This is a genomic window from Fusicatenibacter faecihominis (genome assembly GCF_020686945.1).
GTDB lineage: Bacteria > Bacillota > Clostridia > Lachnospirales > Lachnospiraceae > Limivivens > Limivivens faecihominis.
Genome location: NZ_JAJEPR010000005.1, coordinates 1 through 57,671 on the forward strand (window position 1 = coordinate 1; position 57,671 = coordinate 57,671).

Annotated in this window: 50 protein-coding genes, 5 tRNA genes and 1 other RNA gene (1 of these 56 running past the window's edge); 5 read left to right on the plus strand and 51 right to left on the minus strand. The window is 49.5% G+C overall.

Annotated features, from left to right (window positions below):
- Positions 1–288 precede the first annotated feature (288 nt).
- On the minus strand, positions 289–1,062 hold the full coding sequence (locus LKD71_RS04075) for an alpha/beta fold hydrolase (RefSeq protein ID WP_227614459.1): 774 nt from the start codon (positions 1,060–1,062) through the stop codon (positions 289–291).
- Between the two features lie 344 nt (positions 1,063–1,406).
- Here LKD71_RS04075 and LKD71_RS04080 point away from each other — a divergent pair, with 344 nt between their 5' ends.
- A complete protein-coding gene (locus tag LKD71_RS04080) occupies positions 1,407–2,999 on the plus strand; it encodes a response regulator (RefSeq protein ID WP_227614460.1) in 1,593 nt (530 codons plus the stop codon).
- Positions 2,984–4,807, plus strand: a complete 1,824-nt coding sequence (locus LKD71_RS04085; RefSeq protein WP_227614461.1) for a sensor histidine kinase — start codon at positions 2,984–2,986, stop codon at positions 4,805–4,807. Before LKD71_RS04080 ends, LKD71_RS04085 begins: the two co-directional genes overlap by 16 nt.
- A gap of 2 nt (positions 4,808–4,809) precedes the next feature.
- On the opposite strand, the gene LKD71_RS04090 is transcribed toward LKD71_RS04085, so the two are convergent.
- The 13 genes from LKD71_RS04090 to LKD71_RS04150 all read right to left on the minus strand — a co-directional run bounded on the left by LKD71_RS04090 (position 4,810) and on the right by LKD71_RS04150 (position 18,782).
- Positions 4,810–6,690 carry a glycoside hydrolase family 127 protein gene (locus tag LKD71_RS04090; RefSeq protein WP_227614462.1) on the minus strand — a complete coding sequence of 627 codons (1,881 nt, stop codon included), beginning with the start codon at positions 6,688–6,690 and terminating at the stop codon, positions 4,810–4,812.
- A gap of 16 nt (positions 6,691–6,706) precedes the next feature.
- Complete coding sequence (locus tag LKD71_RS04095) at positions 6,707–7,558, minus strand: carbohydrate ABC transporter permease (protein WP_178045032.1); 852 nt, start codon at positions 7,556–7,558, stop codon at positions 6,707–6,709.
- Position 7,559: 1 nt separating this feature from the next.
- Positions 7,560–8,468 carry a carbohydrate ABC transporter permease gene (locus LKD71_RS04100; RefSeq protein WP_178045031.1) on the minus strand — a complete coding sequence of 303 codons (909 nt, stop codon included), beginning with the start codon at positions 8,466–8,468 and terminating at the stop codon, positions 7,560–7,562.
- 70 nt (positions 8,469–8,538) lie between these two features.
- Positions 8,539–9,894 (minus strand): extracellular solute-binding protein, encoded by a 1,356-nt coding sequence (locus tag LKD71_RS04105; protein WP_227614463.1) that lies wholly within the window; start codon positions 9,892–9,894, stop codon positions 8,539–8,541.
- A 262-nt stretch (positions 9,895–10,156) separates the two neighbouring features.
- On the minus strand, positions 10,157–10,351 hold the full coding sequence (locus tag LKD71_RS04110) for a hypothetical protein (protein ID WP_227614464.1): 195 nt from the start codon (positions 10,349–10,351) through the stop codon (positions 10,157–10,159).
- Entirely contained in the window at positions 10,296–11,834 is a 1,539-nt protein-coding gene (locus tag LKD71_RS04115) for a sensor histidine kinase (RefSeq protein WP_227614466.1), read from the minus strand. Before LKD71_RS04115 ends, LKD71_RS04110 begins: the two co-directional genes overlap by 56 nt.
- Entirely contained in the window at positions 11,835–12,515 is a 681-nt protein-coding gene (locus tag LKD71_RS04120) for a response regulator transcription factor (protein WP_227614468.1), read from the minus strand.
- Between the two features lie 48 nt (positions 12,516–12,563).
- Positions 12,564–13,241, minus strand: coding sequence for a GTP pyrophosphokinase (locus LKD71_RS04125; RefSeq protein ID WP_227614470.1), 678 nt, complete (start codon positions 13,239–13,241; stop codon positions 12,564–12,566).
- A gap of 141 nt (positions 13,242–13,382) precedes the next feature.
- Positions 13,383–14,855: a coproporphyrinogen dehydrogenase HemZ gene (gene hemZ, locus LKD71_RS04130; protein ID WP_227614472.1), complete on the minus strand. Its 1,473-nt coding sequence runs from the start codon at positions 14,853–14,855 to the stop codon at positions 13,383–13,385.
- A gap of 12 nt (positions 14,856–14,867) precedes the next feature.
- On the minus strand, positions 14,868–15,509 hold the full coding sequence (locus LKD71_RS04135) for an MBL fold metallo-hydrolase (RefSeq protein ID WP_227614473.1): 642 nt from the start codon (positions 15,507–15,509) through the stop codon (positions 14,868–14,870).
- 17 nt (positions 15,510–15,526) lie between these two features.
- Positions 15,527–17,839 (minus strand): RelA/SpoT family protein, encoded by a 2,313-nt coding sequence (locus LKD71_RS04140; protein ID WP_331466377.1) that lies wholly within the window; start codon positions 17,837–17,839, stop codon positions 15,527–15,529.
- A 39-nt stretch (positions 17,840–17,878) separates the two neighbouring features.
- Positions 17,879–18,403, minus strand: a complete 525-nt coding sequence (locus LKD71_RS04145) for an adenine phosphoribosyltransferase (protein WP_178045024.1) — start codon at positions 18,401–18,403, stop codon at positions 17,879–17,881.
- Between the two features lie 295 nt (positions 18,404–18,698).
- A tRNA-Leu gene (locus LKD71_RS04150) sits at positions 18,699–18,782 on the minus strand.
- Between the two features lie 212 nt (positions 18,783–18,994).
- Between LKD71_RS04150 and LKD71_RS04155 the strand changes: the two genes are divergently transcribed.
- Positions 18,995–19,078: transfer RNA gene (locus LKD71_RS04155), tRNA-Leu, on the plus strand.
- A gap of 40 nt (positions 19,079–19,118) precedes the next feature.
- Positions 19,119–19,202, plus strand: a tRNA-Leu gene (locus LKD71_RS04160).
- Between the two features lie 504 nt (positions 19,203–19,706).
- Here the strand turns inward: LKD71_RS04160 and LKD71_RS04165 are convergent.
- The 22 genes from LKD71_RS04165 to LKD71_RS04270 form a co-directional block, all read right to left on the minus strand.
- A tRNA-Leu gene (locus LKD71_RS04165) sits at positions 19,707–19,790 on the minus strand.
- A gap of 34 nt (positions 19,791–19,824) precedes the next feature.
- Positions 19,825–19,908: transfer RNA gene (locus tag LKD71_RS04170), tRNA-Leu, on the minus strand.
- Positions 19,909–20,169: 261 nt separating this feature from the next.
- Positions 20,170–20,439, minus strand: coding sequence for an acylphosphatase (locus LKD71_RS04175; protein ID WP_227614474.1), 270 nt, complete (start codon positions 20,437–20,439; stop codon positions 20,170–20,172).
- A 71-nt stretch (positions 20,440–20,510) separates the two neighbouring features.
- Positions 20,511–20,856, minus strand: an RNA gene (gene rnpB / locus LKD71_RS04180) — RNase P RNA component class A.
- 66 nt (positions 20,857–20,922) lie between these two features.
- Positions 20,923–21,279, minus strand: coding sequence for a 50S ribosomal protein L20 (gene rplT / locus LKD71_RS04185; RefSeq protein ID WP_178045160.1), 357 nt, complete (start codon positions 21,277–21,279; stop codon positions 20,923–20,925).
- A gap of 28 nt (positions 21,280–21,307) precedes the next feature.
- Positions 21,308–21,505, minus strand: a complete 198-nt coding sequence (gene rpmI, locus LKD71_RS04190) for a 50S ribosomal protein L35 (RefSeq protein WP_117763956.1) — start codon at positions 21,503–21,505, stop codon at positions 21,308–21,310.
- A gap of 88 nt (positions 21,506–21,593) precedes the next feature.
- Positions 21,594–22,088: a translation initiation factor IF-3 gene (infC, locus tag LKD71_RS04195; RefSeq protein ID WP_178045161.1), complete on the minus strand. Its 495-nt coding sequence runs from the start codon at positions 22,086–22,088 to the stop codon at positions 21,594–21,596.
- Between the two features lie 232 nt (positions 22,089–22,320).
- A complete protein-coding gene (locus LKD71_RS04200) occupies positions 22,321–22,644 on the minus strand; it encodes a DUF1540 domain-containing protein (RefSeq protein ID WP_178045162.1) in 324 nt (107 codons plus the stop codon).
- A gap of 218 nt (positions 22,645–22,862) precedes the next feature.
- Positions 22,863–24,794, minus strand: coding sequence for a threonine--tRNA ligase (gene thrS, locus LKD71_RS04205; RefSeq protein WP_227614475.1), 1,932 nt, complete (start codon positions 24,792–24,794; stop codon positions 22,863–22,865).
- A gap of 294 nt (positions 24,795–25,088) precedes the next feature.
- The gene (locus tag LKD71_RS04210) at positions 25,089–27,230 is read right to left on the minus strand and encodes a DUF6449 domain-containing protein (RefSeq protein WP_227614477.1); all 2,142 of its coding nucleotides are present in this window, start codon (positions 27,228–27,230) and stop codon (positions 25,089–25,091) included.
- Complete coding sequence (locus tag LKD71_RS04215) at positions 27,190–28,107, minus strand: ABC transporter ATP-binding protein (protein WP_178045165.1); 918 nt, start codon at positions 28,105–28,107, stop codon at positions 27,190–27,192. Before LKD71_RS04215 ends, LKD71_RS04210 begins: the two co-directional genes overlap by 41 nt.
- Before the next feature lie 299 nt (positions 28,108–28,406).
- Complete coding sequence (locus LKD71_RS04220) at positions 28,407–28,949, minus strand: TIGR01440 family protein (protein WP_227614478.1); 543 nt, start codon at positions 28,947–28,949, stop codon at positions 28,407–28,409.
- A gap of 39 nt (positions 28,950–28,988) precedes the next feature.
- Positions 28,989–29,717: a YdcF family protein gene (locus LKD71_RS04225; RefSeq protein WP_227614480.1), complete on the minus strand. Its 729-nt coding sequence runs from the start codon at positions 29,715–29,717 to the stop codon at positions 28,989–28,991.
- Positions 29,718–29,782: 65 nt separating this feature from the next.
- Positions 29,783–30,289: an SEC-C metal-binding domain-containing protein gene (locus LKD71_RS04230; protein WP_178045698.1), complete on the minus strand. Its 507-nt coding sequence runs from the start codon at positions 30,287–30,289 to the stop codon at positions 29,783–29,785.
- Positions 30,290–30,526: 237 nt separating this feature from the next.
- Complete coding sequence (locus tag LKD71_RS04235; protein ID WP_227614482.1) at positions 30,527–31,492, minus strand: Gfo/Idh/MocA family protein; 966 nt, start codon at positions 31,490–31,492, stop codon at positions 30,527–30,529.
- Positions 31,493–31,495: 3 nt separating this feature from the next.
- A complete protein-coding gene (locus tag LKD71_RS04240; protein ID WP_408610971.1) occupies positions 31,496–33,097 on the minus strand; it encodes a ribonuclease J in 1,602 nt (533 codons plus the stop codon).
- Positions 33,098–33,406: 309 nt separating this feature from the next.
- The gene (locus LKD71_RS04245; RefSeq protein WP_178045701.1) at positions 33,407–34,753 is read right to left on the minus strand and encodes an MATE family efflux transporter; all 1,347 of its coding nucleotides are present in this window, start codon (positions 34,751–34,753) and stop codon (positions 33,407–33,409) included.
- 336 nt (positions 34,754–35,089) lie between these two features.
- Positions 35,090–37,069 carry an FtsX-like permease family protein gene (locus LKD71_RS04250; RefSeq protein WP_227614483.1) on the minus strand — a complete coding sequence of 660 codons (1,980 nt, stop codon included), beginning with the start codon at positions 37,067–37,069 and terminating at the stop codon, positions 35,090–35,092.
- Positions 37,062–37,829 carry an ABC transporter ATP-binding protein gene (locus LKD71_RS04255; protein ID WP_178046821.1) on the minus strand — a complete coding sequence of 256 codons (768 nt, stop codon included), beginning with the start codon at positions 37,827–37,829 and terminating at the stop codon, positions 37,062–37,064. The genes LKD71_RS04250 and LKD71_RS04255 overlap by 8 nt, the downstream gene beginning before the upstream one ends.
- Before the next feature lie 133 nt (positions 37,830–37,962).
- Positions 37,963–38,865 carry a sensor histidine kinase gene (locus LKD71_RS04260; protein WP_227614484.1) on the minus strand — a complete coding sequence of 301 codons (903 nt, stop codon included), beginning with the start codon at positions 38,863–38,865 and terminating at the stop codon, positions 37,963–37,965.
- Positions 38,855–39,544 carry a response regulator transcription factor gene (locus LKD71_RS04265; protein ID WP_227614485.1) on the minus strand — a complete coding sequence of 230 codons (690 nt, stop codon included), beginning with the start codon at positions 39,542–39,544 and terminating at the stop codon, positions 38,855–38,857. The genes LKD71_RS04260 and LKD71_RS04265 overlap by 11 nt, the downstream gene beginning before the upstream one ends.
- Positions 39,534–40,571: a threonine aldolase family protein gene (locus tag LKD71_RS04270; RefSeq protein ID WP_227614486.1), complete on the minus strand. Its 1,038-nt coding sequence runs from the start codon at positions 40,569–40,571 to the stop codon at positions 39,534–39,536. The genes LKD71_RS04265 and LKD71_RS04270 overlap by 11 nt, the downstream gene beginning before the upstream one ends.
- Positions 40,572–40,822: 251 nt before the next feature.
- Here LKD71_RS04270 and LKD71_RS04275 point away from each other — a divergent pair, with 251 nt between their 5' ends.
- Entirely contained in the window at positions 40,823–41,062 is a 240-nt protein-coding gene (locus LKD71_RS04275) for a hypothetical protein (RefSeq protein WP_178046616.1), read from the plus strand.
- A 33-nt stretch (positions 41,063–41,095) separates the two neighbouring features.
- Here the strand turns inward: LKD71_RS04275 and LKD71_RS04280 are convergent, their stop codons facing one another.
- From LKD71_RS04280 to LKD71_RS04350, 15 genes are all read right to left on the minus strand, one after another.
- Complete coding sequence (locus LKD71_RS04280; protein WP_178046615.1) at positions 41,096–41,725, minus strand: VTC domain-containing protein; 630 nt, start codon at positions 41,723–41,725, stop codon at positions 41,096–41,098.
- 244 nt (positions 41,726–41,969) lie between these two features.
- Positions 41,970–43,250, minus strand: a complete 1,281-nt coding sequence (locus LKD71_RS04285; protein WP_227614487.1) for an adenylosuccinate synthase — start codon at positions 43,248–43,250, stop codon at positions 41,970–41,972.
- A 125-nt stretch (positions 43,251–43,375) separates the two neighbouring features.
- Positions 43,376–44,269 carry a LysR family transcriptional regulator gene (locus LKD71_RS04290; protein ID WP_227614488.1) on the minus strand — a complete coding sequence of 298 codons (894 nt, stop codon included), beginning with the start codon at positions 44,267–44,269 and terminating at the stop codon, positions 43,376–43,378.
- Positions 44,270–44,287: 18 nt separating this feature from the next.
- Complete coding sequence (purB, locus tag LKD71_RS04295) at positions 44,288–45,724, minus strand: adenylosuccinate lyase (RefSeq protein WP_227614490.1); 1,437 nt, start codon at positions 45,722–45,724, stop codon at positions 44,288–44,290.
- A 236-nt stretch (positions 45,725–45,960) separates the two neighbouring features.
- Complete coding sequence (locus LKD71_RS04300) at positions 45,961–47,217, minus strand: RNA-guided endonuclease InsQ/TnpB family protein (RefSeq protein ID WP_227614492.1); 1,257 nt, start codon at positions 47,215–47,217, stop codon at positions 45,961–45,963.
- 55 nt (positions 47,218–47,272) lie between these two features.
- Positions 47,273–47,578 carry a transposase gene (locus tag LKD71_RS04305; RefSeq protein WP_431835005.1) on the minus strand — a complete coding sequence of 102 codons (306 nt, stop codon included), beginning with the start codon at positions 47,576–47,578 and terminating at the stop codon, positions 47,273–47,275.
- A gap of 248 nt (positions 47,579–47,826) precedes the next feature.
- Complete coding sequence (locus LKD71_RS04310; RefSeq protein WP_227614495.1) at positions 47,827–49,110, minus strand: reverse transcriptase/maturase family protein; 1,284 nt, start codon at positions 49,108–49,110, stop codon at positions 47,827–47,829.
- Positions 49,111–49,495: 385 nt separating this feature from the next.
- Entirely contained in the window at positions 49,496–50,032 is a 537-nt protein-coding gene (locus LKD71_RS04315) for a GNAT family N-acetyltransferase (protein WP_227614497.1), read from the minus strand.
- 18 nt (positions 50,033–50,050) lie between these two features.
- Positions 50,051–50,899 (minus strand): hypothetical protein, encoded by an 849-nt coding sequence (locus LKD71_RS04320; protein ID WP_227614498.1) that lies wholly within the window; start codon positions 50,897–50,899, stop codon positions 50,051–50,053.
- A gap of 95 nt (positions 50,900–50,994) precedes the next feature.
- The gene (locus tag LKD71_RS04325) at positions 50,995–51,756 is read right to left on the minus strand and encodes an amino acid ABC transporter ATP-binding protein (protein ID WP_227614500.1); all 762 of its coding nucleotides are present in this window, start codon (positions 51,754–51,756) and stop codon (positions 50,995–50,997) included.
- Between the two features lie 9 nt (positions 51,757–51,765).
- Positions 51,766–52,416: an amino acid ABC transporter permease gene (locus tag LKD71_RS04330; protein WP_227614501.1), complete on the minus strand. Its 651-nt coding sequence runs from the start codon at positions 52,414–52,416 to the stop codon at positions 51,766–51,768.
- A gap of 75 nt (positions 52,417–52,491) precedes the next feature.
- A complete protein-coding gene (locus LKD71_RS04335) occupies positions 52,492–53,328 on the minus strand; it encodes an amino acid ABC transporter substrate-binding protein (RefSeq protein ID WP_408610972.1) in 837 nt (278 codons plus the stop codon).
- 318 nt (positions 53,329–53,646) lie between these two features.
- The gene (locus LKD71_RS04340) at positions 53,647–54,447 is read right to left on the minus strand and encodes a hypothetical protein (protein ID WP_227614503.1); all 801 of its coding nucleotides are present in this window, start codon (positions 54,445–54,447) and stop codon (positions 53,647–53,649) included.
- Positions 54,444–55,643 (minus strand): DUF5716 family protein, encoded by a 1,200-nt coding sequence (locus LKD71_RS04345; protein ID WP_227614504.1) that lies wholly within the window; start codon positions 55,641–55,643, stop codon positions 54,444–54,446. Before LKD71_RS04345 ends, LKD71_RS04340 begins: the two co-directional genes overlap by 4 nt.
- Positions 55,644–55,654: 11 nt before the next feature.
- Positions 55,655–57,671: the 3' portion of a DUF5717 family protein gene (locus tag LKD71_RS04350; protein ID WP_227614505.1), read on the minus strand. It continues 1,553 nt past the right edge of the window; only the last 2,017 of its 3,570 coding nucleotides appear in the window; its start codon lies beyond the right edge, outside the window — the gene reads right to left on this strand; the stop codon is at positions 55,655–55,657.

Below are 57,671 nucleotides of genomic sequence, written 5' to 3' on the forward strand. Positions count from 1 at the left end.
TACTTTGGTTTTGTTCTTTAAGAACTATATTCTTTTGAACTTTCAAGGATATGTCACTGTTCAGTTATCAAGGTTCTCTGTGATTTCATTTGCTCTCTTGCGACAGCTTTTATACTCTATCACAGTTTCTTTTGTTTGTCAACCACTTTTTTATCTTTTTTTGAAAGATTCAAAAGTTGTAATTGTTTGAATTGTTTGAACAGCTCAATCAATTTCATCGGCGACAGTGAGTATAATACACCACTGCCGCCGGATTGTCAACTACTTTTTTCAAGTTTTTTCCACTTTCTATTTACAACACTCAACAACCTCTTCTGCCCACCTTACCGGTTGACAGCAGAAGAGCTCTTCGTGCTGAAGATCAAACTCCCGGATATCCGGATTCTTGAAATACAGGTGATAACGCTCCCTGTACTTCTCTCCCATCTTCAGGGCATAGAAGACATGGATCGTTGTGCCCGGCACCGCAATGCCGTGATCCACCTTTGTCACCAGATCAGAATAAAACTGATTGCAGATGGTTTTCTTTGTGATCCAGGGACAGCCGCCCTTTCCGATCCCGAACATGCCGCAGAATTTTTCCATCAGTTCTTTTTTCCCCGGATCGGCATTTTTATCCATCCGCTTCTTCATCCAGCCCGACAGTTCTCCTTTTTTCACCATGGGATAAAGGATGGGAATCATGATCGCGCTCTCCAGTTTCGCCAGAAGAGGACCGGCCTCATCCATATCGCTGCTGCCGATGATGCCGTGCTCGATGGTGATTTTCTTCCGTTGAATCAGAAGGGCCACAAAACTTCCACCCAGAGAGCAGCCATAGGCGGCCTTGATCTTCCCGCCGTAATTTTTCCGGACCTCCGCCTCGATCTTTTCGCACTCCTCCAGCATGGACGAAAACTCGGTCTTTTCCTTCGGATCAAAGCCATCGTAGGAGACGACTACCGTATAGAAAGACTTATGAAGCTCCTCCAGCACATGATCGAAACTCGTCCAGAGACAGCAGGTCCCTGGGAAAAGAAAGATCACCGGCTTTCCTTTTTCCCCGCTTCCGTAAAAACGCATGTTATCCCTCTTTTCATGAATTAGTACTTGCTAACTATTTTTACTATAAGCCCTTCCCATGGCAGAGTCAACGTTTTTATTTGTATTTATTCTTCTAATATTATATGATGATGCCAGGGTCAAAAGGTCAAAAAGCCGTTCATGCTTGCATGATAAGGCTTTTGAACTTGGGACCCGCCAAATATGAAAAAGTAGCGATTTACGCAGTAAATCAGCGGATTTCGAATGTTTGGAGGATTACGGAAGCTGCGTAGCAGCGTAGCAATCCGGGTATCAAATGAGTGTCAAAAGACCTTTTGACACTCATATCATTATATACTTATTTGTATATGGAGGTATGAGTTATGGCAATCAACAGTATTGTACTCGCTGATGACGAATCCATTCAGCGCGACACTTTATCGACGATCATCCAGCGCTATGTTTCCGCCGATATTCGTCTCTGTTCTAACGGCCGGGACGCTCTCTCACTGATCGAAGAAGAGCTTCCGGATCTTCTGATCACCGATATCCGAATGCCGGTGATGGACGGCATGGAACTCATCAAAGAGGTTTCCTCCCGCTATCCTTCCTTAAAGACCGTTCTCATCAGCGCCTATTCCGAATTTTCCTACGCGAAGACCGCCATCACCTGCGGCGTCTCCGAGTATCTCCTGAAACCTTTTCGACCGGAGGAGATCCGAAAGCTCCTGGAAAAGCTGGACGCGGAGATCAGCGCCGCCCAGGCTCAGTCTCTCTGGGACAGGCTCCAGAAAAAAGCCGCCACCAATCAGCAGCTGATGGCCCTTTCCGCCAGTCTTTATGGTCTGCCCCTGCCAGCAGGCAAGGAAACTGATCTTTCCGCTCTCGTCCCGCCCAGAGGTCATCTCCTTCTCTTTCGCTGGAAGAGCCGGCAAAATCATGGCGTTGCCAAAAGCCCAGCCCCCGGAAATGTCCTGACGGACCGCCAACAGGAGCAGCTGCTGATCCAGCTGTGCCAGAATTTCCCCGAAGGCATTTTTCTCCCCTTAAGAAAAGGGCTGGACAGCTCGGAATGCCGCCTTCTGGTTCTGTTGCCGGAGAGCCATTCCGAGGAAGAACTTCTCAAAAGCTTAAGCAGTTTCCAGCGGAATTTCATCTACTGGACCGTCGTGGCTTCCTATTTTATAGAAGAAATGGCCTCTCTCAAGGAGATCTTCCAGCAGGCCAACCAGCTGCTCTCCTATTCCTTTTACTATCCTGAGAGCAGTCAGACCTTTTCCCTGGATCCGGAGATCCTGGCCGCCGTTCCTTCCATGCTGTCTCTCCACGCTTACGAGAAAACGCTTCGGGAGGCAGTACACGCTGGAAAGCTGGAGGCTGCCGAGCGCAGCTTAAAGGAGCTCTATTCCCTGCTTTCCCAGAAGCCCCGGCGTTTCCCCACAGACGTCCGGTACCGGATCTCTTCCATGACAGTCAACATTCTGCGTGAGCTGGACAGCATGATTCCCTCCCGGGAGTATGACGATCTTCTGAACCGGGCCTACTCACTTTTCAGCATCTGCGACTCCTTCCCGGAGCTTTTTCAGATTTCCTATGAGCTTTTAAAAAGCACCTCCGTCTATTTCGTTCAGGAGACCGGAACCACCGACGTGGTGGAGGATATCATCGCCTACATAAGGAAGCATTTTACAGAGGATCTGACTCTGCCCCAGCTCGCGGAAAACGTTCATTTTTCAGCCAATTATCTGTCGGCTCAGATCAAAAAGAAGACCGGTATGTCCTATATCAACTACGTCTCGCTTCTCCGTATGGAGTACGCGGAGCAGCTTCTCACCGGCACGAACCTCAAGGTCTCCGAGGTGGCGGCAAAATGCGGCTACCATGATAACAGCTATTTCAACCGGATTTTCTGCCGGAAATACGGGACTACCCCGGAGCAATACAGAAAGGCGCATAAAAAATGTTCCGAAAATTAACCGACCTTTTTTATTCCATGCGGTTCGGGCAGAGGCTCTGCATCATCCTGATCCTTTTTGCCCTGATCCCCATGCTGCTGATCCAGCAGATCCTCATGCATTTTTACGAAAAGCATATCGTGGACAGCGCCTCAAACAGCGCCTACTCCATCGTCAACGCCAACAATAACTCTCTGGATATGCTTCTCGACAACATTGAGACAGCCGCCCAACAAATGATTGACAGCCAGTTTTATTATGATACCTTTTCCGAACTGAACGATTTCTCCGTGGGAGACTGTCTTCGCTATGACCGGATTCTGACCCAAGAGCTCGCCAAGCAGTTTATCTACCAGGAAGCTGTCTATGACGTATATCTCTACACCTCCAAATGGCTTTTCGGAGTCAACACAGGACTGATGCCCATCACCATCGATTCCTTCCGGAAAGCCGGTTTTGAAGAGCTGGCCCGAAACGCCAGCGGCCTCTCCTGCTGGGTCACAGGCTACGATTATGGAGAACAGACCCAGAATGACTATCTGGTAAAAAAGAGCTCTTACGATTTCCGGTACCCTTTGACGATGCTGAAGGAAATGCAGTTTCAGTACACCTCACAAGGATATTACCAGCGGCTTTCCGAGGATACTGAAAAGCCGATTCTCGTGGTTCAGGTACTGGAGAAAAGTCTTCGGAACCTCTATAAAGACAGCGTCCCCTACGACGGAAGCCTCTATGTCATCGCCAACAGCGAGGGAAGCGTGGTCTCCTCCGACAACGACACCTTTCCTGTCGGCACGGTGCTTCCCGAGGATCTTTCTCCCTATCTCAGAACCTCCGGCTATGTGACCTATGATTTGAAGGGAGAAAAAAATCTGCTCTGCTACGATACGCTGGATGGGCGTGGGTTCTTCTCTTTCGCCCTTATTCCCATGAAAAATCTAACCCAGAATGCAGTCTGGAAAATGCGTCAGCTCCTCTGGATCTGTGCCCTGGTGCTAATCTTTCTCGCTGCTCTGGTGGCCTTTGTCCTTTCCCGGACCATCACCCGCCCTATCGCAGCCCTTACAAAGGCTGCCATCCGCGTCTCCAAGAGCGATTTTTCGGCCAACACACCAGTTCCCCGGGGACGTGATTTCAAGGTACTGACGGAAAGCTTTAACCATATGGAAAAAGAGATCAGCCGGCTGATCCATGAAAACTATGAGATCTCCCTCCGTGAAAAAGAGACGCAGCTCATGGCTCTTACGATGCAGATCAATCCGCATTTTCTTTACAACACCCTGAATACGATCAACATGCTGGCCATCCAGAATGACGACGACGAAACGGCGGAGCTCATTGTTTCCCTCTCGGAAATGCTCCAGTACACCTGCAAAGATTCCTCGGACCAGGCTCCCCTCTCGGCTGAGATCAGCTGGGTCTCCAATTACCTTTTCCTCATGTCCAAACGCTATAATGGCCTTTTCCGGACAGTTTTGGATATCGACGAGGACCTAATGGACTGCCGGATTCCAAAATTCATCCTGCAGCCTCTGGTGGAAAATTCCATCCTTCACGGTTTTTCGGATATGCAAAAAGAAGGAGTCCTCACTCTCGCAATTTCCAAGAGTGAAAACTCCCTCTGTATTGAAGTCAGAGATAACGGCATCGGCATGGACGAGGAACAGTTAAAAAAGTACATCCATGCCATCTGCGTGGACGGTCATGTGGGCATCTCCAACGTTCATCGCCGCCTCTCCCTGATCTACGGGGAAAATTATAAAATCCATGTGGTCTCCGCTCCGGGCGAAGGTACCTCCATCAAGATCTGGATCCCCGTCGAATACTAAATTTATTTCTCCAGGAACCAGACATCCATCTCTGTTACTCCTCTGTTTGCCCAAGCATAATAGGGGAGTAATTTTAACTGGAAGGAAACTTTTTTTCCTTTCCGGTCGGAATAAAGCGCTTTGGATGCTTCTCTGCGGGACGCCTGGACTTTGAGCACTGGCATCTCTCTTCCGGCTACCTCCGCTTTTTCCAGTTCAAAAGCGGCATCCCAGTCGATCCGCACATCCCGTAAAGGAGTATCATCATTATCGACACCTTCCGCGCAGTAAACCAACGGTCCTCTGGTGACAGCCACCCTTCCGCAGGTATCGACGATCTCGGGATTGCCCTCCCAGAGTTTTACTTTCATTTCGAGCTCCAGCTCGATGCGGTCTCCATCTTTCCAGTCTCTCTCAAGATATACAAAACCTTTTTCCGCTGCGGCGGGAACTTTTTCTCCGTTTACCAGAAGTTCTGCCTTATCGCACCAGCCCGGAATCCTTACGGCAAACGTGAAATTTCCCTCACTTTTCAGGGTCCAGCTGATCTTTCCGTCACAGGGATATTCTGTACGCTCCTGAAGGGTAATTGTCTTTCCATTCAGATGCAGCGTTGTATCCGCATCCATGTAGCACTGGGCAAAAATGGTGTTTCCCGCGGTGGAATAGAGATAATCGCCGATGGAACCGATCGTGCGAACCAGGTTCGGTGGGCAGCAGGAGCAGCCAAAGACTTTCACGCGCTCCAGAATGGGCAGATGCTCCTTAAGACCCTCAGGACGGCTGTCGTTAAACGCGTTTCTTCTGGGATCCACCGCCAGCGGGTTCTCATAGAAAAAGCTGTCTCCCGAGAGAGAAATGCCGCTCAGCACCGTATTGTAAAGAGCTCTCTCTGCGGTATCGGCATAGCGTCCGTCCGCCTCAATGAGCCAGAGTCTCCGGCAGAAAAGTGCCAGGGCAATGGAGGCACAGGTCTCGTTATAAGCCGTATATTCCGGGAAATCATAATCAAACGTAAAGGATTCGCCGCGGCAGGTGGACCCCACACCACCGGTGATGTACATACGCTTCTCGGTGATATTTTCAAAAAGAGTCCGGCAGATTTCCGTCAGTTTCTCTTCCTTTGTCTCCAGAGCCAGATCTGCCATGCCAGAATAGAGGTAGAGTGCTCTCACGCTGTGGCCCTCTGCCGTCACCTGTTCCCGTACCGGAAGGTGGGACTGCATATGCTCCTGATCGGTGAAGGAATAGGTCTCATCCCGGTCGCTGGTTCCTCTGGTATTGATAAAATATTCCGCCAGCTTGAAATAGCGCTCCTCGCCGGTGTAATGATACAGTTTCATAAGAGCCAGCTCGATCTCTTCGTGGCCCGGCGTGTCAAAGGCCGCGGAGTGTTCCACCCGGAATACCCGGTCAATGAGATCCGCATATTTCATGGCTACCCGGAGCATGTTGTCTTTTCCTGTGGCCTCCTTATAGGCGATGGCTCCCTCGATGAGGTGGCCGGCACAGTAAAGCTCATGGTCGGTTCTTCTGGTAAAGCGAGCCTTCGGCTCCACCACGGTAAAATAGGCATTGAGATAACCATTGGTATCTTGGGTTCGCTCCATACGACCCACGAGTTCGTCGATCTTTGCCTCAAGCTCAGGATCCCGTTCTTTTTTCAGGAAATAGGCAGCTCCCTCGATCCATTTTGTCACGTCAGACTCCCAGAAAATATGAGGCTGATTGGGCATGCCTTTTTTCCACTGCATTTTCAGTGCTTCAAAGCGCCCGGTCTCCTCAAACCGGTCATAAACCGCATTGACGGTCACTTTCCGGCAGAGATCCTGCTCTGTCTTCCAGAAACCTCCGATAATCGTGCTGTCCGCAAAGCTCACCGGTTTTCCACTCCATTTTTCCATTTTGTTCTCCTTTCGCTTACGCTTTCATACCTGTCAGTGAGATGCCTTCGATGAGGTGCTTCTGTCCCACGAGGAAAACGCCCACACAGGGAGCCACCACGATGGTGGAAGCAGCCATCAGAAGATTCCATTTTGTAGAATAATCGCCACGGAACTGCAAGAGTCCGACAGCCAGCGTAAATTTCGTCTTTGTGTTCAGGTAAATGATGGGGCCGAAGAAATCATTCCAGTTGCCGAGAAAGGTAAAAAGAGCCACCACCACCAGAGCTGATTTTGCCAGCGGCATAATAATCCGGAAGAAAATCTGCAGCGGACCGGCTCCGTCGATGCGGGCCGCCTCGTCAAGATCCTTTGGTATGCCTAAGAAAAACTGTCTCAGCAGGAAGATATTGAAGGCGCCGCCTCCGAAAAAGGAGGGCAGAATCAGGGGCCAGTAGGTATCAATCATGTGGAAATTTCTCCAGATCATGAACTGTGGGATCAGGGTAACGGAACCTGGAAGCATCATCGTGGAGAGCACCAGTGCAAAGCAGAAGCCCTGGCCTTTCCATTTGATTCTGGAAAAAGCATAAGCCGCCATGGAAGACGTCAGAAGCGTACCGATCAGGCAGCCCGCAACGATTGTGATCGTGTTAATCGCATATCTTCCGAAATCAGCAGCCTTGAGAGCGTCCGTGTAGTTGCTCCAGAGCATTTCCTTTGGCCAGAACACGAAGGGACGCATGCTGTAAATGTCCGTATTTTTCATAAAGGAAGAACGGACCATCCAGTAGAGCGGGATTACGCAGACCAGAGCCAGAAGAATAATCACCGCATAGACTGCCGCCTGTTTTATATAGTAGGAAGTTTTTCTTCTTCTCTTCTTCATCTTAATCATTTCCCCCTTCGTAGTAAACCCATTTTTTCGATGACTTAAATACAATAACCGTAAGAAGCATCACGACTACAAACAGAATCCAGGCCATGGCCGAAGCTTTTCCCATATCCATGTACTTGAAGGCCTGTCTCCAGAGATTATATACATAAAACAAAGATGCATTGTTCGGTCCGCCCTCGGTGATGATGTACGCCTGGGAGAAGACCTGCAATGCTCCGATGATGCCGTTTACCAGGTTGAAAAACAGGGTAGAGGATACCATCGGCAATGTGATATTCCAAAATTTATCCCAGCTGTTTCCGCCGTCGATCTCCAGAGCCTCATAGTAGACCTGCGGAATCTCCTGAAGGCCAGCCAGGAAAATAACCTGGGTAGAACCGGTCCCCCAGATTCCCATAAAGACGATGGACGGGAGAACGCTTCCTTTTCCCCAGAAGAACTGGCTCTTGGGCAGGTGCAGGAACTCAAGAATCGTGTTGAAAAGGCCGAAATCCGGGTTCATCAGAAGGAGCCACACAAAGCTCGTGGCAACTGCCGGAAGAATACAGGGCAGGTAAAACAACGACCGGAAGAAGGCTCTGCATTTGATATCCCTGTTTAAAAGAAGCGCAATCATAAATGCAAAAATCAGATTGGCAGGAACTGCCATAATCGAATACAAAACGGTGGCTTTTACGGAGATCCAGAAGGTCTTCTCGTGACCGCTCAGCAATTCTATATAGTTTTTCAGGCCTACCCAGGAGGGTTTGCCTATGATGTTGTAATCGCAAAGGCTGTAGTAGCCGCTCAGCAGCATCGGAAACAGGTTAAAGATCAGAAATCCCAGTACCGCCGGCAGAGCAAAGCCCCAGCCCACAAGATTCATTCTTGTTTTTGTCTTCATCGTTTTCATTTTGCTCATCCTTTCTCTCCCCTGTTGAAAAGAGAGCTGCCGTTTTTATCCGGCAGCTCTCTTCTTCACATTTCCATGATTATTTACCATAGAAGCCCTGAACCTGGGCATTTGCATCTGCCTCGATCGAACTGATTGCTTCGTCTGCGGTCTTCTCTCCGGACCAGAGGTCATCCAGTGCGGGGCTGATCACGTCGTTAATCTTGTTGAAGTTCTTGACGTAAGCAGTGATAGGAGTTCTTGCGGTTCCATCCATCATCGGAGTTACGATGCTGTCATAGTAGTTTGCCGGATGATTCTCGGTGATGATGGTCTTGATATAATCGTCGTTGTACTCTTTCATGTTGGTGGGCAGCCACAGGCCGGATTTGAACAGCGGCTCGCAGGCTCCAACCTCGGTCATGATGTATTTTACGAACTCGAAAGCGGCATCTGTTTTCTCACTGTTCATCAGAGTGATGGCTCCGTAGGTTGCAACTGTTGCCGGGGTCTCACCCATTCTCGGAAGAGCTGCTACGTTGTACTCTACGCCATCGGACATCAGACCTGCATTGGACCACTGTCCGTCAAAGCTCATAGCCACTTTATTGGTAGCCAGTGCCTCGGAAAGGCCAGGCATCGTCTCGCTTGCGGTCGGTGTGGGAGCTACATGATAAACGTAGATGAGATCTGCCAGTTTCTGGAGAACGTCTTTTCCTTCGTCAGTTGCATAACCGATAGAGGTTCCATCCTCAGTCAGGTAATCGCCGCCCTCACTGAAGAGGAAGGGCATATAGCCTGCCCACCATTTGGAGATGTTCACGCCGTAAACGTCGATGTTTTCCGGATCAAAGTCGGGATCCAGAGCATTCTTTCCATTCTTGTCAATGGTCAGCTGCTGTGCATTCTTTACGAAGGTATCCCAATCCCAGGCATCCGCATATTTTGCAGGAGGTTCTTCCACGCCATACTGCTCGAAGAGGGACGGATTATAGAACATGCAGATGTTCTCAGAACCAATACCATAACCAGCCATATAGTCTTCATTCAGCATGTATTTGAACTGATCGCCCACGCACTCGGTATCGAAGCTCTCGTCCTTGTCGATGTACTCCTGCAGGTTTGCCACGATTCCCTGCTCTGCCAGCGGGAAAAGAAGGGTATCACTGTTCATCATGCAGACTTCCGGAATATCGTTTCCAGCGATCATAGCGGTGATCTTCGTGTCATACTCATCCGGGACGTTCATAACGGTCACATGGATATCCGGATGGCTCTCGTTGAATTTCTCCGCAATCTCTTCGTACACAGCCAGGGTATCTCCGCCGTCCCACTCGGTAAAGCGGATCTCGGTCACGTCACCGTCTGCCTTTGCCACAAGGTTTCCACCGTTTATGCACACCAGTGAAAATACAGAAGCTCCTGCCAGTACACAGCTAATTACTTTTCTTTTCATAACTTTTTTCTCCTTTCTGAAATAAGCTCTGTGTTTTTGATGAGCTTATTATATCAGCGGGTTTTTCCGTTTTCCATTGGACGATTATGCAATCATTGGACAAATCAAAGATCCCGCTGCAAGCAACGGGATCTTTGACTCTCGCGGCAGTCGCCAAATATCCATGCAAGCATGGCTGCTTGGCTCGTTGCTCACGGAAATCAACGCTCATAAAAAAAGAACCTCACTGATTTTCACCAATAAGGTTCTCCTATAGGATCATTTATTCTTCTTCCAGTGTCCCTTCCCGGGCTTCTTTCATGAGAAGGCAGGTTTGGAAGTGGACACAGCGCCTGAAATTGCAATCCGCAAAGGTCAGGACCAGGCCCTCGGGCCGCTCTTCGTATTCACAGCAGACCGTGTTAGCTCTGTTCTGCGCCCGGCAGTAACCGCTGATCATCTTTTCCTGAATTTCCACACTTTTCGCCTCCATCCAGCTCAAACCAGAACTCCACGCCGTTGTCGTAGTTCTTCACGCCGCATTTCTGATGGAAGGAATCCATGATGGCCTTCACGATCGAAAGACCGATGCCGCTTCCGCCGTACTCACGGGTTCTGGCTTTGTCTACTTTATAAAACTTGATCCAGATCTTGTCAAGATCCTCCTCCGGAATCGGTTTTCCGGTGTTGAATACCGTTGTGCGGATCACGTTGCCCGGCTCATGGATCAGTTTAACATCGATGACCTTCTCTCCTTCGAGATGGTTCAAGGCGTTGCTGATATAGTTGGTCACGACCTCTTCCACCTTGAACTCATCCGCCCAGACATAGGCGGGCTCCTCCTCATTGAAGAGGAGCTTCGCCTCTTTCTGCTGGGCCAGGATGGAGGCCGACTGGATCACGCCCTTGACGAGACTCACCAGGTCAAAACGCTCCATCGTGACGACGTCGTTTCCAAACTCCAGCTGGTTCAGGGTCAGGAGTTTCTTCACCATCTGGTTCATTTTCGAAGACTCATCCATGATAACCTCGCAGTAAAACTCCCGGCTCTCGGGATCGTCGTTGATGCATTCCTTGAGGCCCTCCGCATAGCCCTGAATCAGCGCGATGGGAGTTTTCAGCTCATGGGAAACGTTGGAGAGGAACTCTTTTCGCATCTCATCGATCTGTTCTTTTTTCTCAATGTCACTCTGTAATTCATTGTTTGCCGTCTTGAGCTCCGAGATCGTCTCCTGAAGTTTATCGGACATCCGGTTAAAATGATCTCCCAGCTGGGCAATCTCATCATTTCCGCCGCGGGTGTATTTGGCCTCAAAATCCAGATCCGCCATGCGCTTGGAAAGATCCGTCAGCTCCTGGATCGGCTTGGTGATCTGTTTGGAAAGCCAGACCGCCAGGATAATACCAAAGACCACACCTGCAATCGCAAAATAGGTAAAAAATTCATTGGAGATCTTCACGCTGTCCCAGATACTGTCCAGAGCCAGACGCATGATGAAGTTGTAGTTGTTGTCCAGGCCGCCCCAGATCTCCAGATATTCCTGCTCGTTGAAGGGATCCCGGATCTTCTGCACGGTATAATTATCCGTCTTGATCAGTACATCTTTATCGTAGGAGCTCACCCCGTAATGGTAGGCAAAAAGCCGGCCTGCCAGCAGGGATTTATCCTGATCGGAGCTCACGCACCAGAGCTCGGGATTCATCTCCTCGTCGCTGATGACCAGGCGGATGTTATAGCGGTTGCAGAGAAGTTCCAGATTGCTCTGGAAATCGTCCTCCTGGTAGGAATTTGGCAGATCATAGGAATTGATGAGCGTATATACCTTAATGAGGGACCGCTCTTTCTGCACCATATAATACTTTTCCAGGAAAACATTATTCATCAGGAAACTGGTTCCCAGGACAAAGAGCAGCAGAGCCACGATGGCCACAGCGATCCTGTTTCTTATGGAGTGTTTCATTTATGCTTCCACCTCAAATTTGTATCCCATGCCCCAGATTGTCCGAATATAGTCGCCTGCTTTTCCAAGCTTGCTGCGGAGCTTTTTCACATGGGTATCAATGGTCCGGGCATCGCCAAAGTAATCATAGTTCCACACATTGTTCAGAATCTTTTCTCTGGAAAGAGCCAGGCCCTGGTTTTCCATAAAATAAGAAAGAAGCTCAAATTCCTTGAAGCTCAGTTCTACTTCCCGACCGTCCACTTTCACCTGATGGGCCGCCTTGTCAAGGGAGAGGATGCCTGCGGTGATCACGCTGTCAGAAGAGATCGCGTTGGTTCTCCGAAGGATTGCTTCCACCCGGGCCACCAGAATCTTGGGGCTGAAGGGTTTGGAAATATACTCGTCTACGCCCAGCTCAAAGCCCAGAAGCTCGTCCTGCTCGTCGCCTCTGGCCGTCAGCATAATGATAGGCACTTTGGAATGCTTCCGGATCTCCCGGCAGACCTGCCAGCCATCCATTTTCGGCATCATCACATCCAGAATGATGAGAGCGATATCTTTTTCCTCAAAAAAAAGATCCACAGCCTGCTCTCCGTCTCCGGCCTCGATCACGTCAAAATCCTGACGGACCAGGAAGTCACGGACCAGTTTTCTCATTCTGCTTTCGTCATCGACTACCATTACCTTTAATTTTTCCATAAAGCTCCACCTCTATATTTTAAATTTAAGAGTTACTTTAACACAGTTTTATGTAAGTTCTGTGAAAATACCGATCTTTTCGCGGATTTCCTGCATTCGCTGGTCCGTATGGGAGATCACCTCCGCGCATTCCTTCAATTCCGCACCGATCTCCTCGCTGTGGGGTACGTCTTTTTTGTAGCTGAGCTGATGCTCGAGGCTTGCCCAGAAGTCCATGGCGATGGTCCGGATCTGCACCTCCACCCGCATCATCTGACGGCCTTTTGAGAAAAAGACAGGCACCTCCACAATCAGGTGAAGGCTTCGATAGCCGTTAGGCTTTGGATTTTTGATATAGTCCTTGACCTGGAGCAGGCGGATATCGTCCTGGCTGGAGAGCCACCGGGCCACATCGTAAATGTCGTCCAGAAAATAGCAGATCACGCGGATGCCTGCCACATCGTTGAGATTCTCAACCATGGACTCGATGCTTACCTCCAGCCCTCTCCTCTGCAGTTTATTGACAATGCTTAAAGGCTTCTTCACCCGGGTCTTGATAAATTCGATGGGATTGCGGTTATAGCGTACGGAGAGTTCGTCGTTCAGTACCTCAAGCTTGGTCTGCACCTCTCTCAACGCGCAGCCGTACATCATCATGATTTCCTCAAATTTCGCACCCTGCTGGTAAAGCTTCTCGGCTTCCTCCGGCAGAAGGCGTTCCTGTATAAAAGTTTTGACTCGTTCCATTGTTTCCTCCAAAGTGCCGGGCAAATTTTCCCCGACGATACCTTCATTCTACCAGTTTGAGGAAAAATTGACAAGAGCGTTTGTTATCCGGAAAAACGCAAAAAAGCAGCAGATCTATGAAAAGTCTGCTGCTTCTTATTTCTATACTTCTGCAAAAAATTTCTGTTTTCGTTCGATCATCTCGTCGATCCGGGAGATGTAGGATGCCACATCCTTGACGTTCTCGCAACGCTCGATGCGGTGCGTGCCATCCTCGTTGGCTTCAGGCCAGACACGCTTCGTGGAGGCGCCGGCTCCCAGTGCCAGGATGGACTGTTTCTCCTCCATAATCAGGATGTTGTAGATGCCTTCTTTTCCCGGGCGGGCATAGCCCACGTTCTCCAGGTTGCCTGCCATGTTTTTCTGGCGGTAGAGATAGTAAGGGAAAAGACCGGAACTCATGCAGGCTTTCTCGGTCATATCCATGATTTCCATATTGTTGATGAAGGACATTTCCTTATACTGATCCTTGAACATATTCAGCCGGGCGGCCCTTTTGACTGCCAGAGAATGGACGGTTACACTGTCCGGATCCAGTTTTTTGATCTCCTGGAGGGTATACTCCACTTCATCTTTTCCCTCGCCGGGAAGACCAACGATGAGATCCATATTGATATTGTCAAAACCAAGCTCCCGAGCCAGAAGGAAGGCTGCTTTTGTCTCCTCCACCGTATGTCTCCGGCCGATGATCTCCAGTGTTTTCTGGTTCATGGTCTGGGGATTGATGGAAATCCGGGTGACGGGGTGCTTTTTGATGACTTCCAGTTTTTCCCTGGTAATGCTGTCCGGACGGCCCGCTTCCACGGTAAACTCCTGCACCTTACTGAGATCAAAATGCCGCTTGATCTCTGTCAGCAGCCGGTCCAGCTGCTCCGGCTCCAGGGTCGTCGGGGTTCCGCCGCCGATGTAGACCGTATCCAGCTGCCGTTCCTTATAGATCTCCGCCCCGTAGGCAATCTCCTTGCAGAGAGCATCCAGATAATCGTCCACCTTCTTTTTCCAGACGGAAAGGGGGCTGGAGCTGAAGGAACAGTAGAGGCAGATACTGGGACAGAACGGGATCCCCACATAGAGGCTGTAGCCGTTGTCATAATCGATATCTCTCAAAATATGCCGTTCCCGGTTGGCAATTGAGATGCCAAGGGAGGTCTTCGCCGGACTGATAAGATACGTTTTTCGCATATAATCCGCGATGTCCCGGTTGCTCATGCCCTGCTCCAGAAGAGCCATGGGGATCTTCGTGGGCCGGATGCCGGTCAGCGTCCCCCAGGGAAGCGTGGTTCCCGTATAGTCGCTGAGCATCCGGTAAACCCGGTATTTCAGATGATTTTTCGTCTCTTTCCGGTTCTTCTCGTACTCCACCGCCTCGGTGTCTTCCTTCACCACCTGGCCGTCCTTCTCAAAACGAACCGCAATTTCCTGTTCTTTGTAGATCACAGAGATTTTCAGAAGGGCCTCACCGGCATTTTCCGGTTCCTCATAACAGACAGTCACATCCTCGCCGGGATAAAAAGACTTCACCAGAGAATGCAGGTCATACTCAAAATCCTGTTTGTTTAACTGTATTAAAATCATTTCGTTTTTTCCTTACGCATAGGGGTTCCAGCACCTTTCCTGTTCAATGCTCGTATCGTTCTCGTGGCCCGGATAAACCTCGGTCTCTGCCGGAAGTTCCTTCAGAAGACGACGCACGGAAGTCACCAGTGCGGAGCTGCTCCCCCCCGGAAAATCCGTTCTTCCCACGGAGCCGCAGAAAAGGGTATCCCCGGAGAAAAGCACCTGCTCCTCCGGAAAATAAAAGCAGCAGCCTCCCGGTGTATGGCCCGGTGTATGGAACACCTGAATAGAAAAACCGGCCAGCTCCAGCTGGTCTTTATCCTTCAGAAGCTGGTCCGCCTGCAGGGTCATGGGCTTTCCGAAAAGGCCGGTGGAAAGATTTTTATCCGCATCCCCCAGCATTTCCTGGTCCTCCGCACCCACATAAACCGGAATACCATAATGTTTCCTAAGCTCCGGTACGGCTCCGATATGATCCCGATGGCCGTGGGTCAGAAGGATGGCCTTCGGTGTCACACCCTCTTCCGTAAGCTTCGCCGCCACGGTAGCCGCCCCGTCCCCGGGATCAATGATCAGAGCTTCTTTTTTCTCCGTCTGAATCACCAGATAGCAGTTGGTCCGGATTGGCCCCAGATGGAGCTCCACCAGCTTCATTTTCTTTGCTTCACTCATCGTATGCTCCCTTTCTGTCAGCCCGTACTTCTCTCGATATCAATGACGCTCTCAACCTGCCGGATCTTGGCAATGATGGAATTGAGCTCCTCCTTGCTGTGTACGTCGAAACTCATCGTGATGGTCGCTTTTCCCTGCTTGTTGGTCCGGGAATTGACGCCGGTCAGGTCGATCTTCATCTCCGTGAGGATCTTGGAAACATCCACCAGCACGCCGGTACGGTTGTTGACATAGATCTTGATCTCTGCCGGGAATCGCTCGTTGGGATTGTCCGCCTCTCCTTCCTGCCACTCTGCATCGATCAGGCGGGCTCTCTCCTCCGCGCTCAGGTTGATGATGTTGACACAGTCGGTCCGGTGAATAGACACACCTCTTCCGCGGGTGACAAAGCCCACGATCTCATCGCCGGGCACCGGAGAACAGCACTTGGAATAGCGGACAGCCAGATCGTGAAGGCCTCTCACCACAATGGCACTGTGATTCTTGCTTCTGCGGTGCTCGATCTCCTGGGCATGTTCCACGACAGATTCTACGAGTTTTTCATCGGTAAGCTCTTTTTTCTTCTTCTTCTCGTAACCTTCCACAAGCTTATTTACGACCTGACCTTCCTTGAGGCCGCCGTGGCCAATGGCTGCCAGGATGGAATCCCAGTCCTTGAAGCCATATTTCCGCATGACCGCTTCCATCAGGTCATTTTTCAGAAGATCACTCAAAGGAATGCCCTTGGTCTTACAGTAGGTCGCCATGAGTTCTTTTCCTTTGATGATATTGTCATCCTTCAGCTCATTTTTGAACCACTGGTTTATCTTGTTTTTCGCCTGGGTGCTCTTGACGATCTTGAGCCAGTCCCGGCTGGGCCCCTTGGAGTTCTGGGAGGTAATGATCTCGATCCGGTCTCCGTTCTGGATCACATAATCGATATTCACCAGTTTTCCGTTGACTCTGGCTCCTACCATCTTATTTCCGACCGCACTGTGGATACTATAGGCAAAGTCGATGGGTGTGGAACCGTTCGGCAGGTTTTTCACATCGCCCGCCGGTGTAAAGCAGTAAACACTCTCTGCAAACAGGTCCAGGTCACTTTTCAGAAGACCCATGAACTCCCGGTTATCGGACATGTCCCGCTGCCACTCCAGGATCTGACGAAGCCAGCTCAATTTCTCTTCTTCCTGCTGGGCCGCCGGTTTTATGCCGTTAGCCGCCTCTTTGTATTTCCAGTGGGCTGCGATACCGTACTCGGCGGTACGGTGCATCTCAAATGTACGGATCTGGATTTCAAAAGGCTGGCCATTCGGACCAATCAGGGTCGTATGAAGAGACTGGTACATGTTCTGTTTCGGCATCGCGATGTAATCCTTGAAACGGCCCGGAATCGGCTTGTACATCTCATGGATGATACCTAAGGCTGCATAACAGTCTTTCACCGTATCGACGATGATACGCACCGCAAAAAGGTCATAAATCTGATCCAGGGTCTTTTCCTGGTTGACCATCTTTTTATAAATACTGAAAAAATGTTTGGCACGGCCGTCTATTTCGGCTTTGATCCCGGCCTTGTCCATCTGCTCGCGGACGTCTTTTACAATGCTCTGGACAAATTTCTCGCGCTCGCTTTTCCGGAGGGCAATCTTTTCCACGAGGTCGTAATAAACCTCGGGTTCCAGATATTTCAGGGAAAGGTCATCCAACTCCACCTTGATTTTTGAAATACCAAGACGGTGAGCGATGGGCGCATAGATCTCCATGGTCTCTCGAGCCTTTTCCTTCTGTTTCTCCGGCTTCATGTACTTCAGTGTACGCATATTGTGGAGACGGTCCGCCAGCTTGACCAGGATGACCCGGATATCCTTGGCCATCGCCAGGAACATCTTACGGAGGTTCTCCGCCTGCTCTTCCACCTTGTCCACTTTATAGGACAGCTGAGTCAGCTTGGTGACGCCGTCAACGATGACCTCCACCTCTTCGCCAAACTCCTGCTTGATCTCCTCCGGTGTCATGACCGTATCCTCCACCACATCATGAAGAAGGCCAGCCACAATACTCTCCTTGTCCAACTCCAGATCAGCCAGAATGATCGCCACACAGAGAGGGTGAATAATATAAGGCTCACCGGACTTGCGAAGCTGCCCTTTATGCGCCTCGTCAGCAATATGATAAGCCTTTTCTATCATGGAAATGTCCGTGGAAGGATGGTATTTCTTTACGCTGTCGATCAATTCTTTGTATAGAATATCCGGGCTGGTAAAATCTGCCATGGTCTTCACACTGGCATCCGCTTTTTTCACTTCATCTACTTTATAGTTGCCGCTCTCGTCTTTTGCCATATCCATCACCGCTTTCTGTATCGTTTTTTATTTTATATAGGAAATTCAGTTTCCTTCGTAGCTGATGACAGAAGCCACATCGTAGCCTTTCAGGCGTTCTCTGCCTTTCAGGCCTTTGAGCTCCATCAGGAAGATTACCTTGACAACCTCTCCGCCCAGACGCTCGATCATCTTGATACAGGCCTCCACGGTTCCGCCGGTAGCGATGAGGTCATCCACGATAACAACCTTCTGGCCCGGTTTGATGGAATCCTTGTGCATCTCGATTGTAGCGCTGCCATACTCCAGATCATAGTCCTGAGAAATAGTCTCCAGCGGAAGTTTGCCTTTCTTACGCACCGGAACGAAGGGCTTTTTCTCTTTATATGCGATGGGCACACCAAAGATAAAACCTCTGGATTCGGTTCCGACTACCACATCAAAATCGACTCCTTTCAGAAGATCATCCATGGAATCGATGGCCAGCTGCAGGCCTTCTGCGTCATTCAGCACACTTGTGATATCACGGAAAATAATACCCGGTTCTGGGAAATCCGGAATACTTCTGACATATTCTTCAATTTTTTTCATCTTCTTATCCTCCAGTCTTATCTATGGATGCCTTTCGGCGGCATTTTTATTCCCCTGAAAAACAGCGAATCAAACAGTCATGCCTGCATGGATATCTGACGACCGCCACAAGGGACAAATACTCTTTCAACTATAGTAGTATAACATCGGGAAAACATGATTGCAAGCCACGATACACAAAAAGGCTCCACAGAACATCGACTGTTCTATGAAACCCTGCCCTCATGATAACTACTCAGGATTTTTCTCTTATACCCTAAAACCGCAAAGGAAAAAATCCTGTAAAACGAAAAAGTGCGGAAGGCGGGACTTGAACCCGCACGGTATTGCTACCACAGGCACCTGAAGCCTGCGCGTCTGCCAATTCCGCCACTTCCGCATTTCATTTCTTATGAACTTTTCTGTGCTGTCTCTCAAGCACAGGTTTATAATACAACAGGAATTTCTGTTTGTCAACACCTTTTTTGAATTTTTTTATTTTTTTCGCTAGTTTAAAAAATTTTGAAAAATTCGAAAAAAGTAGTTGACGAGTGGCAAAAACGATGCTATAATCTGTCTTGTTCCTGAGGAACACAAAACTTCACAGAGTGAGCGGGAGTGCTGGAATTGGCAGACAGGCTAGACTAAGGATCTAGTGTTGGCAACGACGTGTGGGTTCAAGTCCCATCTCCCGCATCTTTCTTAAAAGTTGGATGTGTTGTTCGAAGAACAAAATGCGGAAGTGGCGGAATTGGCAGACGCGCAGGCTTCAGGTGCCTGTGGTAGCAATACCGTGCGGGTTCAAGTCCCGCCTTCCGCATTCTTTTGTTTTTTAAAAAGAATTGCAGGGATGAATAAAAGAGTCAGACCGAAAGGCCTTGGCTCTTTTTTTGTATGGTGGCTTTGAAAAGCCACCGTGGAATATAACGAGAGGAAAACCATCGGTGTTGCGCCAGTCCCACCCCCTCGTGTCTCCCCTCCAGAGCACGCCAGGAAATAGGGGGCTTACGTCAGACTGGCATGCCAGGAAATAGAGGGGCTTACGTCAGACCGGGAGGTAACGACGATGTTTTCCAAGTTGCAGACATAAAATCAGCCAAACAATTACTCGTTTATTCTCTTGTTTTCAACTTGTAGACAAAGATTTAACCACCATTGCTGTTGTGATATATTAATAAGTAGAAAGACGGACACACCATGAGCGACTCTGATGGTTACCCCCCTGCATATTCCCGTAGAGGCTTCCAAAGCCACTATATAAAAAAAGAGCTAAGACTTCACATCTTAACTCTCATTTCCGCAATTCATTTTAAACAAAAAAGAATGCGGAAGGCGGGACTTGAACCCGCACGGTATTGCTACCACAGGCACCTGAAGCCTGCGCGTCTGCCAATTCCGCCACTTCCGCATTTTGTTCGCTGCATCCAACTTTTTAAGAAGGATGCGGGAGATGGGACTTGAACCCACACGTCGTTGCCAACACTAGATCCTTAGTCTAGCCTGTCTGCCAATTCCAGCACTCCCGCTCGCTCTATGAAGTTTTCTGTTCCTCACGAACATTTAATATTATACATGTAATTCCGCCATCTGTCAACCACTTTTTTCAATTTTTCCAAATTTTTTTATCCACCAGAATATACTAAAAAGCTTTCAATCATCCAAGCAGAGTTGCAGGCAAAGCAACCGTCCTGATACTCACGAACATTTAGCAGTTTTGCAGAATATGAACAATGCAACACGTCAAACCATCAGGGACAGAAAAAGCCATTAACTCCGTCCCCAGTGGCTCATCTCACATGGAAGCCGCTCTCCTCGATAACATCCATATCCATGCAGCTCATGCGGTCGATCCACGCATAACTCATTCTCTTCAGCTGTTCCAGCAGCTTCGCGATGGCCGCCGGGTCGCCCTGAACTTCCATCTCCACACTTCCGTCCCATTCATTTTTCACCCAGCCTGTAAGGCCAAGGCCAGAAGCCATCCATCTGGCTCTGGAGCGGAAGCCCACACCCTGGACGTTTCCGTAAAAACAAAAATGTTTTCTTACTTTCTTCATTCGATCTTCCTCTGGATAAAGCAAAACCCGCAGCGGACCGCGGGTTTTCCTTCTATATATAATATACTTTTTTAATGAGCAAAACGATAAGCCGGGTTATGTCGTTGGATGGTCATCTATCTAGGCCTGCTGTTGCCAGCAGGCTCAAGCGACCTACCTGAGACCGACGGGCCGCCGTATGTCTCTATTCGGTCTTGCTTCGGATGGGGTTTACATGTGCCCCGTCTGTTACCAGCCGGGCGGTAGTCTCTTACACTGCCCTTCCACCCTTACCCGCCAAAGCGGGCGGTTCATTTCTGTTGCACTGTCCTTGGAGTCGCCTCCACCGGATGTTATCCGGCACCCTGCCCTATGAAGCCCGGACTTTCCTCGTCTGACACCTTTCGGACTGTCAGCCGCGACCATCTGTCTTACTCATTGCATAAGAGAAAAGGCAGTCTTGCCGGATTTCTCCATTCAGCCTGCCTTTATGATCCACTTATCTTAAGCCAGTTTGCTCTTTGCCAGCTCTGCCAGAGTCTTGAAGCCCTCAGCATCGTTGATAGCCATGTCAGCCAGGATCTTTCTGTTCATCTCAACGCCAGCCAGTTTCAGGCCGTACATGAATTTGCTGTAGGAAAGACCATTCATACGAGCTGCTGCGTTGATACGAGCGATCCACAGCTGTCTGAACTGACGCTTTCTCTCTTTTCTTCCTGCGTAGGAGCTGGTCAGAGCTCTCATGACAGACTGTTTTGCGATTCTATACTGTTTGGAACGTGCGCCTCTGTAACCTTTTGCCAGTTTCAGGGTTCTGTTATGTCTCTTCTTAGCGTTTAAGCCGCCTTTAATTCTTGCCATCTCTTAATTTCCTCCTTCAGTCTTTCGATTATAAATACGGTAAAATCTTCTTCATGTTCTTGAAGTTGGTAGCGTCCACGATTGTAGCCTTTCTCAGGTTTCTCTTTCTCTTCGTGGTCTTCTTGGTTAAGATATGGCTCTTATAAGCTTTATTTCTCTTTAATTTACCGGTTCCTGTCTTTTTGAAACGTTTTGCAGCTGCTCTGCTGGTTTTAATCTTGGGCATTCTTATGTTCCTCCTTATTCTGAATCTATCTGCGGTTATGACACCGCACGGTCAAACCCGAAGGCTTTCCCCTATTTTAACTGCGTGATTAGCGTTTTTCAGTTAAAAACATTGTCATATTTCGACCCTCGATCTTCGGGGGCTTATCCACACTGGCGACATCCTTCAGCTGTTCTGCGAAGTCGTCCAGGATGTGCTTGCTGCTCTGCATATGAGCCATCTCGCGTCCACGGAAACGCAGGGTAACTTTTACCTTGTTGCCTTTCTCGATGAACTTTCTTGCCGCTCCTACCTTGGTATTCAAATCATTCACGTCAATATTCGGTGACAGGCGAACTTCTTTGACCTCGATGGTCTTCTGTTTTTTCTTAGCTTCTTTTTCTTTTCTGGCCTGCTCGTAACGATATTTTCCATAATCGATAATCTTGCAGACGGGCGGTTTAGCCGCAGGAGCAATTTTTACCAAATCAAGCTCTGCCTCTTTTGCCATCTTCATAGCATCTCTGGCAGACATAATACCTAACTGTTCTCCGTTTTCTCCAATCAAGCGGATCTCCTTATCGCGGATCTGCTCGTTAATCATTAATTCGCTAATTGTTTTGCACCTCCGTACCGTTGTTTGTTCATGATGATCAGCGGACATAAAAAAAGATGGACGCGATTGTCCACCATACAAATGCCCCGTTTCAACAGGGAAATCTATGAACCGCCAGTCACTGACTCGTGCTGAGGTGAGAGTGGACACTCTGCTTTCTTTTCTTAACCTGCACTAGGATACCATAGATTTCCCACATTGTCAACAAGTTTTTTTCAAATTATTTTCCACAGTTACAATGGAAAGTTCCGCACTGGGTTTCTTCCTTCTGTTTTGCAGAAGAGCCGTCGATATCGATCTTCGATGCGGTACAGCACTGACCCTCGTTGTACTGACAGTGACAGGCCTTACAGCCCACGTCGATGGTGGCGCTGGGAACGCCGGCGCTGCTGGTCACTCCGTTTCCGGTTCTGGCCATAAAGCTCTCACAGCAGGTTTCTCCCGGCTGCTCGGCCTCTTTTCCTCCGACGGTGATATCTCCCTTGCTGCAGTACTCTCCTTTGTTGTAGATACAGCTCATCGCTGAACAAACTAATAACGGCATGATACTACCTCCTTTTTTATTGGCGCACAGTAACCATTCAGGAGTCACTATCCCGCGAGGTGTTTTGGCATGAATATGCCAAAATCCCGAGGGTTGCATGCAAAAATCCCATCGCCAAAGGCGATTTTCATTGGATTTTTGCTCGTAACTGTGAAGGTACTGAACAGTTGCGTACAGAAGCAGTATCTGCCGTTATCTCATTTTTTATTCAAAAAAATTTACTTCTGCTCTTCCACTTCCACCTTGCGGTTCTCGCGGTTTTTGATCTCCTCTTTGATATCAGAGATGAAGGCATCAAGACCCTTCTGGCCCTCGTCGCCTTTGAAACGGCTTCTCACAGATACGACGCCGTCCTCTTCCTCTTTGGCGCCGACTACCAGCATATAGGGGATCTTCTGCAGTCTTGCCTCACGGATCTTGTAGCCGATCTTCTCAGCCTTGGTGTCGATCTCGGCACGGATACCGGCCTCTTTCAGCTCAGCAAGAACTTTCTGGCCATATTCCATGTATTTATCGGAGATCGGCAGTACGCGAACCTGTACCGGAGCCAGCCAGGTCGGGAATGCGCCTGCGAAATGCTCGATCAGAATACCGATGAAACGCTCGATGGAACCGAATACAACGCGGTGAATCATAATCGGACGATGTTTCTCGCCGTCAGCTGCGATGTACTCGAGGTTAAAGCGCTGCGGCAGCTGGAAGTCAAGCTGAATGGTACCGCACTGCCAGGTTCTTCCCAGAGAATCCTCCAGATGGAAGTCGATCTTCGGTCCGTAGAATGCGCCGTCGCCCTCGTTAACTGCGTAATCCAGACCCAGATCATCCAGAGCAGCCCGAAGAGCATCGGTAGCCATCTCCCAGTCCTCGTCGCTTCCCATGGAATCTTCCGGACGGGTAGAGAGCTCTACATGATATTTGAAGCCGAAGAGACTGTATACCTCGTCGATCAGTTTTGCAACGCCTTTGATCTCCTCACGGATCTGATCCGGAGTCATGAAGATATGGGCATCATCCTGGGTGAAGCAGCGCACACGCATCAGACCGTGGAGCTGTCCGGATTTCTCATGACGGTGAACCAGTCCCAGCTCTCCCATACGAAGCGGCAGATCACGGTAGGAACGCGGCTCGGACTCGTAAACCAGAACGCCGCCCGGGCAGTTCATCGGTTTGATGGCGAAATCCTGGTCATCGATGACGGTGGTGTACATGTTCTCTTTGTAGTGATCCCAGTGACCGGAGGTCTCCCAAAGCTGACGGTTCAGCATGATCGGGGTGGAAATCTCCTGATAGCCTGCTTTGTTGTGTATCTCTCTCCAGTAGTCCAGCAGAGTGTTTTTCAGAACCATTCCCTTCGGCAGGAAGAACGGGAAGCCCGGTCCCTCTTCTCTCATCATGAAGATACCCAGCTCTTTACCGATCTTTCTATGGTCTCTCTTCTTTGCCTCCTCGATGCGGGCAAGATACTCTTCGAGGTCTGCTTTCTTGGTAAATGCAGTACCGTAGATACGGGTCAGCATCTTGTTTTTCTCGTTTCCTCTCCAGTAAGCACCTGCCAGGCTGGTGAGTTTGAAGGCCTTCACGGTCTTGGTGTTCATGAGGTGCGGTCCTGCACAGAGGTCCACAAACTCGCCCTGACGATAAAAGCTCAGCTCTGCATCTTCCGGAAGATCCTCAATCAGCTGTACCTTGTAGGGTTCTTCTTTTTCCTGCATGAATTTGATGGCCTCTTCGCGGGTCATTGTGAAACGCTCCAGCGGAAGGGCTTCTTTGACGATCTTCTTCATCTCAGCCTCGATCTTCTCCAGATCCTCGCTGGTAAAAGGAGTTTCTCTGTCTACATCATAGTAGAAACCGTCTTTGATGGAAGGTCCGATGGCCAGTTTAGTCTCCGGATACAGACGTTTGATGGCCTGAGCCATGATATGGGAAGCAGTGTGGCGGAATGCAGCTTTTCCTCCCTCGCTGTCAAAAGTCAGAATGTTCAGCTCGCAGTCAGAATCCACAACGGTACGAAGATCTACCTCCTCGCCGTTGATCTCGCCGGCACAGGCAACCCGGGCCAGCCCCTCGCTGATGTCCATAGCGATGTCATAAACGCTTTTTGCTTCTGCGTACTCTTTTTTAGAGCCGTCTTTCAGTGTGATGATCATAATTTTCCTCCTTACAAAATTAAAAGCCCCCTGTGATCCTTCTTCTCGGAAAGATCACAAGGGGCGAGTTATCATTTTCCCGCGGTTCCACCCTTATTTCTGGCATAGCCACTCATTGAGATGATAACGGTGTCAAACCGGGCCGGATTGGGGCCGCTTAAAAAGAAGCTGGTCTTCAAATGGTTCCTGCCGGGATGCTCGCACCTCTATCATCCCTCTCTGAGACATTCTGCCACTCTACTCGTCTTCTAATGCTTTACCTGGGACTGATTATAAACACAGCTTCTCATTTTGTCAAGGCGTGATCCGACTTTTTTCAGAAGTTCTCTGACGCATATTATTTTCCAGGATCGTACGGATGTCCTCCGGAAGCTCACTTCCCGGCACCATAAAGGTCTGCAGGTAGTCGTCATCCGAGCCGTAGGCAGTGATGTAATAGATATCATCGTCCGTATCCGGAGCCGTGCAGTACTTATAGGAAAGCATGCTCAAAAGTTCTTTTTTCTGGCTGTCGGAAATGAGATCCGTCTCTCCGGCTCCCACAGCCAGAAGATTCAGAGCGAAATCATTATTTTCATACCAGACCGTGAGCGCTCTCACCTCATTCGGGTCCAGGGTATCCGGGAAAACAACTCCGAACTGTTCCAGAACCTGAATCGTCCGCGTAAAGGACCTGAGAATAGGATAGCCGTTGTCCTCATCGCTGATGAGGTTGGCCTCTATGCTTCCGTTTTTCACTTCCTGATGCTCCGGCTCGTAGCTGATGGACATCGTTCCCAGAAGTTCGCTGCCGGAAATATCGCTGTATTTAAGCGTCAGAAGATCCTCCTCATAAGCCTTGGCAAACTCTTCTTTTTCCTGCTGGCTCTGGAAGGTATAACTTCCATTCCGGGTGTTGACGCCATAAGCCCAGATCGAAGAGATTTCCTCGCATTTTCTTCCGAAAATCGGATACATCGCCTTGATAAAGCCCGGCTTCTCATAAAGCTTCTCCGCATTTTCCTCGAAAACGTCTCTGTCCACAGGGTAAGTCCGATAAACGACCCGGCCATTTTTCAGGTTATAACGGATATCCACCAGGATTTTTGTCACATCCTCCTCGGTTCCTCTGTCGGCGTTCTGACTTCCGTTCTCCGCCATGGCATAGATGGGTTCGAACTCCGTCAACTGGTAGGAATCCAGCACCTGAATGGAATCCTCGCTGGTGGTGCTGGTGCTTGACATTTCCGTATAGGTCATGACCTGATGGTAAACGTTGGCGAGGGCATAATTATTCACTGACATGCAGGCGATCTTATCCGCATCCGGAAGGTAAGTGTCATAGCCCAGAAGATCAAAGCGGAATACCAGAGCGATGCCAAAAGTCAGCACCGTCACCGCGAGAAGCTCCAGTGGCCGTTTCAGCACATTCCGGATATCTGTATAATAAATGAAATCCACGACTCCCGTAAATACCAGCAGCCCCAGAGCAATGCCGCCGAAAAACCAGAGATCACTCTGGGTATAGGAAAAGGTCTTGAGAAAGATTCCCACGGCCAGGGAGACGGTGCAGACTGCCAGAATCTTGATGAGCACGCCGATCTTCGGGAAGACCACTGAATTTCCTGCCGCCTCCGACCTCCTGTTCCGGTAAAGGCAGACGGAAAGCAGAATCTCCACCAGTAGAAACAGAATCAGAATCCCCAGCTCCAGAAAGGGCAAATCCCCGGAAAGGCCATTTTCCACATACTGGTTCCATTTTTCTGTGAGGTCCAGCATGCAGGTGGCCGGGCAGGGATATTTCCGGAAAAGATTGGGAATCTCCTGCTCCAGATACCCCGTGTAAAAGGTCCGCTCAAAGAGCCGGTAAAGCCAGGCCACGAGACCGGTAAAGCCAAAAAGCAGCGGCACCAGAAGAACGCTGACCAGAAGCTTCCCCGTCATCAGCATCGCCACGAGGCAGAGAAAATAGGCCACGAGAAAGATCAGTAAATAGAGGAAAAATTTCCCCAGCACCGCCTGGACAAGGTTCAGATCCGCCACATGATAGATGGCTCCCATGAAAAGCTCCTCGATCGCGGCAGCCCCCGTGGCTCCGGCAAAGATCACAAGACCGGAAGCAGCCTTTAAAAGCAGCCAGGTCTCCCGTTTCACCGGCAGGCTGTGATAGAAATCCAGCTTCGGCCGGGAATAAATATAGGAGAAACCCGTGAGGGCACAGATAGCCGCCATCAATACCACCGCCAGCGCGTAGTAATTGTTTCCGCTGTAGGTGAGCGCATTCAGAAAACGCGGGCTCAGGTCCGTCTCCCCGTAAATGCTGATCATCCCCTGGATGTTATCCAGGATGACTCCCGGAAAGATCAGGCAGAAAACGAGGAATGACATCACCAGGAGCCAGCTTCTCTTTTTCAGGTCATCTTTTAACAGCATCGTGAATGATCTCTTTGATATCATATCCGGCAACCTCCGTCTCGCTGATAAAAATTTCTTCCAGAGTCAGCGGAAGTACCTCGGAAAATACAGGGTCCTTCTCCTCTATACTCATAAGAATCTCCTGTCTCGTTCCCCGGGCGATGACCGTGAGGAGCGAGCCTCTTTTCTCGTACTGCACCACGTTCAGCTCTTCCAGGAGTTCTTTTTCCTTCTCCGGGTCCCGGATCACGCACTGGAGCTTGTGGATGTGGTATTTCATATCCTCCAGATCCCTGGACAAAAGGATGCCGCCCTTGTGCAGAAGACCGATGTGATCGCAGATATCCTCCAGTTCACGAAGGCTGTGGGACGCAATGACCACGGAAAAATCGCGTTTGGAGAGTTCCCCGGCCAGGATGCTCTTCATGGCTTGACGCATCAGCGGATCCAGGCCGTCGAAGGTCTCGTCGCAGAGAAGATATTTGGTCCCGGCACAGATTCCAAGGAGCATGAGCACCTGACGCTTCATTCCTTTGGAAAAAGAAGCGAGTTTCCGTCTCCGGTCCAGCTGAAAGCGCTCCATGAGATCAAAGAAGCGGTACTCGTCAAAATGGGGATAGAGGATCTCGTAATATTCTGCCATGCTTTCCCCTGTGGCATTCGGAAAAAAATAGGCCTCGTCGGAGAGAAAGCAGATCCGCCCTTTGACTTTCGGATTTTCGTATACGTTTTCTCCGTCCACCATGACGCTGCCGGTATCCGGGCAGATCACACCGCACATGATCCGAAGGAGGGTGCTTTTTCCCGCTCCATTGGTCCCCACCAGCCCGAAAATGCTCTTTTCCTGGACTGCGGCGATGACGTTGTTCAGGGCGTCTGTGTTGGAGAATTTCTTATTTACACCGTTAATTTCTATCATAGGCTCCTCCATACCGGGTCCCAGGTTCAAAAGTCTTATCGTGCAAGCACGAACGACTTTTGGAACTTTTGACCCTGGTACAGTGAAAATTAAGTAACCGCCATATTGACTTGTCTGATTTTTCATCTGCTGCGTTGTCGCCAATCGACGTAGCCACCGCTACGCCTCATTCCTCCGCCTTGCATATGAAGAAATCATCCTGCGTCAATATAGCAGATACTTAATTTTCACTGTACTAGTATTCTTATATCACAAAGTCCCCTGCCAAAGCAAGGGACTTCATTTTTAATTAAGAAAACTTATAATAGATCGTGGTTATAATGCGCTCTCTCCCCGCCCACAAACTTCCGTCTTGTCCGGGCGCAGACCACATGGGCGGAACCGATGGTCTTCTGTTCGATCCGGACGGGAACCGCCACTTTCTTCAGATGCATGCCGATGAGAGTGTCGCCGATATCAATTCCAGCATGGGCGCGGATCTCCTCGACGGCCACGGGGTCCTTAAAGCCTGCATAAGCAGCCGTGGCAAAGGAACCGCCGGCCTTGAGCTGAGGCACGACGTTGACCTCCTCATAGCCGTATTTCTCTGCTGCTGCCCGCTCCAGAATCAGCGCCCGGTTCAGATGCTCACAGCACTGGGCCGCGAGGAAAACGCCCTGCCTGTCCAGCTCTCCTTTGATTCCCTCAAAGACAGCCTGGCCGATCTCCGCGCTGGAATGGGTACCGATCTTCTCCGCTCCGATCTCGCTGCTCGAACAGCCTACCACCAGGAGCTCTCCTTCCTTCATTTTGGCCACCTCAAAAAGCTGGGCTGCTGCCCGCGCCGCTTCCTCTCTGATCATCTCAAGTGTCTCCATAGTATTCCTTTCCGGCTTTTCGCCTTACCTGAGGGAGATATCCCCTCTCGCCACTGCTTTTATCATGGCAAAAAATTCCCGCACCAGATAGTGGATCTGATAAAGCGGGTCCGAGGGAGCCGCCAGTCCGCTCACATTCGTATACCCCTGCTTTTTCGCCATCTTAAGCGCCCGATAGATATGAAAGTTATTTGTCACCAGTCCGACCTTCTTTTCCCGGTCGATGAGTTTTCCCGTATAATCCAGATTCTCACTGGTGGTTGTGGAGTCCGTCTCCACAAGAATCCTCTTTTCGTCGATGCCATGCAGCAACAGATACTCCTTCATAACCTCCGCTTCTGTGATGTCCTCCCCGGGGCCTCTGCCGCCGGAAACCACAGCGATCGTCCCGGGATTTTCTTCCAGATAAGCCAGCGCCGTATCCAGGCGCTTCCTTAAGGCCCTGCTCGGAACCGTTCCCCGGACCTGGGCTCCGAGAATCACCAGATAATCAAGTTCCGGCTTCCCTTTTGCAAACATACCGGTCATGATAAGGCCTTCCACCCCTGCAAAAATCAGGAGGCAGACCCCCAGGATGCCTCCCGCCGCCAGGGCTGCCGACTTCGGCAAATGCCATTTTCCAAAATGATGAAGGGCTCCCGAGGCTGAGAGAAAACCACCCACCAGAAGCCAGATCACGGAAAAATCCATGCCCACGCTGAGGAGCATTACAAAATAGACCAGACAGATTCCTCCAAGGATCATCGCAACCATACATATTCCTCCGAATTACAAGAAAAGGCGCCCGTTTTTCCACAGACGCCTTCTCCCTTACTTTCTTATTTATTTCTGCCGCAGCAGTATTTGTATTTCTTTCCGCTTCCGCAGGGGCAGGGATCGTTTCTGCCGATCTTCGGTCCTTTGACAACGGTGTTTGCCTTCTTTGCCTCAATGAAGAGTTTCTTCTTGTGATCCGGCTCGAAGATCTCGTCCCACATGGGCAGATCATACAGCCAGTCAGCCTTGGCGTCTACCATGTTCTTGTAGAGCATCTCTTTATCGAAAGCCAAGGTTACTTCAGTGTTCTCATCCATGGTCTCGATCGGGTTCGGCACTTTCAGGCTGTCATTGATACCATCCAGAAAACCTGCCATGGTCAGAACCTTGATGCCATATTTGTCAGCCAGCTCTTTTACGGTACCTTTTACAACCTCATCCGGATTGGAAAGGAGTTTCTCATAGATTCCTTTCTCGATGAGGAAATACTCGGTCCAGAATTTCTGCAGCTGTTTTTTATCAGCCTCCTGATTGTAGGCAATCTCACGCCATTCCTGTAATAATCCCATTTTACTTATACCATCCTTTGTTTCAGATTAGTCATTGCCATGTCTATTTCATTCATAGGACATGGTGTCTTTACGACACGCTTATTTTATTATATACTAACTTTAAAATTTTTTCAACGCTTATTGCATAAACCTTTTCAAAAGGGTCATACTGTTAGTGTCTACAGAAGAGAAAATAGAATACTTATCCTCCCCTTAAAGAAGGCCGGCCGCCGAATGTGCAGCCGGCCTCTCCTTTTATTCAGGCTCTGTAGCGTCGATCTCGTCGAAAAGCTCCGCGCAGGAAAGCGTCGCGCTGTGGGGAACCACCGGGCTTTCACAAAGACCGATCTCCACGCAGCGGATCATCTCCTCGATCTCATAGGTAAAGCCGTTCTTCGTCACCTCATCCCGGAAATGTTCCAGAAGCTCGCCTTTTTCTCCATAGAGGAAGGCCTCTGATGCATAATGGGGATAAGGAAGCTCGATGCGGCCTCTCTCTCCGTAGATGACCAGCCGCTCGTCGGTATCTGCGGCGAAGGTTGTCATAAGACTTGCCAGCGTCTCTTCAAATTCCAGCGTCACAATACTGCTCTCATCCACGCCGCTCTCGCTCCAGATAGCGGAAACAGTCCGGTTTTTCAGTTTCTGGCGGATGAGATACGTCGTGATCTCATAGGCATAAACCGTAATATCCTTGGAAGCGCCGCCCCCAAGCTTCGGTGAATAATAACGTTTTTCCGGATCCTGGTCTGCCCGAAAACCGATGGTGCAATGGGCAAGCTTTGCCTTGCCGATTCTCCCTGTAGCCAGCCATTCTTCTGCTTCCCGCACGGCCGGAAGGAAGCGGCTCCAGAGGGCCTCCATGACAAAAATTCCTTTTCTCTCAGAGAGAGAAAAGACCTCCCTTGCCTCCCGGCTGTTTCGGAACATGGCTTTTTCGCAGAGCACGGGAACGCCGTATTTCAGGCAGAGCATCGAAAGACGGTGATGATCGTTCGGTGTCACCGCAATGTAGGCTCCGTCCGGTTTTTCCATCTGAAGCATTTCTTCATAGTCCCCATAAGCCTTCACGACACCGTTTTTCTCTGCAAAATTCATTGCTTTTGTGAGGCTTTTGCTGGCCACGGCCACCACAGCCGCGCCCTCAATCAGAGAGACGGCCTCACAGAATTTTCCGGCGATATTTCCGGCTCCCAGAATCACAAAACGAAATTCTTTCATGCGTTAAACCTCCATGATAATGGGGATAATTACCGGTTTTCTCTTGATTTTCTTCCAGAGGAACTCGTCCAGGGCATCCCGGATCTCTCCTTTGATCTTGCCCCACTCCCGGTAATTCTTCTTCTCGCAGCGTTTCACAGCTTCCATGGCCACGGCGCGGAGCTCCTGCATGAGCTCGCCGGATTCTCTCACATAGACGAAGCCTCTGGAAATGATATCCGGGCCGGCCAGAAGGTTGTTGGTACCTTTTTCCAGGGAAAGAGTCACGACAATGATACCGTTCTCGGAAAGGTTCTGGCGGTCGCGGATGACTATATTGCCCACATCGCCGATGCCAAGGCCATCCACAAAGACCTCGCGCGCGGTAACTTTTCCGGTGACTTTTCCCTCCTCCTCTGAGAGCTCCAGCACGTCTCCGGACTGGATCAGCATAACTCTCTCATCGGGGATGCCAAGCTCCCGTGCAAGACCTGCCGCTGCCGCCCGGTGACGGTATTCGCCGTGGACGGGGATCGCGTAGCGCGGTTTCAGTAAGGAATAGATAAGCTTCAGCTCTTCCTGGCAGGCGTGGCCGGATACATGGGTATCCTGGAAGATCACTGTAGCTCCTTTTTCCGTCAGTTCGTTGATGATGCGGGATACGGCTTTCTCATTTCCCGGAATCGGATTGGAGCTTAAAATGATCGTATCGTTGGGCTTGATCCGCACCTTTCTGTGGGTGCCGTCGGCCATACGGGACAGGGCTGCCATCTCCTCGCCCTGGCTTCCGGTAGTGATAAAGACAAGCTGCTCGTCGGGGTAACGGTTCATATCGTTGACACTGATGAGGGTCTTGTCCGGAATCTTCACATAGCCGAGGTCTGTGGCGATCTCAATAACCGTCTCCATGCTCCGGCCCTGAAGGATAACCTTCCGGCCGTACTTGTGGGCCGTATTGATGAGCTGTTGCACACGATCCACATTGGAAGCGAAGGTTGCAACGATGATTCTTCTCTTCTTATGCTCTGCAAAAAGGGTATCAAAGGTCTTGGCTACCTTGGTCTCAGACGGGGTAAAGCCCGGGCGGAGGGCGTTGGTACTGTCGCTCAAAACAGCCAGCACTCCTTTTTTACCAATAATACTTAAGCGCTGCAGATCGATGGGTTCTCCAAAAAGCGGCGTATAATCCACTTTGAAATCTCCGGTGTGGAGAATGACGCCTGCCGGCGTATAAATGGCGAGGGCAGAGGCTCCTGCGATGCTGTGGTTGGTCTTGATAAATTCCACCCGCATATCGCCTAAAACGACATAGCCGCCCTGTTTTACTACTTTGCGTCGGGTTTTCCGGATCAGATTGGCTTCCTTCAGCTTGTGCTCGATGAGGCCCATCGTAAGCCGTGTGGCATACACCGGCACATTCAGCTGAGGCAGGATGTAAGGCAGGGCTCCGATATGGTCCTCATGACCATGGGTGATAACGAAGCCTTTGACTTTCTCTTTATTTTTCACCAGGTAGGAAACATCCGGGATCACCTTGTCGATACCCAGCATGTCGCCTTCCGGAAACGCGATTCCACAGTCTACCACCACGATGGTATCTTCGTACTCGATGGCGGTAATGTTCATTCCGATCTTGTCAAGTCCCCCTAAAGGGATAATTTTTACTGATTTACTTTCTTTTTTGTCTGTTTTCAATGTTCATCTCCTGCTGTTTTTTCCGCACGCCCACACGTCCCGGGCATGCTGTCTCATTATTTTTTATTCCGCCCGGCATCTCAAAAAAGAGACGCTCTCTTTTCACCCTTTTTACAGTATAACCATTTTTTCCCTGATAGGCAAGCCCCGCTTTTTTTCAAGTTGCCCAAAATTTTCTCCCGGAAACAAAAAAATCCGCCAAAAACCGGCAGTTTCGCCGATCTTTGACGGATAAAAAATTTATGCGGCAGCGTTTTCCTCCGACGGAAATTTCCGTATAACGGAGAAATAAGTGATGATCAGAATCACATCTGCCAGAATCCAGGCTGCCGGGGAGGCGAAAGCCACACCCAGAAAGCCCAGCCTTCCCACAAGACCAAAGGCCACGGAGGCACGGCCGACAAGCTCGAAAACGCCGGCAAACATGGCGATGAAGCTGTAGCCCATGGCCTGAATGCTGTTTCTCAGGATAAAGATCAGCATCAGGAAGGGATAAAACGATGAGATCACCCGGAGGAAGAGCTGAATCTGATCCATGAGCTCCGTCTCATTGGAATCGATGAAGAGCAGGGCGATATATCTGCCTGCGCTCCAGACAATCACAAAGGAAATCACACAGAGGCAGGCACAGATCAGACAGGCACAACGGATGCCCTTCCGGATTCTGCCATACTCCTTCGCTCCGAGGTTCTGACTGCAGTAGGTGGCCATCGTGGTTCCCATGCTCTCAAAGGCTGCTGAGAAAATGAAGGAAATCTTGTTTCCCGCAGTCATGGCCGCCACGGAAACGGAACCCAGACCGTTTACCGCGCTCTGCAAAATGACGCCGCCCACAGCCGTGATGGAAAACTGCAGCGCCATGGGAATACCCTGTTTTAAGAGAGCGCCCATTTTTTCCAGGGAAACCTGGAACTCTTCCTTTCGAATCCGAAGCACCTCATAATGACGGAACATGTAGAAAAGACAGAGGACGCCGGAAATTCCCTGGGAAGTCACCGTCGCCACAGCCACGCCCGTGGTTCCCATATGGAAGACGATGACAAAGAGAAGGTCCAGAATGATATTCAAGACGGAAGAAAAAATCAGGGCAAAAAGCGGGGTCCGGCTGTCTCCGATCGCCCTCAAAATCGCGGAGGCCGCATTATAGAGCATGGAGAAAAATGTTCCCGCCAGGATCCAGATGAGATAGTTATAGGAATCGGAAAAAATCTCCTCCGGAGTTCCGGTCAGTTCCAGAATATCCTTACAGAAATACATCGTGAGCGGCGTCATGATGGCCGAGATGATGACGATGAGGTAAAAACCGTTCGCCATATAGTTTCTCATACCTTCGTAGTCCTTCGCTCCGAAGCGCTGGCCCACTTTGACGCCAAAACCGATCGTGATGCCCATGGCGAAGCCCAGAATCAGAAAGTTGATGGAACCGGTGGCTCCCACTCCTGCCAGGGCGTTGACTCCCACGAATTTTCCCACGACAATCGTATCCACCATACTGTAAAACTGCTGGAACACGCTGCCCAGAAGCACGGGGATAAAAAATTTCAGTATCAGTCCCAGAGGATTGCCCCGGGTCATATCCTTGCTCATTTGTTTCTCCTCCTTTAGCACATACCTACGAATTGCTCCGCTGCAAAGCAGCTCTCGTAAGGTCTCCGCTCCGCTTCGGTCGGTGCTAAACGTGTGCCACTGGCACACAGCACCTGCAAACATTCGAAATCCGCTGATTTACTGCGTAAATCGCTACTGTCTACGCTCCGCTTCGGTCGGTGCAAAACGAACATCCACTGGATGTTCTGCACCTCATGTTTGGCGGGTCCCAAGTTCAAAATCCTTATCGTGCAAGCACGAACGGCTTTTTGAACTTTTGACCCTGGTATTCAAAGTATATCAGGAGTTTTTCCAAAGAGCAACTGTCTTTTTTGTTTACCAGCGTACGAGGCGGTAGTAGGTCCGGGCTGTGAAAAAGTAGACCAGGCCGTAAAAAGCCAGGAAGATAAAAAAGGTCAGAAGCACGCCGATGAGAAAAATCTTCTGATTTCCCAGATTCATCAAAAGTAATATCTTACTCATCATCGGATAGGCGAAGACCATATGAACCCCTGCGGCCAGCACGGGCAGAAGAAAGACCGTTTTCACCTGGCTGTTGATCGTCCGGCGGACCTCCCGTTTATCCATGCCCACCTTCTGCATGATGACAAAGCGGTCGTGATCCTCATAGCCCTCGGAAACCTGTTTATAGTAGATGATAAGCACCGTCGCCATGAGAAACAGAAAGCCCAGGAAAATGCCCACAAAGAAAATGCCGCCGTAAAGGGAATAGAAATTTTCTCTCGAGGAAGCCGTTCCCTCGATATACACCAGACTTCCCCAGTCTTTTTCTGCCAGAAGGGAGGACAGAGCTGTCTCCATCTCCGCCTGAGTCTTGCTGTCTCCGTCAAGATCGATACCCATAAAATAATTCCAGGTCCCATTTGTCACGATTTCCCCGGTCAGTTCTTCAATGGAAGCCTGATCCGGAAAGATCAGATAATAGATGGAGCCCATCATGACCCGCTGAGCCTTCACAGAATCCAGGCCTGTCACGGCTCCCATCATCTTCCACTCTTTTCCCTGGATCGTCAGAGTTCCTTCCAGAGCTTTCTCGGCCTTTCCATAGACACTGTCATAAAAGATCTCCCCCTGACCAAGCGTGAGATTCTGCCCGGTAATCCGGTTGAAATCGTCGAGAGACAGACAGTAAATCGCCACTGCACTTCCCAGGCCTCCATTCGGATCATAGGTAAAGTTTTTCTCGTTTCTCTGGGCATAAAAATTCCGGTACCGGTAATTTTCCTCGTTATCCTGAATCGAAAGGCCGTACTGAGCCGCAGCATCAGCAGTCAGCTGTTCCAGTTCCGTGATCTCTTCTTCCGTCACCCCGCTGGCTGCCACCTGGACATTTCTCGGGAAACGGGTCCTTAAAAGGTCGTCCATTCCGAAGTAAAGGCAGGTCGTCGTGGATACAATGAGGATCACCGCCGTGGACATGATACAGATGCTCGCAAGCCCTGCCGCATTCTGCTTCATTCGGTAAAGCATACCGGAAACGCTCGTAAAATGGCGGCTCTGATAATAGTAGCCTTTGTTCTTTTTCAGCATTTTCAGTATAAAGATGCTTCCTGCCGTGAAAAGACAGTAGGTTCCGATGATGACCAGCACCACCGCCAGGAAGAAATAGGCGATAGCGCCCAAGGGCGACTCGATGGTCACCGCCAGATAATAGCCGGCTCCCAGGGAGACAAGACCCACAAGAACGAGAAACCAGCGGTTTTTCGGCTCCCGCTCCGCCGTCTGATTACTTTTTAAAAGCTCCGTGGTCTCAGAGCGGAAGATCTGGCGCACGCCATAGATGGCCAGCAGAAAAAAGACCATTCCGAAAAGCACCACCGTCTCCGTAAAGGCTGATACGGAGAACTCAAAGCCCAGAATCCGGGGTGCATGGAGAATCCGGCAAAGTAGCAGAAGGACCGCCTTATAAAAGACCGTTCCCGCCAGAAGGCCTAAGCCCAGACCCAGCAAAACTGTGTAAAAAAGCTCCAGAACCAGAATCAGGGCCACATGGCGCTTCTCCATGCCTAAGATGTGATAGAGGCCGAACTCTTTTTTCCGCCGCTTCAGAAGAAAGCTGTTCGTATAAAAAAGAAAGATCAGGGAGAAAATACCGACAATCCGCTCCCCCATCAGCAGGATCTCTCTCATAAAACCGCCACCAAGCATGAAATCCAGCGCCGGACTCACGGCCAGGGCTCCCATGATGTCAAAGATTGCCGCCATTCCCGTCAGGGTCAGGATAAAGGGCAGGTACACCTGACAGTTTTTCTTCAGATTTCCCGCCGCCATCTTAAAAAACATGGTTTTACGCATGACGCTCACCTCCCGTGGTCAGGACCGTCATCGCGTCAGAAACCTTCCGGTACATCTCCTCCAGAGAATCGGCTCCGCGGTAGATCTGGTGAAAGACCTCGCCGTCCTTGATAAAGAGCACTCTTCCCGCGTGGGCCGCCGCCCGGACGCTGTGGGTCACCATAAGGATCGTCTGCCCTTCCTCATTGACCCGGTCAAAAAGCTCCAGAAGCTTTCCGGAAGCCCGGGAGTCCAGAGCACCCGTCGGCTCATCCGCCAGAAGAAGCTTCGGCTGGGTGATCAGGGCTCTAGCTGCCGCTGCCCGCTGTTTCTGGCCTCCGGAGACCTCGTAGGGGTATTTGTCCAGAAGACTCTGGATCTCCAGTTTTTCCGTCAGGGGCTTTAAGCGGCTTTCCATTTCCTTATAGGGCACCCCGGAGAGAACCAGGGGCAGGAAGATATTATCCCTGAGAGAAAAAGTGTCCAGAAGATTAAAGTCCTGGAACACAAAACCCAGATTTTTCCGGCGAAAGGCCGCCAGTTCTTTTTCCCGGATATCTCCCATACGCTGACCGTTTAAGCGGACCTCCCCCGCTGTGGGCCGGTCCAGAGCCGCCAGGATATTGAGAAGGGTCGTTTTTCCGGAACCGGACTCGCCCATGATCGCCACATATTCTCCGGGTTCCACGCTGAAGGACACATTTTTCAGCGCCTCAACCTGATTGCCGCCGAAACGGGTCGTATAAATTTTTTTCACATTGCTGACTTCAAGAATCGCCATGATGAACCTCCTTAAACAATCACATTTTACACTCTGATTATAGGAGAAGGGAGAAATATCTGCCATTTCTTTGGCTTACATTTCCCCCTTCATCCTTACAAAACGGAAAGGTAACTGTTCAGTACCTTCACAGTTACAAGGAAAAATTCCTCAGAAGATTCAGCGTCACTTTTGTGCCTTCGCCCAGGGTCGAGGTGATGGTGATTCCGTGGGCCAGCCGCTTTAAAATTTCCTGGCAGAGATAGAGGCCGATGCCCGTATCTTCTATATATAAGAAGCCGTTTCCTCCGTAAATCCGGATGGTTCCCTTCTTCGTGTACTTGAGGGCGTTGGACAGAAGCTGCTCCAGCACAAAGACCAGCCATTTCTCATCAGAGACTGTCTCTATGCCGGTCTCCTGAAAGTCCAGAGCGATCTTTTTCCGAATAAAAGACCGCGCGTATTTCCGTACGGCCTGGCGGACGCAGTCGTCCACATCCACTGACCGGAAAGCCAGATCATGGTCCGGGCTGTCCAGGCGGAGATACTGGAGCACCATCTCCACATACTGCTCGATCCGGAAAAGTTCCATCGAAAGCTCGCCATTTTCCGGCGTGTCCTCCTCCTGAAGAAGGAGACTCATGGCCGCGATCGGCGTCTTGATCTGATGCACCCAGAGCGTATAGTATTCCTCCATATCCCGGAGTTTCTCTGCGGCTTCCGCCTCTTTCCGGTTCTTCTCCTTGAGCAGCGACTCGATGAGATCCTGATAGGCTTCCTCCTTCGGGTCCTCGCTCTCCGGGAGATCCCGAAGGTAAAAATCCTTCGCCCGCTCTCCCGCAAGCTGCCTTAAAAGCTTCTGTTTTTTCTGAAAGCGCCCAAAGCCACTGAGAAGCCAGACAAATTCTGCGATAAACACGAGAAGAATCCCGTACCCGGCGGCCTCCGGCGGAATCTGGTAGAGCAAAAGTACCAGCGAATAGATCAGAAGCCCCAGGGCCACCGCCAGAAGGACCTGGCGTTTCTCCAGAATATATTCTTTCAGATCAATCTTCATCGGAGATCAGATACCCCATTCCCTTTCTGGTGACAATAAAGTCTGTAAGTCCCGCCTGCTCCAGCTTCTTGCGGAGGCGGGTGATGTTTACCGTGAGGGTGTTCTCATCCACAAAGCAGTCCGTCTCCCAGAGTCTTGTCATGAGAGCGTCCCGGCTCACGGTTTTTCCCTTGTTCTCCAGGAGCATTTTCAGGATTTTGTAGTCGTTTTTCGTAAGATCGATGCGCTGGCCCTCGTAGGTCAATGTGGCGTCCGCGGTGTTCAGCACGGCCCCCTTATGGGCAATGAGCTCCGTATTGGCAGCGAAATCATAGGTTCTCCGTAAGATAGCCTGGATCTTCGCCGCCAGCACGTTCCGGTCGAAGGGCTTGGCGATAAAATCATCCCCGCCCATATTCATGGCAATGACGATATTCATGTTGTCGGAAGCCGAGGAGAGGAAAACCACCGGCACCCGGGAAATTTTCCGGATCTCCATGCACCAGTAAAAACCGTTGCAGGCCGGAAGGGCGATATCGAGGATCACCAGATGGGGATTGTAGGAGGCGAAAGTGTCGAGAACCTTGGAAAAATCCTCCACACAACAGGCCTCCCAACCCCAGTCCTCCATAAGTTTCTGAATGGAGCGGGCAATGACCTCGTCATCTTCTACGATAAGAATACGATATTTATTTTTCACGGCGAATATCCTTTATGAGCGCGTCCACGTCCTCTTCCCTGGTGGCCCAGCTGGTGCAGATCCGCACCATACTGTGGGAGGCGTCCACCCGCTCCCAGTAGGAAAAGCTGTATTTTCCTGCCAGACGGCCAAGTTCAGAATCCGTAAAGACCGCAAACTGCTGGTTTGTAGTGCTGCCAATGGGCATCGGAATGCCGAGATCCACCAGGGTGGAACGGATCTTCATTGCCATGGCATTGGCGTGGGCGGAAAGTTCAAAATAGAGGTCGTCCTTCATGAGCTCCTGGAACTGGATACCGAGAAGCCGTCCCTTCGCCAGCATGCCGCCCCGCTGTTTGATGAGATAACGGAAATCTTTTCCGAGAGCCGGGTTTGTGATGATCACAGCCTCCCCGAAGAGAGCTCCCTGTTTCGTACCGCCTAAGGTGAAAGCGTCACAGTGCCGGGCAATAAAAGGCAGGGTCAGGTCATTATCCCTCGCCATCAGGCCGTAGCCCATGCGCGCACCGTCAATATAGAGATAGAGGCCGCACTCCTGGCAGGCATTGTAGAGATCCTCCAAGCTCTTCTGATGATAGATCGTGCCGATCTCCGTGGGGTTGGAAATGTAAACCATACCCGGCTGCACCATATGCTCGTGGCTTCCGTCCTCCCGATGAGCCTTTACTACTTCCCGGATCTGGTCCCCTTTGAGCTTTCCGTTCCGTCCCGGAAGAGCCAGGACCTTGTGGCCGGTAGCCTCGATCGCGCCGGTCTCGTGGCAGTTGATATGGCCCGTATCGGCGGAGATCACGCCCTGCCAGGGCTTCAATCCCGCAGCGATGACCGTGAGGTTCGTCTGGGTACCGCCCACCAGGAAATGGACCTGGCCCTCGGGCAGTTCACATTTTTCCAGAATCATCTCAGCGGCCTGACGGCAGTAATCGTCCTCCCCGTAGCCGGTGGTCTGCTCCAGATTGGTTTCAACCAGTCTCTTTATGATACGCTCATGAGCGCCTTCGTTATAATCACAGTTAAAAAAGATCATTTTCTTTTGTTCCTCCTGATAAAATGGACATGTCGCCTACCGGCGACATCACATATAAGCCAGCTGTTTCGCGCCTGTGACGCTCATGCAAGCATGGCTCATTCATGGCCGCCGTCCGGACTTTCATAGTAAAAAGTTCCACCTTATACCCTATCACATTTCCGGAGAAAATTCTATCTTTCCTTGCAATTCCCTGTTGGAAAAGTTATAATGACCTCAGCCGTCTTTTCTGCGGCAGAATGGAGTTCTCTATGAAAAAATTCAAACGCATCCGCCGGATCTTTGCCTGGATCGGCATCGTCGTCCTAGTTGGGCTCTATGTCACCACCCTGATTCTGGCCTTTTCCGGCAGCCCCATGGCTCAGGCGCTGTTTCGCGGTTCCTTCGCGGCTACCGTGGTTTTCCCGGTGCTGCTCTACGCCATGCAGATCATTTACCGGATCCTGAAACCCGACGATACCGCCGACGACCCGGACAAGAAAAAAAGATGAAAAGCCTCTCCGGGCCTTTCATCTTTTCTTATTTTAGAAGATAAATCCGTATTCATCCTGCTTTTCTTCCATGCTCTGGCCCTGCAGCATACTGCTGACCATCTGGGGAAGGGAAGCACTTTTCTTATAAGTCAGAAGAACTTTGCCCTTATCCAGGCAGGGGAGCTTCATCTCCGGCTCCTCGAAGAGGCTCCTGCATGGACCGATGCCCCGCCCGATGGCGGTGGTAAAGGTCACATATTCGCCCTTTTTCACGCGGCACATTTCTCTCCGGTAATCGGTGATGCGCCCCGGATAGAGGCTGTTCAGGGTAGCCTGGCGGTAAAAATCAGCCAGAAGCTCTTTCCTGTGGTTCTTCATCCACTCCAGATCGCCGTTCAGAAGCTTCTCGCTCTCCTCTCTGGAAAGCTTCGCACATTTCTTGAAATAGAGCCCGTTCTGCATATATTTTTTCTCCAGAAAGATCTGGCTCTCGTCTCTGTTCTTCATACAGAGATAATAGCTCGCCACGGCCTTTCGCTGGCCGGCTCCCTGAAATTCCAGTTTTCTTAAATGGAAGCTCTCGAGGTTCCCGGTATTCGTGGAAAGGTAGGCTTCCTTCAGTTCTTTATATCGTTCTTCTGTAATACTGTTGGTCTGTGCATAATAGGTTGTGTATATCACTTATGATCCCCCTTTAATGCTGCTTGTTTGCATTGTGTTTCATTGACCCGGCAGCTCCATTTCGTTCGGAACTCCCCTTACCGGACATCAAAAGTATACCAAAGAAATGTGAAGATGTCATGTTAAACTTCTAAATTATTTCTAAAGTTTCCTGAGTTTTTTCTTCATTTTTCGACACATTGTACAAATAGTGCCCATTAAAAAGCCGTCCCGGAAAATCCCGAAACGGCTTTTATTTTTAAGATTATTTATTGCGGTAGATGATGTCCTCACGACCCGGTCCGTTGGAAACCATGGTGATGGGGAAGCCGATCTGCTCTTCCACAAACTCAATGTATTTGCGGCAGTTCTCCGGCAGATCCTCGTACTTCTTGATACCGCGGATATCGCATTTCCAGCCCGGCAGCTTGGTGAATACCGGTTTTGCTTTCTCCAGAGTCGGGGTAGTCGGGAAATCGGTGGTCACTTTGCCGTCGATCTCGTAACCGATGCAGACCGGAATCTCATCCAGATAGCCCAGAACGTCCAGAACTGTGAAAGCCACGTCTGTGCTTCCCTGCATGCGGCAGCCATATTTGGTGGCAACGCAGTCGAGCCAGCCCATTCTTCTCGGACGGCCTGTGGTGGCTCCGAACTCTCCGCCGTCTCCGCCTCTCTTACGAAGCTCGTCTGCCTCGTCGCCGAAGATCTCGCTGACGAAAGCGCCTGCTCCTACAGCACTGGAGTATGCCTTTACAACGGTAACGATCTTCTTGATCTCATAAGGCGGAAGGCCTGCACCGATGGCACCGTAAGCAGCCAGGGTGGAGGAAGAAGTTACCATCGGGTAAATTCCGTGATCCGGATCCTTCAGAGAACCGAGCTGACCCTCGAGGAGGATCTTCTTGCCCTCTTTCAGTGCGTTCCACAGAAAAGTGGAAGTGTCGCATACGAAGGGTGCTACCATATCGCGGTAGGTGTGAAGCTCTTCCAGGATATCCTCAACCTTCAGAGCCGGTTTGTGATACAGATGCTCAAGAATGACATTCTTCTGCTCCAGAACCCGGGCAACCTTGTCTTTCAGGAACTCCTCATCGAAGAGCTCGCAGACCTGGAAGCCGATCTTTGCATATTTATCAGAATAGAAGGGAGCGATTCCGGACTTTGTAGAACCGAAGGATTTCTTACCAAGACGCTCCTCCTCGCACTCGTCAAACAGAATGTGGTAGGACATCACGATCTGAGCACGGTCAGAAACCAGGATCTTCGGAGTCGGAACCCCTTTGTCCACGATGCTCTGTACTTCTTTGAACAGAAGCGGGATGTTCAGTGCCACACCGTTTCCGATGATGCTTGTAGTATGGTTATAAAAAACGCCTGACGGAAGTGTATGAAGGGCGAACTTTCCATAATTGTTTACAATGGTATGTCCGGCGTTTGCTCCGCCCTGGAATCTCACGATGATGTCGGCATCCTCTGCCAGCATATCTGTGATCTTACCTTTTCCTTCATCTCCCCAGTTTGCTCCTACAACAGCGGTAATCATGTTCATTCCTCCTATAGAAATGCGTTTATTTGCTTTAATTCATCTTGTCTGCCCCGCAGACAGGTTATATTATAGCGCATTTTTTATTATAAGTAAAATGAATAATATTTATATTTCTTATAACATTAACTTATATCTTCTCGTATCAGCTCAATCAGCTTCTGGGCCGCCGAGGATAAGGTCGCATGGCTTCCCTGGACGATACAGATGGAGCGCTCGGGAATTTTTTTCTGGATCTTGAGTTCGAAGAGCTCTCCGCTCTCCAGGGCCTCCCGGGCGAAATCGTAGACCACCGAGGCCACGCCGAGATTCCGTTTCGCAAACTGGACGATCATATCGCTGGTGGCAAGCTCTATCTCCGGGTGGACGAGAACGCCGCTCGCCTTTAAAAACTGGTCCATATACCGGCGGGTGCTCGTGTTTTTCTCCAGGCAGATCAGGGGTACATCCGCCAGTTCCTTCAGGGGAATAATCCGGTTTTTGTACTCCCAGAACTTATACCCGGCCACAAAGGTGTCCCGTATGGGCCGCACCGGAAAAACACTCACTTCCTCATGGCCCGTCACCGGTGAAGTCACGACGCCAAAATCAATGCGCCCTTCCTGCATATAGCGGAGCGTCTCCGGCGTGGGACCGTTTGTGACCGTGAGCTTGATCTTCGGGTAGGCCTCGTGAAACCGCTGAAGGTAAGGCAGCAGAAAAAAGCGGAGCGTCATATCGCTGGCTCCGATCCGGAGTTCTCCGCTCTCCAGCCCCTTCATCTCCCGGAGCTTTTTCTCGCCCCTAAGGATGGTCTCATAGCCGTTCTGCACATATGAATAGAGGATCTCCCCTGCAGGAGTCAGGCGCACACCTTTGCCGGTCCTCACGAACAGGGGGATCCCCACCGCATGTTCCAGAGCCTTGATGGCCTGGCTCACCGCGGGCTGGCTGACGGAAAGCTCCGCCGCCGCCGCTGTGACGCTGCCCTGCCGGGCAACGTAATAAAAAATTTTATAATATTCGAGATTGATATTCAAAAGACACCTGCTTTTTCATCAAACGTTGATCTCTGCTTTGACTCCCAGAAGTTCTTTGTTGGCATCCAGCACTGGATCTACGACATTTTTCAGGAAATTGTCCACCTGGAGCGGAGCGCGGCCCACATATCTTGCCGGGTCCATGGTCTTCTTGAGGTCTTCCAAGCTCAGGTTGAAGGCCGGATCTGCTGCGATGAGCTCCAGAAGGTTGTTCTCCTTTCCTTCCACCTTCACGGTGCGTCCTGCTTCCATGGAAAGCTCGCGGATGCGCTCGTGAAGCTCCTGACGGTCGCCGCCGGCTTTTACAGCGTCCATCATGATATTTTCGGTAGCCATGAAGGGCAGCTCGCTCATGAGATGTTTCTCGATGACTTTCGGATATACCACCAGGCCATCAACCACGTTCAGGCAGAGATCCAGGATGCCGTCGATGGCGAGGAAGCCTTCCGGAACGGAGAGACGCTTGTTGGCAGAGTCGTCCAGGGTACGCTCAAACCACTGGGTTGCGGAGGTGATGGCCGGATTCAGGGCATCCACCATCACATAGCGGGACAGGGAAGCGATACGCTCACTTCTCATGGGGTTTCTCTTATAAGCCATAGCGGAAGAACCGATCTGGGTCTTCTCGAAGGGCTCCTCCACCTCTTTCAAATGCTGAAGGAGACGGATATCGTTGGAGAATTTGTGGGCGCTGGCTGCGATACCTGCGAGAATGTTCAGCACACGGGTATCCACTTTTCTGGAGTAGGTCTGGCCGGATACGGGATAAGCGGCCTTGAAGCCCATCTTCTCAGCGATCATCGGATCGATTTTGTCGATGGTCTCCTGATCTCCGTCGAAGAGCTCCAGGAAGCTGGCCTGGGTTCCGGTGGTTCCCTTGGAGCCGAGAAGCTTTAAGGTGCCTGCCACATACTCCAGATCCTCGAGATCCATCAGGAACTCCTGCATCCAGAGAGTCGCCCGCTTTCCTACGGTCGTCGGCTGTGCCGGCTGGAAGTGGGTGAAAGCCAGGGTCGGCTGATTTTTGTATTTATCTGCGAAATTGCGGAGCTCGGCGATGACGTTGATAAGCTTTTTGCGAACCAGCTTCAGGGCTTCGCTCATCACAATGATATCCGTGTTGTCGCCTACATAGCAGGAAGTTGCTCCCAGGTGGATGATTCCTTTTGCCTTGGGACACTGCACACCGTATGCGTATACATGGGACATTACATCGTGGCGGACAACCTTTTCCCGTTCTTTCGCCACTTCATAGTTGATATCCTCCGCATGGCTTTTCAGCTCCTCGATCTGCTCGTCGGTGATGGGAAGGCCCAGCTCTTTCTCAGTCTCTGCCAGGGCGATCCAGAGCTTTCTCCAGGTGCGGAATTTCATATCCGGTGAAAAAATGTACTGCATCTCCTTACTTGCGTAACGCTCGGATAACGGGCTAACGTACTTATCGGTACCACTCATCTTTCCAGTCTCCTTTTCTTATTCATCTAAGCTTAAAGAAAGGGGCTGATGTCTCACAGCCCCTGTCCGATTCCTCTTGATTATAGCTCAAAGTTTTTTTAAAAGCAAGAGTAACTATTCTTCATTATATTTTCGTGAACTACTCGGTAACTAAGTTACCAGAGCATCTGAAATCTGGCGGGATACCGCCTTTTCTTCAGGGTGCGTCCATGACACCAATACTGCTTGCCTTTCGGTTATACAGCTACTTTTATTATTTCTGGATTTTTTAATCCGGTTACGGACAGTTCCTTTTCCTTTCCGGATACGGAAAGATATTTCCGCAGGATATTAAATGCACCCACTGCATCTGCGTTAAATCTTACTCCGCCAGTTATATACATGCCCCGTTCTTTTCGATTGAATGCTTCTGCATATCTTTTTGATACTTCTGGTGATAATGGACTGCACTGGCTGGTATAGCTTTCTTCCTGTTTTATCAATGGAATCCCATATAATTTCAGTTTATATTCCAGCATGATATACAGCCTGTTATACGGCAGTCCGTGAAGCTTCTGGTTGGTCTTGTGTCCCAGATCTTTTCCTTTACGGATATTCCGGATGTCTCCCACAACCACACAGCGGATATCTTCCTTTCTGCAGTATTCCGCAATCCATCTGGTCACTTTGTGAAGGTAATCCTTCACTGCATTCTGCTTTTTCCTGTAAAGTCTCTGGATATGTTTCGATGATTTTGGATATTCTATTCCTCTTTCCGACTGCTGCGCATACCATACAGACTGCACTCTGGCGATCTCTTTATGAAAGTATCTTTCCAGAGAAAGATATTTTCTTCCCAGAATAAAAGTCCTGCCATTTCCGGAATCATAACAGGTCATCAGATTATGAAGTCCAGGATCAATAGATAAATAATGTCCATTCTGGGAGAGCTGCTCTGGTTCTTCCAGCCCATAGATAACGATAAGGTCACATGTTCCATTTTCCGGGGAATAGATCCGCAATTGTTTTATGTGATCCATGTCTTTGAAAATCTTATTTTCAAGATATAGGAATTTTTCATGGATCCCGTAAGTTTCTTCCATATAGCTTTTCAGATCCTTTGGCAGAGACAGCCGCAGCTGGTCTGAACCTTTCTCATGCCGGATCCCCATCTGCATGTATGTGACTGGTATGTTGTCCTGTTTAAAACGGGGCGGATTTGGATTTTTGATCCCTCCGGTCTTTTTCAGGACAAAAAAAGATCTCCACGCCTTATCCAGCTGCTTACAGGTCTCCTGTGCTGTCTGTGACGGAAGCTGTCTGTACCACAGATCTCCTTTATGTGCTTTTTTCTGATAATACCAGTCAGGATACTTTTCCAGTCCCAGTTCTTTATAATGATAACGTTCATAGTTGCAGACATTCCAGAGTTTGGAAGCTGCATAACACATATGCCCTATGATATTGGAATATTCCGGCCGGATCTTTACCGATGTTCTGTGTGACAGCAGCATTCCGCTTTCCCCCTTCAGACAGTCATGCGAACCAGTATCCACAGTCCGCTTTAAATCAATACGACTTGCTCTGATGTTCCATATAACGGCGGATATTTTCCTCAGATACGGATCCAATTGTTTCCACATAATAGGAATGGTTCCACAGCTCTCCTTTCCACAGCTGGTTTCTTATTTCCAGAAAACGTTCGAACAGTTTTCTGCCGGTAATACCCTTATCCTCAGGGATCTGCTGCACCAGTTCCTGCAAGTATTCCTCAATTTCTGGATCAAGTATCTTCCTCCGGTATTTCACTGACCATACCATATAGTAGTTGATATTACACACGCAAGTCCTGTAATGCATAAGTTTTTCTTTTATATGCATATATATAGTATAACACAAGAGTCAAAAATACGCAACAATTATTCGAACATATTTTCTGCTATTTATATGTAGGTTACGGAATTAAGAGAAAGCTATTAATATCAAGCATGAGGATTATTGTACTATTTGCATTGTGCAGATATGCACACTCCTGCGCTTTCATCTCGGTAATTGAATTGCCGAGGATTCCCGCTTATTATCCTAAAAATTCCTGCATGCGGCGGTTGTTTGCAGCTGTATATTCATTTTTTCTTCAACGCCTTGCGAATTTTAGGAATATGACGCTGTAAATCTTTATAAATCAATTCCTCCTTGCCAAATGCTTCTTCCGCATGCTTTATATATGTAAAAAAGTTTCCCGGATTAGCATCAGCCCCATGAACAGAATATCTTCGATACAGATTGTCTGAACCTTTTAACTTTGGATTCTTAGCAATCGACTTCGTTTTACGATACATTCGATAATAATATTTACTTATTGTTTTTGAACGAACAGACACATGCACCCCATCAAATGTAAATCCAAGAAAATTAATTACCTTTTTACTTGTATCTGCATTCTCTAATAATTTCTTTCCGACATTTTCAATTTGATTATTCGAAAACTCAAAAATCTGTGTTTTGCTAGGTTCCAATTGTAAATTAGGAACCGAATGTATTATGTCTATAATTCTATTGAAAACTGAGAGCTCTTGTCCTATTTTAGGAACAACTACTATAAAATCATCACTATATCTTCTATACATTCCACCTAGTGAAACAACATATTCATTTATTTTCTTATCTGCTTCAATCATATAAATATTTGCCAGTACTGCACTTATAGAAGATCCCTGCGGAATTTGATGATCTTTCATATTTTTCTGAATATGTTTTCTATATTTGCGATAGTCTTCTTTGTCCAATGCAACTTTTCGCTTATTAAACTCCTTCAAACTTAATCCAGTAATAGACAACAAATCCTCTAGTTCCCATATACTATATTTAGTCACATTTTTGAAAACTGCATAATGATCAGCCGGAAGCTTTTCAACTTCCATAGCAGAACACCATTGTTTCTTCAAATACTGATGATCCAAGCAATCAAAGAACCCCGTAAAATCACCAATTAAAACATAAGCACCTTGTGTCTTTCGTATAAAATCAAATGCTTCCTGTGCAATCTGAATATTACTCTTCTTCAAATTTGTTCTATACGCAACCGGCACCATTGCGATATTTTCTTTATCTAGATATTCATTATAGTTCTCATTCAATATCGCACTATAATACTGGTATATGCATCTATCCATATGTGATGCATAACAAATTTCTCTTTCTTTATGTTTTACTCCAGTCCGTTTATTATATTTATCCATTTTCATTACATAATGAATAAAAGGATAGAAGCTGTGATGAGCAACTTTCATGGGGTTCGTAATATATCCTGATACTTTTGATATGTCCGTACGCACATCAAAATGAGTATATCCTTTTCTACTATTTGCTATTACCTTTGGATTTGATACCCACGCTGTAATATTCAATAAATCCTCTCCCTAAATTTGCAATACCCATCGACATGGAGGATAGCGTTCCTTAGCCGATGGGTATACTTTTATTCTTAGTAATCGTTATGATAGACATTTGCCTATATTTGATTGCCAGCTATCCTGTAGATGCAATACTTAATTGTGTTACAATCAAGCAGGAGGACAACTTTATGTTCAGCACTATCTTATTTGTAGTCTTGACCGAACTGGTCATCTATACCAACAGACAGTTTCCAACTTTCGATTTCGATTTATTGGTTGAACTGTTGACAACAATCTCCCACCCTTACAACTACTTGTAAGGCATATATAGAATACCATATTTTTATTTTATTTTCAATTTTAAATTTCTTATTTACAGCATTTTGACTCTTCTGATTTATTTCGCTGAATTTGTCGCTTGAGTAATTTCTGCTTCTGTTGCCGGAGTTGTCCATTTACCGAATACTCGAGATTCCTTAGACGGAATAACCCCCATATCTTTGTATCCCAATTTCTTCAATAGTGCCATACTTGGCTCGTTCTGCGGCTCAGTAAAGCTGATAAAATCCCACTCCGTGTACCGCTCGTGGAGCAGATCAATCAGAGCTGTCAATGCTTCGAACGCATATCCTCTGCGGTGATGTTTATAGGAAAACGTGTATCCAATAGAAATGGTTCCGTCATTCGGCATAACCACGATTTCGCCCACCATCTCGTCCGTGTCCTTCAATGCCACCGCCACTAGAAAAGGAGCGTCTACGGACATTATGTCGTCCTTATGACATTCCACCAGGTTAACGATGCCATCGTAGTCTTTGACTTGCCCACGCTGGTACCGGGCGCAAATCTCATTGTTGCGGTAGTCATACATTATCTCCGCATCCTTCACCGCAACATTTCGCAGACGCAGACGATTCGTTTCCATAAAGGTCATCGTAATTCCTCACTTATTTCATAATTCTTTTATGTACAAAACGTACTGACCCACACATTGGAATCCAAGTTCGCCCAAAACAGACTTTTCATCCTCAGCGCAGAAGTATGTCATATATTTGGCATCCAAACATTTGCACTCACTCAATGAAGCTGTCAGCAGTTCACGGAACACACTTTCATTGAAAACCTCATCAGCAAACTCACTTCCGTATATTTCGTAGTACCCATCCTTACCTGTCAAAAACACGGCAGCAATTGGCTGATCTGCCTGATTGTAAACAAAGATCGTCCAATCATCAATCGTTTCAAAGATACGGTCGGCATTCCAGTAGGTGTCGGGATCTTCGTGATATACCCTTCGGAACTTATCAAAATTGTATCGAAAAATCTTTTCAATGCAGTCATCATGTTCCTTCGCCGTATATCCATCAAAGAAAAAAGAGTGATTCCAGTCCTGCTCAATGCATTGGAAACCATGTTCTGAAAGGAAGTGGATTGCTTCCTGATTATCTCCCGGAAAACCGAAATAAGCCGTATATCCGGCAAACTTTGTTTCAATAGTTTTTAGCAGCTCTGCCAGCGCCTGTTTTGTACCACGATTGATATTAAACTCATACAGCTGGAGATATCTGTCCTCCGGAATCCAATAATACGAAATCCAGCCCTCAACCTTCCCGTCAATACCGAACAGCAGCAGTTCGTATGTTTCCTTTGCTATGGCACGTTCAGCTGCCTTAAAGAAATCTGTCTTGGTTTTAATACCGTCTGCGTAGGTTGGATAGCATGACTTTTTCGGATTGAGAGCAACACTATAAGCAAACTCTCCATATTTCTTTATATCTTCAGGCGTGGCCTTTATCAGCACCTGCCGTACCTCCATTCGTTTTGATGTGTACACAGTTGTAACTACTCTTGTAACTGTTCAGTACCTTCGTGGAATAGTGGCTGCTGAATAGTTACCTATTCTTCATTGTATTTTCCCAGAAATTCCTGCATGCGGCGGTTGTCGGAATGGAAGACCTCCTCCGGCGTTCCTTCCTCTACGATGAGGCCTTTTTCCATGAAGACCACATGGTTGGCCACGTTTTTCGCGAAGTTCATCTCGTGGGTGACGATGACCATGGTCATGTGCTCGGCGGCCAGGTCACGGATGACTTTTAAGATCTCGCCCGTAAGCTCCGGGTCCAGGGCAGAGGTGGGCTCGTCGAAAAAGAGCACCTGGGGATTTAAGGCCAGAGCTCGCGCGATCGAGACACGCTGCTGCTGACCGCCGGAAAGCTGGCAGGGATAGTAGTCCTCCTTATCGGAAAGGCCCATCTTTTTTAAGAGCTCCCGGCCGATGCGGTAAGCCTCCTCCTTTGACTTTTTCTGGACATGGATCAGCGGATCGGTCACGTTTTTGATCACGCTGTAGTGGGGGAAAAGGTTAAAATTCTGAAAGACCAGGCCAAATTTTTTCCGGATTTCCCTGAGCTCGGCAGGCTTTGCGTAGACCGACCGGCCGGAAGCATCCATGGAAACAGCCTTCTCGCCGAGATAACTCAGATCTCCGCCGTCCATGGTCTCCAGCAGGGTCGCGCATCTTAAAAGTGTGGATTTTCCGGAGCCTGAAGGGCCGATGATGGCCAGCACCTCTCCTTTTTTTACCGTCAGAGAGATGTCCTTGAGGACCTCAAGATCTCCGAAAGATTTTTTGATATGATTGATTTCGAGATAATTCATAAAGCCTCCTTAACGGTAATAATCCATGCGTTTTTCCAGTTTTTCCATGACAACGGCCACAATAAGGTTGAAGACATAGTAGAAAATGGCCGCCACCACGAAGGGTACAAAGGTAGTCTTCGACGCGGCGATCTGTTTGGCAATCGTGAACATCTCCATATAAGCCACAGCGAAGGCCAGGGAGGTGTCTTTTACCAGCGTAATGACCTCGTTGGTGACGCTGGGAAGAATCCGTTTCACCACCTGTGGGAAAATGATCCGGAAAAAGGTCTGGCTTCGGCTGTAGCCCAGAAGCTTCGCCGCCTCGTACTGGCCCACCGGCATGGACTCAATGCCGGAACGATAGATCTCCGCAAAATAAGCCGCATAGTTTAAGGAAAAGGAAAGGATGATGGCTGTAAAGCGCCAGTTTCCTCCGATGTTCATTTTAAACAGATAATAAGGACCAAAGTAGAACACCATGAGCTGAAGCATCAGCGGCGTTCCTCTCATGACGGAAATGTAGATTTTAAACAGGTTCTTCAGCACCGGATTTTTCGCCATCCGGCCAAAAGAAATCACAAGGCCCAGAGGCAGAGAAAAGATCAGCGTCAGGAAAAAAATCCCGACGGTCCGCACCATGCCTCCGGAAAGCTGTGACAGAATCTGGGGTAAGCTCATATGATATCCTCCATAAACACTTATAACCCCCGGAAGCACAGGCTCCCGGGGGCCGTAAGGTCTTTGTATTTTTATTTACTCTGCTGCGCTCTCAGTTTCGGTCTCAGCAGTTTCCGCAGCGGTCTCGCTCTCAGCCTCGGAGGAAGCTTCCTCCTTATCCTGGCCTAAGCATACCATATCGGTGAGCTCGTATTTCTCAGCCAGTTTGTCGAAGGTGCCGTCTTCCAGAAGCTTATCAAGATCAGCATCAACGATGTCGCGAAGCTCGGTGTTGCCTTTCTTGAAGCCGATGGCATATTTCTCAGAATTGAGGTGCTCATCCAGGATCTCGTAATCATCGCCGTTGTCACGGCTCTCGATCTGATATTTGGCTACGCCGATATCCATGGCGATGGCATCCACAGCTCCTGCTTGGAGCTCCACGAAAGCGCTGTTGTAATCGGCAAACTCCTGAAGGGTTCCGAAGGTGTCTGCAAGAGCTTTCTGCTGCTCCTCATCCTGAAGAACCTGAAGGGCTGCGCTGGCTGCCTGCACGCCTACGGTCTTCCCTGCAAGATCAGAAAGAGCGCTGATGCCGGCATCTTTCTTCACCACCATCACCTGGCTGTTATCCACATAGGGCTGGGACCAGGTATAGTCATCCTCTCTTCCGGTCATCGTGAAACCGTTCCAGATGCAATCAATGGAACCGGAATCCAGCTCCATATCCTTGGACTCCCAGTTGATCGGGGTCTTCACAAGCTCCCAGCCTTCCAGATCACAGACTGCCTGAGCCAGCTCCAGATCAAAGCCGGTGTACTCTCCGTCGTCTCCCATGTAACCGTAAGGCGGATACTCCGCATCAAAACCTACGGTAAATGTTTTTGTCTCATCTGCAAAAGCAACAGTTCCCAGAAGGGAAGCTGCCATCATTCCACAAAGGATCGCGCTGATCACTCTTTTTTTCATAATTATTTATCCTCCTTTAGCATATTAGCAGTTGACCACTCTACTATGTTAAATCAAAACCTGCCGTTATACTAACACAGCGCGTCTGCTCTGTCAAGGAAAAAGTGTAACTATTCAGAGCCCATCTCGATTCCGCTTTGCTTCATCTCGATGTGCCTGCTCGCCAAATAGATTTTTGGTCAAAATCGTTCGTTCATGCAAGCATGACTCACACTTTTAACAGAAAATCTGCTTGACTCTGAATATTACAAAAAACCGACCGTTTTCGCGATCGGCTTTTCGTTATGACGCACAGGTACTTTTGTGATAGGCGAGTTTCTCTTCCTCCAGGAAGGTCTGGACCGCTTTCCAGCGCTCTTTCTCGTCGGTCTCTGGCTCCTCCGGAAGCTGCCGGCTCTCTTTGAGCCAGGCCTCGATCTTCTCCCGCTGGACCTTCGGCACTTTTAGCTCATCCAGGCGCTTTTCGTAGTCCTCTCTCGAGAGGAAAAGGGAGAGCGTCGCCAGATATCTCCGGTAGATCTCATTGGAACGGACGGTCTCGTAGGATTTCCAGAGGCAGTCCGCCGCCTCCTCAAAGAGGAAGAGACGGGCATAGGCGGAGGCCAGGTTCGCATAAACCGCCGCATAGAACTGAACGCCCATTTTTCCCGGGTTCCGCTTCTTTAAGAGGGTGGAATATTCCTGGATAGCATTGTTGTACATATGGTACTCCACCAGGTAGTCCGCCTTTATTTTTCGCCGGAGATCCTCGGGCTGGATCTCAATCGTGCGGATCTTCTCCTGGAGCTCCCGGAACTCATCGTGGGAGAGATAGCCAATCTCCTTGAAAATCGGCAAAATAAAATTTCCGATCGTCTCCTCGTTTTCCAGCTGCTCATAAAGCTTCCGGTAAAGACGGACGAGACCCAGCTCGTCCCGAATCCAGTCCAGAAGCTTCTCATTGATGATGGTCTGATCCAGAAGATAAATATTTTTCTCCAGATAGAAACAGAGCTCCTCAATCGTAAAAATGTTTGTGCTGATACTCTCGATAAAATAGGGGTGTCGGGCTTTTTTCACCTGACAAAGATGGTAGCCGCTCATGCTTCTCCCTCCTTTCCCGGAGTCTTCTCCGCCGCAAAGGTGATAACTGCATCCCAGCGCTTACCGGAGGCAGGATAGAGATTTCCAAGCCCCAGGTCTGTCACCCGGACGCGACATTTCCTTTTCCCAATGAAGGAAAGATCCAGATGCAGCCTCGTCGCCCGGTTCGGCCGGTCGGGAAGGCCCGGCAGCCGCACCGTATGGGAGAGTTCCTCCCCCGCCATACTCTTGGAGTAGAGAATCACCTCGCTGGTGTCGTCCAGGACGAACTCACATTCCGCCCGGGCCATGTACCAGTTGACACCGGCGCTGATCATCGGATAAAACTCCTGATGACCGCGGATGATCATTTCCATGCCCATGTTCTGCTCGATCATATCGGGACCCGCGTAGAGATAATCCCCCACCCGGTTCATCCGGGCATACTCCATGGCTGCATAGCAGGCGCCCTTGGTGTAAAGATTCTGTCCCATGAAGACCTTTCTCCTGTTGCAGAGGAAGGCCAGAGAATTGCCCATCCAGCTTTTATCGAACTCCTCGCCCACGAGGTAAACGCTGGAAAAGGTCCGTTTCCCGAACATTTTCGTGGCAAGCTCCAGGAATTTCTGGTCTTTGACTTCCAGCCAGAGCTTGTCGGGTCGGCCCTCTCTTGCCAGCTCATCGAGATAGAGCATGCCTTTCTCCTCGATGGAGACGAGGGCCGGCCGGGTTTTCCGTTCCACGGAAAACTCAAAAGCCGTGACTTTTCCATTTTCACAGGAGAAAAGGGCCACCTGGTAGGTCCAGAGATCCTTGCGCTGGTTCAGCATATACCAGTAGAAACTCTCCCGGTAATCCTGAAGAAATACATGATCCTTCGGAACGCCCACCCGCTCAAAGGCTGCGCGGATGCCGTCGGCCCAGGTGCCATTCATTTTCCGCATCGTCACCACAGCCAGGATAGAATCCGGCTTTCCGGCGGTGGCCAGAAGCTCCAGGCACTGAGCGAAAAAGTCCGCCAGCAGGGCCACACCCTCCTCTAAGCGCTGTTCCATGAGAGAAAACAGCTCTGCCGGCGTGGCGATCTGGTAATTTTCCTCCCCCGGCACGACGCTCACGGTCCTGGGACCGGAGTTCTGCCGGTTATAAAAGGTAAGCTGGGAATTTACCGGCCCCAGATCGATTCCCAGCGCCAATTCATTGATTTCACTGATCATTTATCTTCTCCTCACAACAGCTTGAAAATATGGTCCGCCAGAGCCTCCTGCTCTTTAAACTGCAGTACCGCAAACTCCGCATCCTCCAGATTTTTTTCCAGGAAGGCTTTGGACATCTGGTTCAGAAGATCGTACCGGCTGCTGCGGGAAAGATTGATATCCTGATAGTTCTTTTCCAGCATTTCGCTTTCTTTTGTCTTCTGATTCCACTCTTCGATAACCTGATATTTCAGATGATCCCCGTAAAACAGGGTAAATTCTTTCACGAAGATTCCCTCGTAGACCATGGTCATGGGCTCTGTAATGACGCGGCCGCCCTTGTCTTTTCCGTCTGTGATCTGGTAACGGATGTTCACCAAAGCTCCGGGATTGGCCCGGTACTCCACGAAGATCTTGTCGTAAAGCTGGCAGGCTCTCTGATCTTCCGCCGGGAAGTTCTTGAAAAAGGCCATCCGAAGACCGCGGTTTGTAAAGTTCTGAAGCAGCTCCCGGGAAAGGGCTCTTCTCTTCTCGTCAGGCTCCTTCAGCTCTCCGTAGAAGCGAAGGAGGGCCAGAAGGCAGACATCCTCATTATTTTTTCCCTTGATATAGCCCCGCTCGATGTAGCGGAACACAGGCTCCTTCACGGGCTGATCTTTCACCAGATAATCGTAGGCCCGGTACATAACATAGGCCTGCAGAAGCATTTTTCTTCCGAGGGCTTTCCGGTAGGAATCGAAGATCTCCTCGGTGTTCTCAGCTCCGTTCCGGGTAAACATGACCATGACGAGGATTTTTTCCTCCAGGACAAAAGTGTCCGCCTCAAAATCCTTTCCGGCCTGCCAGAGCTCTTTCATGCGCTCCACCGGGCCGTCGTAATAACGGAGCAGATAGGCCAGAATCACCTCGTCATATTTTTCATGGACAAAACAGTAATGGCAGAGGGCCAGAAGCATCTCGTCCTCGCCATATTCCATCGTGAGTACCATCCGGTGGCAGAGGCTCACGAGAGAAAGAAGGTTCACCTTTTCCGGCCCGTAAATTCCCGCCAGGGAAAAGGCCTCCCTGCTCATGCCTTCGGAGATCAGAAGCTCTGTGAGATGATAGCGGTCTGTCTTAGCAAAGGCGGTAAGGTTGATCTCGTGTAGAAACTCATAGAGGCTTTCCTCCCCCGGATTCTGGCAGTAGAAATCCAGAAGCTCCTGGCGAAGTTTTTTCCGGTAGGTCTCGCGAATTTCCTCCATCTCCAGAAGAGCGGCATATTTCGGCACGGTCTCCCGGTCAGGCTTCTCGCTGCTGCAGATATTCAAGAGAAGACCTGCGCTGTCCGGAGCCAGTCTCAGGCAGTATTCCCGGAAACGGATATCCGTCAGCATATTTTTGATTGTATAGGGAACGGAGGACTCGTAGCGGTTTCCATTCTCGTCCTCCAGGAAAATCCGATGATTCTCCGTATAGATCTGAACGTTGGCCCGGCCGTTTTTCAGCGGGCATTTTTCCTCTTTCTTGAGCTCCTCATGGTAGACCAGCACATAGCGGATCGACGGGTCCTCCACCTGAATCCGATAGGTGAAGAGAAGCCGGGAAAGGTTCTCCGCCATTCTCCGGTTTAAGAGGGACTCCGTGATAAAGATCTCATAGAGAAAGGCCAGGTCGTCGTTGATATGGCCGAGCATAAGCTCGTCCACCATAAATTTTTCCATGGCGGGCCGGTAGCTCTGGTAGGCCTTCGGGTCCTTGTCTTTGTTTCGGATCACGTTGGCGTAGACGAAGGCTTTTTTCCGGTAATCGAGGGTATTATTATAGGAAAAATACATGCGGATGATCTGGGGAAGCGGCTTCTCGATGGGATCCTCCATGGACTCAATGTAATACTCGTAAAGCCCGGTGATCCGAAGATCCTGCTCCACGCCCCGCTCATACCAGACAAAACACTCTCTGTCTTTTCTCCGGCCTTTGAGCAGAAGGCTGATGATCGCGCGAAGAAGGCTCTTGGTGGGATTTTTCGCATAAATTTTTTCCAGCGTGTCCACAAGGCCCGGATGGTAC

What these genes read in the sequence shown, in the direction of transcription:
- purB (WP_227614490.1), bottom strand. Translation starts at nt 45,724, where the DNA reads ATGAGTGGTACCGATAAGTACGTTAGCCCGTTATCCGAGCGTTACGCA.
- infC (WP_178045161.1), bottom strand. Translation starts at nt 22,088, where the DNA reads ATGATTAACGAGCAGATCCGCGATAAGGAGATCCGCTTGATTGGAGAA.
- LKD71_RS04210 (WP_227614477.1), bottom strand. Translation starts at nt 27,230, where the DNA reads ATGATATCAAAGAGATCATTCACGATGCTGTTAAAAGATGACCTGAAA.
- LKD71_RS04175 (WP_227614474.1), bottom strand. Translation starts at nt 20,439, where the DNA reads ATGAAGAAAGTAAGAAAACATTTTTGTTTTTACGGAAACGTCCAGGGT.
- rpmI (WP_117763956.1), bottom strand. Translation starts at nt 21,505, where the DNA reads ATGCCCAAGATTAAAACCAGCAGAGCAGCTGCAAAACGTTTCAAAAAG.
- LKD71_RS04255 (WP_178046821.1), bottom strand. Translation starts at nt 37,829, where the DNA reads ATGGCGATTCTTGAAGTCAGCAATGTGAAAAAAATTTATACGACCCGT.
- LKD71_RS04215 (WP_178045165.1), bottom strand. Translation starts at nt 28,107, where the DNA reads ATGATAGAAATTAACGGTGTAAATAAGAAATTCTCCAACACAGACGCC.
- LKD71_RS04145 (WP_178045024.1), bottom strand. Translation starts at nt 18,403, where the DNA reads ATGAAAAAAATTGAAGAATATGTCAGAAGTATTCCGGATTTCCCAGAA.
- LKD71_RS04120 (WP_227614468.1), bottom strand. Translation starts at nt 12,515, where the DNA reads ATGGAAAAATTAAAGGTAATGGTAGTCGATGACGAAAGCAGAATGAGA.
- LKD71_RS04275 (WP_178046616.1), top strand. Translation starts at nt 40,823, where the DNA reads ATGAAAAAATTCAAACGCATCCGCCGGATCTTTGCCTGGATCGGCATC.
- LKD71_RS04100 (WP_178045031.1), bottom strand. Translation starts at nt 8,468, where the DNA reads ATGAGCAAAATGAAAACGATGAAGACAAAAACAAGAATGAATCTTGTG.
- LKD71_RS04335 (WP_408610972.1), bottom strand. Translation starts at nt 53,328, where the DNA reads ATGATGGCAGCTTCCCTTCTGGGAACTGTTGCTTTTGCAGATGAGACA.
- hemZ (WP_227614472.1), bottom strand. Translation starts at nt 14,855, where the DNA reads ATGATTTTAATACAGTTAAACAAACAGGATTTTGAGTATGACCTGCAT.
- LKD71_RS04090 (WP_227614462.1), bottom strand. Translation starts at nt 6,690, where the DNA reads ATGGAAAAATGGAGTGGAAAACCGGTGAGCTTTGCGGACAGCACGATT.
- LKD71_RS04115 (WP_227614466.1), bottom strand. Translation starts at nt 11,834, where the DNA reads ATGAAACACTCCATAAGAAACAGGATCGCTGTGGCCATCGTGGCTCTG.
- LKD71_RS04285 (WP_227614487.1), bottom strand. Translation starts at nt 43,250, where the DNA reads ATGATTACCGCTGTTGTAGGAGCAAACTGGGGAGATGAAGGAAAAGGT.
- LKD71_RS04300 (WP_227614492.1), bottom strand. Translation starts at nt 47,217, where the DNA reads ATGCTGCTGTCACACAGAACATCGGTAAAGATCCGGCCGGAATATTCC.
- LKD71_RS04245 (WP_178045701.1), bottom strand. Translation starts at nt 34,753, where the DNA reads ATGAGCAAGGATATGACCCGGGGCAATCCTCTGGGACTGATACTGAAA.
- LKD71_RS04135 (WP_227614473.1), bottom strand. Translation starts at nt 15,509, where the DNA reads ATGAGTGAAGCAAAGAAAATGAAGCTGGTGGAGCTCCATCTGGGGCCA.
- LKD71_RS04140 (WP_331466377.1), bottom strand. Translation starts at nt 17,839, where the DNA reads ATGGATATGGCAAAAGACGAGAGCGGCAACTATAAAGTAGATGAAGTG.
- LKD71_RS04340 (WP_227614503.1), bottom strand. Translation starts at nt 54,447, where the DNA reads ATGAGCGGCTACCATCTTTGTCAGGTGAAAAAAGCCCGACACCCCTAT.
- LKD71_RS04230 (WP_178045698.1), bottom strand. Translation starts at nt 30,289, where the DNA reads ATGGGATTATTACAGGAATGGCGTGAGATTGCCTACAATCAGGAGGCT.
- LKD71_RS04095 (WP_178045032.1), bottom strand. Translation starts at nt 7,558, where the DNA reads ATGAAGAAGAGAAGAAGAAAAACTTCCTACTATATAAAACAGGCGGCA.
- LKD71_RS04125 (WP_227614470.1), bottom strand. Translation starts at nt 13,241, where the DNA reads ATGGAACGAGTCAAAACTTTTATACAGGAACGCCTTCTGCCGGAGGAA.
- LKD71_RS04080 (WP_227614460.1), top strand. Translation starts at nt 1,407, where the DNA reads ATGGCAATCAACAGTATTGTACTCGCTGATGACGAATCCATTCAGCGC.
- LKD71_RS04075 (WP_227614459.1), bottom strand. Translation starts at nt 1,062, where the DNA reads ATGCGTTTTTACGGAAGCGGGGAAAAAGGAAAGCCGGTGATCTTTCTT.
- LKD71_RS04325 (WP_227614500.1), bottom strand. Translation starts at nt 51,756, where the DNA reads ATGAATTATCTCGAAATCAATCATATCAAAAAATCTTTCGGAGATCTT.
- LKD71_RS04345 (WP_227614504.1), bottom strand. Translation starts at nt 55,643, where the DNA reads ATGATCAGTGAAATCAATGAATTGGCGCTGGGAATCGATCTGGGGCCG.
- LKD71_RS04220 (WP_227614478.1), bottom strand. Translation starts at nt 28,949, where the DNA reads ATGATCAGAGAGGAAGCGGCGCGGGCAGCAGCCCAGCTTTTTGAGGTG.
- LKD71_RS04235 (WP_227614482.1), bottom strand. Translation starts at nt 31,492, where the DNA reads ATGAAAGAATTTCGTTTTGTGATTCTGGGAGCCGGAAATATCGCCGGA.
- LKD71_RS04315 (WP_227614497.1), bottom strand. Translation starts at nt 50,032, where the DNA reads ATGACCTTTATGGAAACGAATCGTCTGCGTCTGCGAAATGTTGCGGTG.
- LKD71_RS04250 (WP_227614483.1), bottom strand. Translation starts at nt 37,069, where the DNA reads ATGCGTAAAACCATGTTTTTTAAGATGGCGGCGGGAAATCTGAAGAAA.
- LKD71_RS04260 (WP_227614484.1), bottom strand. Translation starts at nt 38,865, where the DNA reads ATGAAGATTGATCTGAAAGAATATATTCTGGAGAAACGCCAGGTCCTT.
- LKD71_RS04330 (WP_227614501.1), bottom strand. Translation starts at nt 52,416, where the DNA reads ATGAGCTTACCCCAGATTCTGTCACAGCTTTCCGGAGGCATGGTGCGG.
- rplT (WP_178045160.1), bottom strand. Translation starts at nt 21,279, where the DNA reads ATGGCAAGAATTAAAGGCGGCTTAAACGCTAAGAAGAGACATAACAGA.
- LKD71_RS04270 (WP_227614486.1), bottom strand. Translation starts at nt 40,571, where the DNA reads ATGATCTTTTTTAACTGTGATTATAACGAAGGCGCTCATGAGCGTATC.
- LKD71_RS04200 (WP_178045162.1), bottom strand. Translation starts at nt 22,644, where the DNA reads ATGCCGTTATTAGTTTGTTCAGCGATGAGCTGTATCTACAACAAAGGA.
- LKD71_RS04085 (WP_227614461.1), top strand. Translation starts at nt 2,984, where the DNA reads ATGTTCCGAAAATTAACCGACCTTTTTTATTCCATGCGGTTCGGGCAG.
- LKD71_RS04105 (WP_227614463.1), bottom strand. Translation starts at nt 9,894, where the DNA reads ATGAAAAGAAAAGTAATTAGCTGTGTACTGGCAGGAGCTTCTGTATTT.
- thrS (WP_227614475.1), bottom strand. Translation starts at nt 24,794, where the DNA reads ATGATCATCACACTGAAAGACGGCTCTAAAAAAGAGTACGCAGAAGCA.
- LKD71_RS04225 (WP_227614480.1), bottom strand. Translation starts at nt 29,717, where the DNA reads ATGGTTGCGATGATCCTTGGAGGAATCTGTCTGGTCTATTTTGTAATG.
- LKD71_RS04240 (WP_408610971.1), bottom strand. Translation starts at nt 33,097, where the DNA reads ATGAACATTACCGCCATCGAGTACGAAGATACCATCGTGGTGGTAGAC.